This is a genomic window from Butyrivibrio sp. FCS014 (genome assembly GCF_000526935.1).
In the GTDB taxonomy this organism is placed as follows: domain Bacteria; phylum Bacillota; class Clostridia; order Lachnospirales; family Lachnospiraceae; genus Butyrivibrio.
Genome location: NZ_JAHA01000006.1, coordinates 288,203 through 344,475, shown reverse-complemented (window position 1 = coordinate 344,475; position 56,273 = coordinate 288,203). Strand labels below are relative to the sequence as shown.

Genomic DNA, 56,273 nt, shown 5'->3' with positions numbered 1-56,273 from the left:
AGTCACTTCCTATAATTATCTGCACGATTTCAACATCGCTTATCCTATCATGGATTCTTCATAAGGTTATGAATATCAAAGGAAACACAGCTACTCTTATCGGAGTTGGCTCATCAATATGCGGCGGCTCAGCAATAGCAGCTACGGCTCCTGTCATTGATGCGGATGATGATGAAGTGGCACAGGCAATTTCTGTGATATTTTTCTTTAACGTGCTGGCAGCACTTCTTTTTCCTTCGCTGGGAAAGCTTATAGGTTTTGATATCACAACAGGAGAGACTTTCGGTATTTTTGCGGGAACTGCAGTTAATGATACTTCTTCCGTCACCGCAGCTGCATCAACCTGGGATAGTATGTGGAACCTGGGGAATCAGACTCTTGATAAGGCAGTTACGGTCAAGCTTACAAGAACACTGGCTATCATACCTATTACACTGGTACTTGCGTATCTGAGGGCAAGGGAAGCAAAAAAGGATGGAAGTTCGACAAATGGCTTTAGCTTTAGAAGAGCATTTCCGATGTTCATAGTCTTCTTTGTGATTGCTTCAATTATCACAACTATTTGCTTGAGAGCAGGTGTCCCTTCTTATGTTTTTAAGCCACTTAAGGAACTTAGCAAGTTCTTTATAATAATGGCCATGGCTGCTATTGGCTTGAACAGTAACATAATCAAACTAATTAAATCAGGTGGGAAGCCGATTTTGCTTGGCGGCTGTTGCTGGATCGGAATAACAGTTGTCTGCCTTTTGATGCAGCATGTAATGGGAATATGGTAAAGACCTGAGTCTGAATAAAGTTCCACATTACGGTTCTCCCTTACAGCACTTGCCGGTGGTTTCATTACAGAGAGTTTTTATAAAACCACAGAATTCCTTCATGATGTCCGTGTTTATTGAATAGTAGTGCCACTTACCTTCTTTCCTGTCTTTAACCAAGCCCGAATCCACAAGTATCTTCATGTGATGAGAGAGAGTCGGCTGTGTAATATCAAACTTTTCAAGAAGCTTACATCCGCATTTCTCCTGATCAGAAAGCATCTGAACTATTTCCATTCTGTTGGGATCTCCAAGAGCCTTACATATCAGCACTTCGTCTAATTTGGCCATAATCTTCTCCTTATATAGATGTTTATCTATGTGTTGATAAAGCATATACATAGATATTCGTCAATGTATTATTTCAAAAAGGAGACAGAGCTTTTAAAACTCTGTCTCCTCCGTGGCAATTTATCTTCGGATATAAACGATAACATTTCTTCCACAATTCATATTTTTTCATAGTTATGGAAATTTTGTTAATATAAAATAACAGAATTTATTTTTAGTCCATCCGTTTCCAGCATTTTTCTTTAAGAAAAGTAGCTATCACATTGATGTCTTCACCTTCATAGTATGCAACCAATAATTTCTTGAACTCCGGCACATCTTTCTCTGGTATGACAAGAAGTCCTTGCCCATGGGATATAAGATAATGATTAGCAAATATTACTGAAGCTCTTTTGTTACCGTCAACGAAGACCTGCGTTTTCATGCAATACATGCATAATTCTATAGCTTTATCTATATCCACCTTATCAGATGATCTTATTTCGTTTATGTTCTCTATAACCATTGACTCTATAGGAATAGGCGGTACATAACTGGTTCCGCCTATGGTTACAGGCACACTCCGTATCTTTCCCCCATAAGAGAAAAATCCTTCATTAACAAGCTTTGCTACATGGCAAAGTAAATGATAATCAGTTTCAGCCTGTATAACATCCTGGTCAAGAATAAACTCCCAAGAATGCTTAAGATTCAGGATTTTTTGCACATCATCTGCTGTCATGCCATTGACGATACCTTTTTCCAATATTTCCTCTGTCTGTGGAAAGGTCGTTGCTACTCCCTCCAACACAGCCTGATCATAGATATTTGATTTCATATTGGCTCTGGCGAAATCCAAATTCATAACAACATCTGCAGATAGTTCAGTAGGGCTATATCCAACTTCTGCAAGCTGCTTATCTATTTTTCGAATACTCTTTTTTAATTCTCTGGCTTCTCTAGCGTTCCTAAGAAGCAACTGATACAGATTATCTGAATAAACATCAACATATGTTGATGTAAGTTTTCCATTTACTCTTTTTCTTATATACAAGTATTTGCCACTGGAGTTTTCCTTCACTTCCGGTGAGCCGTCATAAGGTATGAGATTTAGACGGGCCTGAAGGTCAGCTTTATCCTGCAATAGGCTCTTAATTGTTTCCAACTTATTATCCATCGATTTCTCCTTTTAGGGAACCTTTCTAATAGAAATATATCAAAAAGTTCCCTAAAGTTCAAATAAAAAATAGGGAACTTTTTTCGATAATCAGCAAGGAAAGTTCCCTAAAATGTCTCGAAAAGAATTATTACCTCCGACTTAACATCGTCTATAATACTGAAAGTTAATCTATTCAGAAATACTTAAATTTTTTCTTTGTAGCAACTGTTTATAATTATACCTATATCTACCATCCTGTTCAATATTATGTGCATAAAACAAGGGCGTTTTCACGCCCCTGCCTATTGCACTATCAGTTATTCATCTCTCAGGTCTTAGATTATTCCTATTAAGATTTGGACTTTGCTGCTCCTTCCTCTGATCAACTATCGTCTGGCTTTCTCTTAGCTTTTGCAAAATGCTTGTTTTAGCCTTTTCAGCTACCTCAGGTTTCTTAGTCTTGTCCCACCATTCCTTGAATGTTTTAAAGGCTTTCGAGACTAATTTTCCCAGTGTAGTCTTAGGATTTTCAAGTGTTGCGTATCTCATGAATTCCTTCTTCATTTCCGAATTCACTACTGAGTCCACATATTGGTCGACTTTGCTTTCTATATCCTGCTTCATTTCTTTAGCTGTATCATCCAAAGCTTCGATCTGTGTCTCTTTCTCCTGGCACTTATCTTCCAGCTTTTCATATTCTTGCTGCTTTAGCCTTAAGTAGAATTCTTTTGAGAAGTCGCTATTCCTTCCTTTTTCCTTTGGCTTTAAGGTTTCATCTCCAAAGATCTCCGGGTGGTCTTTCATCTGATGCTCTACAAAATCGTGTATTAGATCTTGTATTTTTTCTAGCCTCTCCTGATCAAACACTTTTGTTTTTGCCACCTGTTTGCTTAGTCCTCGTTTGTATCCTGTTGCTACCGGAACTCCTACTACGTGCATATGAGGTGAATCCTCATCCAAGTGAGTTACCGCCGATGCGATTTTGAATTCCGGAACTATCTCTTTTACATATTCAAGCTGTTCTCTCAAGAGTGGCTTCATTGCATTCCACTGCTCCCTCGTCTTATCTGACCAGAATTCCTTATCCCCTACTTGGAGAATTACCTCTGTAGCCACATCATTCTTTTTACTTTCGGATACATACTCCAGATAGTCATGAATCTGTCTGTCACTTCTTTTACCTTTGTTGTATTCCGCCAGTGCCTCAGAGAATTCCCTTTCATAAATCTCTTTTACATCATCGAGAATATTTACTTCACTCCCGACTTCCACTTCGATCATTTCTTCGTTATACTCTTCACTTTGAAATAATCGAAGATTATGCTTGCTCACCGATACTACATCTCTTGTTTTGGTGAGCGAATGTTTCTTACATGAGATGTGAAATGTTACTGTTATCATAAACAAACTCCTTTCGTAATATTTTTTTGCCGCCGGCAGGCCCCTCGGAGAGCCCCCGGATAATGATGTGTAATGTCATTATCCATAGGGGGTTACCCATAACGACACGTTATGGGGAAGCTCGCTCCGCTCGCCTGCCAAATCATTCATTCCTTGGCTGATTATTACCGGAGCGTGTCACGCTCCCGTTCAATCCATCAAGGGAAATCACCATCTAAAATCCTTGTGCATCCCCACCATATCGAGGTAGTCCTGACGAGCTTTTTCCTTCTCCTCTTCTGTGGGTGCTGTCTTGAACTTTGAATAGATTTCGTGCCTTGCTAATTTTTCCATCTTGTCTTCAAGTTCTTTTTTGATCAGATTAGTATCTTCGTCAAACTCAAAGACTAGTAATCGTACCAGCCTTATAAATAATTCTTGTGATATCTGTACGTTTTTCATTCGTCCCTTTCTTCTAGTCCGCAACAATGCAGTGTCTTTGTCTTTTTACAACCTTGCAATCTTAAGAGTGTAACTTCAGGCACCTTACATTGTTGCGGTCTTGATTATCATTCGATTTCTTTTAATATCCAGTACCAGGTATTGTTTATTCTCCTGGCTTTTATTCCAAGTTCGTTTTTGGCTATTTCCAGAGTTCTTTTTGATATATCCTCTTCTTTAGCCAGTTCTACTGCCTCGTTACTTGGGATCATATTATGGTCTTCAGCCAATTCTCTCAGAAGAGCTATCGCCTTTTCCTGCTTATTCGCTTTCGGTGCAATTCCTCCGAGAACTTCGTCTGCGGTTATTTCATAATCTCCAATCCACTCGAATCCCTTTTCTGATAATCTGAAGGCCTTTGAATGTCCAAATGCTGCTAAGTTGTTCTTTATTTGGACTATTGCCCTTAGTTCCGGTTCTCCTTCTATCCTTCCTGCCAGCAGGACACTTCTTGCTACTGCGTAGAAGTCAATTGATCCCATCCCTCGATAAGCTGCCTTGTTTCCGGAAGCCTTGTTCATGTGTCCGATTAGGATGATTGCACATTTGTACTTCTCCGCCAGAGCTCCCAGCTTCTTAGTCATATCTCTTGCTTCGTTAGCTCTATTCATATCCATTCCGCCTCCGAGATATGCCTGTAGTGGATCCAGAATCAAGAGTTTTGCTCCAGTCCTTATGATTGCCTGTTCAACTCTCTCATCTACCATTGATAGCGATTTATCACTCTCATCTATCACATGGATTTTGGAGCAGTCAGCCCCGGCACCTTCAAGTCTTGGCTTTACTGTATCAGCCAGTCCGTCTTCTGCTGTCTGATATATGATGTTTATTGGTTCCTCACTCTGCAGACCTGTATCTAACGAAATTCCTTTTGATAACTTCGCTGCTGCATTTAGTACAAAAGTTGTTTTTCCATCTCCGGGATCTCCCTGAATGATGGTAAGCTTTCCATATGGTATAAACGGATACCATAGCCAGGAAACTTCTTCAGCTTCTACATCTGACATCTGGATAAGCTTTAATTCTGGTTTGCTTGTTTCCATTTTGATTCCTCCAATCTTACTTTTTTGTTGAACTTGGCCGGAACCCTTGCTATACTTTATTTAATCGAATTTACAAAAGCTCCGGCTTTTCATTCACTCTCTTGTTACCAGCAAGAGAGTTTTTTCATTTTAGACTGCTTCTGGACTAAAGTATCCAATCTCTTCCCATACCTTTCTGTCTGGACAATAGTAGTTGTATTCACTGGAATTCTCTTTCTTCATGGCATATCCAAATTTGAATATCCCCTGCTGGATTCCAATTCTTACGAACTGTGCATCCTTGTGCATTGCCTCGGCAACCTCAGTTATAGGAACATTTCTACCGGTAAATCTTGGTAGTTCTACATATAACTTTTTGTCTTCCATACTTTTCACCTCCCTTCTTTCAAAATACGAATTATCAGTTCGTATTTTGATAATACGTCTTAGTAATTCATTTGTCAACACAAAATATGTATTTATAATTCGTATTACGTTCTTGCAATTCGTATTACTACATGTTACAATTCACACAAGGAGGTCAGTATGATGAATAATAGATCTGATATTGGAAATAGAATTAAGCAGGCCCGCAAAGCTCAGCACCTCAGTCAGACTGAACTGGCTAACAGGCTAGGCAAAACTATGCGTACCGTACAGAAATATGAAAGCGGTGAAATAGAACCTTCAATAGGTATACTGAATGAGATCGCAAATATTCTTAATATCTCCCCAGCAGAACTAATTGGATATCAGAAGAAGAACATCACTTTAGATACTCTCTCAGATGTCCTCTATGTTCTAAACGAATTAAATAAAAAAGCAGGTCTTCACTTCAATATAGACGTAAATCGCCCACCAAAAACTGAAGAGTGGAGCTGTAGCCTTAAATTCATGGGAAACGATGAGATAGCAGAAAACAACGCAGATCTCTGCCTTTTTCTGGAAAGATACGCAGATGAACGAGAAAGCCTTGAACAAGGCCTATCAAATGAAGATAGATTTAATCACTGGTTTGAAACAGAACTTGCATACTACGCAAATGTAGCATTGCCCGATAAGAAAGGTGATTAAGGGACTATCCCCTTTTTCATAAATTACCTGAGCATCAAAGGAGGTCGATAATACTTGAAATTACCAAACGGATATGGAAGTGTTATGAAAATGTCCGGGAAACGCAGAAAGCCCTATATGGTAAGAGTAACCACCGGATGGACCATTGATCCGGAAAAAGGTACCAAAAAGCAGACGTACAATGTCATAGGATATGCTGAAACCAAGCAGGAAGGATTGCAAATGCTATCAGATTATCATCAGAATCCATTTGATACAAAAGCAGCCAAAATGACATTCACAGACGTATATAATGCCTGGTCTGAAGCAAAGTATCCTACCATCTCTAAATCCAATGTGCATGGGTATACAGCCTCATATAACGTATGTGGCACCCTTTACAACAAAACTTTTAGAGATATAAGGCTGGCAGAGCTTCAGAATGTCATTGATACCTGCGGAAAAAATTATCCTACACTCCGTAAGATCAAAGTCCTTTTCAATCAGCTTTACGATTACGCTCTTAAGAACGATATCTGTAACAAGGACTATTCCGAATTTGTAGATATCCTCAAGTATAAGGATAAAAATCCAAACAAGGTTGAGAGAGATATCTTTTCAAAAGCTGAGATTGACAGGTTATGGGAACTCAAGGATGATCCGTTCTACCAGACAGTACTGATGCTGATTTACAACGGCTGTAGAATATCTGAACTACTGGATTTGGAAAAGAAAAATGTTCATCTTGAAGAACAGTATTTCGATGTGATACTAAGTAAGACTGAAAATGGTATCAGAAAGGTTCCTATAGCAGATAAGGTTCTACCATTCTACAAAGCCTGGTATGAATCCTCTGACTGTGAATACCTTCTTCACACAGATGACAACAAAAAATTCACCTACAGGAACTATAAAGACAGCTACTGGACACCACTAATAGAAAACCTTGGTATGGAGCACAATCCTCATGATACTAGGCACACCTGCATATCAATGCTGGCGGAAGCTCATGTGGATCCTACAATGATCAAGAAAATCGTAGGACACTCCGGAGCAATGTCTCTGACAGAGAAAGTGTACACACACCTTGATATTCAGTCTCTGGTAGAAGCAATAAATAAAATCTAAGACTTGATAATTTTGCTGTCTACCTGCTGTTTACTCGCTGCTTACGGTACAAAATTTTCTGCGTTTCACCACAACTGAATACAATTATAGATAAAAGAAAAACCCCAGAAACACTGAGTTTCTGAGGTTTGTAAATTCTTTTTGAATCTCGAAAGATTATCTCTTTGAGAACTGAGGTGCTCTACGAGCTTTCTTGAGACCGTATTTCTTTCTCTCTTTCATACGAGGATCTCTTGTAAGGAAGCCGGCCTTCTTAAGTGTAGGTCTGTACTCCTCTGAGTCTGCCTGAACGAGAGCTCTTGAGATACCATGTCTGATGGCACCTGCCTGGCCTGTTGTGCCGCCGCCTCTTACTGTTACAACAACGTCGAACTTGTCAGTTGTCTCAGTAGCTACAAGGGGCTGACGAACGATAACCTTAAGTGTCTCAAGGCCAAAGTAATCGTCGATGCTTCTCTTGTTGATTGTTATATTTCCTTTGCCAGGAAGAAGGTATACTCTAGCGATTGATTTCTTTCTTCTACCTGTTCCATAGTAATTAGCTGACTTTGCCATGTTATTTTTCTCCTTCACTCACCGATTAAAATGTTAATGTTTCAGGCTTCTGAGCTGCATGAGGATGCTCAGCACCGGCATATACATGGAGCTTGCCGTACATTTCTCTTCCAAGTGATCCCTTAGGAAGCATTCCCTTTACAGCGTGCTCAACAACTCTCTCGGGATGATCCTGGAGCATCTGACGGAGTGTAGCCTCCTTGTGGTGGCCTACATACTCTGTGTGGTGCCAGTACATCTTCTGGTCAAGCTTCTTTCCTGTTACTTTAATCTTCTCAGCATTGATTACGATTACATAATCACCTGTATCAATGTTGGGAGTGTAGATGGGCTTGTTCTTACCTCTGAGAACGTTTGCTACGTTTGAAGCAAGACGTCCGAGTGTCATATCGGTAGCATCAACTACATACCACTTCTTCTCTACTGTAGTTGCACTAGGCATAAATGTTTTCATTGTGTTTCCTCCATATTAGAGCAATTACTTATTTGTTACCTATGCCTGGACCCTTCACCTGATCCCTGCATTATATATGAACATATTGAGGCTTACCGGGACATCAATATGTCACTTGCGTTGATAGATCAATAAAAATATGCAATCTGTCACACAGTAAGATATTATATGACGATGCACTTAATTTTGTCAAGAAGTATTTATGGCTTTGGAATGCCGTCAACAAACCTGTATTCCATGAGGAAAAGACCCTGCGGCGGCGCGGTAGGTCCCGCTGCTGCCCTGTCTTTTTTCTCTAACATAAGGGTCACGTCCGAAGGACTGCCCTTCCCTCTTCCTATCTGCAAAAGAGTTCCCGCAATGATCCGGACCATGTTGTACAAAAACCCGTTTCCGGTGACGCTGATTATGACCTCGTCCCCTTCTCTTCTGACCGAGACATCCTTAATGATACGAACATGGGACAACGCCTGGGATTGCACATTGCAAAAGCTGGTGAAATCATGCTCACCTACAAGGTACTGCCCGGCCTTTTGCATAACCTCCGTATCCAGCGGCATACTGAAATGATAGGTGTAAAGCCGCCTTACGGGATTTGGCATTTTGGTATTCAAAACCCTGTATTCATAGGTCTTCTCAGTATTGCAGTGCCTGGGATGAAAATCCGGCGCCACGTCCATGGAGGAGGTAACTCTGATGTCCTCCGGAAGTATATTATTCAGGGCAAAAGAAAATCTGTCTCCCGGAACTGTGGAGACAGTATCAAATACAGCGATGTTGCCGTAGGCGTGAACCCCGGCATCGGTGCGGCTTGCGCCTATAACGCTCACCTCTTCGCCGGTAAGGCTTAAGATAGCCCTGTTCAGCATTTCTTCAATTGTATTGTGAGTGCCGGTCTGAAAAGCCCATCCGCTGTAGGCCGTGCCATCATAGGCTACCACCAGCATAACTCTTCGTTTTTCTGCCATCAGCTCTTTTCCCGTATCAAACAAACAAAATTCTGCCAAACACTACGATAAGGACAAGATAGGCCAGGATTGCAATATAAGCGATGTAGTCATGGCTCTGATAGATAAGGGGCTTCATCTTGGTTCTGCCCTCACCGCCGCGATAACACCTTGATTCCATGGCCATAGCAAGGTCGTTGGCCCTTCTGAATGCGGAAATAAACAGCGGTACAAGCAGGGGCACCAGGCTTCTGGCTCTTGTCATCAGAGATCCGCTCTCAAAGTCGGCACCTCTTGCCATCTGCGCCTTCATGATCTTGTCCGTCTCCTCCATGAGGATGGGGATAAAGCGAAGAGCTATGGACATCATCATCGATATCTCGTGAACCGGAACATGTACCTTCTTAAGTGGTTTAAGAAGGCTCTCCAGACCGTCCGTCAGGTTATTGGGTGTGGTGGTCAGCGTCATCAGGGATGAACCCGTAATGAGGAATACCAGCCTTATTCCCATCATAAACGCGAGTCTTATTCCCTCTTTGGTGATCTTGAACTTCCAGACCGTAACCAGCGGATCTCCCGGAGTCAGGAACAGGTTAAATACCATGGTCAGGATCAGCAGGAAAAAGATTGCCTTCATGCCCCTGAAGATAAACCTGGGCGGTACGTTGGACAGTTTCACACAGAGAGCAAGGAAAAGAAATGCGATAACATATCCTATGAAGTTTTTGACAAGGAACAGGGATACTATGAAGGCGAAGGTAGCCACCAGCTTGACTCTCGGGTCAAGTTTGTGGATCACCGACTCGGTCCTGTAGTACTGTCCTAAAGTGATATCTCTTAACATTTATTTAAACACTCTTAAAATCTCGTTTTTGGCTTCTTCAAGGGTCGTGGCATTTTCATCCACGTCAAATCCGGCTTCCTTAAGTTCCTTCATGACATAGGTAACCTGGGGAGCGGCAAGGCCTATCTCTTCAAGCTCCCTGTAATGGGCAAATACCTGCCTGGGCTCACCGTCAAACTGCACTCTGCCGCTGTTCATAACGATGATACGCTGTACATAATCCGCAACATCTTCCATGCTGTGGCTAACAAGGATAATGGTGATCCCGGTCTCCTTGTGAAGTCTGGAGATCAGTCCCAGTATGTCCTCTCTGCCCTTGGGATCAAGGCCCGCTGTGGGCTCATCAAGGATCAACACCTGCGGCCTCATTGCCAGAACTCCGGCGATGGCCACCCTTCTCTTTTGTCCACCTGACAGATCAAAGGGGGACTGGTAAAAATACTCATCATCAAAGCCAACCTGCTTGAGGGCTTCGTAGGCTCTAAGCTCCGCTTCCTTCTTGGGAAGTCCCTGGTTCTTGGGGCCAAAGCACACATCCTTGAAGCAGTCGGTCTCAAAGAGCTGATGCTCGGGATACTGGAAAACCAGGCCCACCTTGGCTCTTAAGGCCTTCTTGTCATATCCCTTCTCGTTGATGTCCTCGCCGTCAAACAGCACCTGCCCGCTGGTGGGTTTAACCAGACCGTTCATATGCTGGATCAGGGTGGATTTACCGGATCCGGTGTGACCGATAAGTCCGATAAACTGCCCGTCAGGAATGTTGAGGCTGACATCGATCAGCGCAGGATGCGCCATTGCGGTATCTTCATCATATATGTAGTTAACATGATTTAATAGTATTGCCACTTTTTCTTCAACGCTCCTTGAGAGCCTTCAGCTCTTTTACCAGCTCTGCTCTGGTGAGCACCGGCTCATGAATGGGAAGTCCGCTCTTTGCGAGCTCGTGGGCCAGAAGTGTAACCTGAGGAACACCGAGCCTGAGCTCCTTGAGTTTGTCCACCCGGGAAAAGACCTCTCGCGGAGTGCCTTCCATAACTATCCTGCCCTTGTCCATGACAAAGACCTTGTCCGCATCCACCACCTCTTCCATATAGTGGGTGATAAGAATGATGGTGATACCCTCAACCTGATTCAGCGCCCTGGCTGCCCGGATAACCTCCCGGCGGCCGTTGGGGTCAAGCATGGCTGTGGGCTCGTCCATAATAATACATTTTGGATGCATAGCAATAACTCCGGCAATAGAAACACGCTGTTTCTGACCGCCGGAGAGGTGGTTCGGAGATGATTTCCTGAATTTATCCATTCGTACAGCCTTAAGGCTCTCGTCCACTCTCTCCCAGATCTCTTCGGTGGGAACTCCCATGTTCTCAGGGCCGAATCCCACATCCTCTTCTACCACCTGACCGATGATCTGGTTGTCAGGGTTCTGGAAGATCATTCCCGCTTCCTGCCTGATTTCCCAGAGATGCTCTCCATCGTCGGTGTTCATTCCATCCACATATACTTCACCCTCTGTGGGATAAAGCAATGCGTTGAAATGCTTGGCAAGAGTAGATTTACCGGAACCGTTGTGGCCCAGAATAGCGATAAACTGCCCGGGCTCCACGGAAAGATCCACCTCATCCACTGCTCGGGTGATTCCCTCCACGTTTCCTTCTTCATCTCTTCTAATATATTCAAATACCAGTTTGTCCGTACGTATCATTTTTTTCATGGCTTTGCTTAGTTTACTAGAAAAGCGGCATAAATACAAGACAAACTCAAATTTCCTTCAGCTCTTTCAGGCGGCGTTTGTTCTCATACATGGCAACATCCGCCTTCTCAAATACATCCGACACACGCTTTTCGTTTCTGTATCTGCACATTCCGGCCGCAATGACAACGCCTCCGGAATTTATATTACTCATATTACTCTCTTCCAGAAGTCTCATCAGTATGTCTATGTTCTTGTAATCACCGCCCTGGGCAATGATGACGAATTCGTCACCGCCCACTCTGAATACAGGGCAGTGCCTGAATATCCTGCACATGATGTCGCAGCCGGTCTTGATAAGCTCATCTCCGGCCTGGTGGCCAAGTGTATCATTGGTCAGCTTAAGTTCATTGATATCCAGAACCACAACAGCAAATTCAGGTGCATTATTCTCCTCGATCATGCGGTCGATCTGAGCTTCCACATCGATATAGGCATGCTTGTTCTTAACTCCAGTAAGAGCATCTCTGTTGGCCTCGTTACGGGCTGCGGTAAGCTTGGAAACATATTCCTGCTCACGTCTTATACGATCATTGATGTTATTGACACCGACAATAAGATGCTTGCCATCCTTCTCTTCAACCATTACAGCCTTGAAGAGCACATAAACAGGCCCCAGCTGGAAAACCGCCCGGAAATTAATAGCGAAGCTCCCCGCAACTCTTACCTGCTCAAGAACCTTTTCTCTGGTGATGGAGTTTAATACCAGATCCATATCCTCAACATATATAATTCCGGAAAGAGCCTTTGTAAGGTCGGCAAAAAAGTCATCACCGGACGCATGCATTCCGTAGTCCTCAATATTACCTTTGGATGTATAATTAGCGTACTGTCCGGTTTCCGGATTCACGGAAAAGATAAACAGGAAGTCTCCGGAAAGAGCTGCAATTCTGGAGAAGGTCAGCCTCTCCTCTTTGATCCTGTCAAATATCTCCTGCTGTTTCTTCTGAGCGTCAATATTACTGATACCTATGATGATCTTGTTGCCCATGTCCTTAATTGGAACAGCTTTGAGATGGACATATACAGGACCTTGGCCGCTTATAATACGATAGGTAAGGGTATAGGCATTATTCTCTTTAAATGCCTCTTTCATTCTCTCTTTGGAGAAACCATCAATAAATGTTTCCAGGTCCTCAGTGTATATCCTGCCCTCGGCGTATCTGCGGCACTTTTTAAAGAAGTCGTTGCCGTGCCTTTCAATGGCCAGCTCATCATTGCCGTTACCTGCGCCATACTCGATAAACTCCTCTGTATCCATGTCTACGTAAAAGAGATTGATGTAGTCCGAAGAAAGGGCCTGGGCAACGTAAGTGTAGGTAAGAGCATTCTTATCCTGTCTCGTGATCCCAAGAATAATGACCGCCAGGGCTGTAACTTTCGTAACCGGATTAACAGCAACTCGTCTGATGAACACATGCATCATGCTTCCGTCAGGAATTCTTTCATCCAACAGCACACGTTTTCCATCGGCGGCACACTGTCTAATGCATTTCTGGAAGACACTGCCCCTGCCGTTTTTGAGTTCCTCCATATTCTTATGTACAGGCACATTGGCATCTGCATGGAAATTTCTGGCAAAAAAGTCTTTGTAGGGCTTATTTGCCCTGGCTATCCACATGTCTTTTTCATCAATTTCAAAGATTGCCATGGGCATGGTGTTGAAGTAGTCTTTCATATACTCTTCATCATCTTCCGCCGCTACAGACATGTCATAGAGGCTCACGTTTCCGATAGCCATATAGTATTCAGACTCTTCCGGGTCCTCAAAACCAATTGCAATGCCTTCTCTGTTTCTATCAATGATGGTCTCAAAGGGAACAGGCTTAAGGTAATAATATCCCTGCAGCTTGTTAGCGCCTATCTCCTTAAGGAATTCCACCTGCTGCGCGGTCTCAACGCCTTCAACCACTGTCTCTATTCCCAGTGCTATGGCCATTTTCACAAGCTCAGTGAGAATGATCCTGTTGGCGGGATTATGATCAAATTCCCTCATAAACTGCATATCAAACTTGAGGGTATCGAAATGTATATGCTGGAGCACTTCAGGAGATGAATAGCCGCTTCCATAGTCATCCATCCACACCTTAAATCCCAGTTCCCGGAACCGCTCTATCTGCTGCCTCATAAATTCCACGTCGCTGCTGACAACGCTCTCGGTGATCTCAATGGTGATCCTTGAGTGATCTATTTCCGCTTTATCCACTATTTTCCTGATTTCTTCCACAACGTCGCAGGAATAGAAATCCGTTTTTGACAGATTGATGGACTCAGGAACTATATGAAGACCCTCATCGGCGATTTTCTTCATTTTTTCAACAACCTGCTGTGCCACATACAGGTCCAGTCTGTAAATAAGCCTTGAGTCCTCAAGAATAGGAACAAAAATCTCAGGCATGATCATGCCTCTCTCAGGGTCCTCCCATCTGGCAAGAGCCTCCTCATCACTGACCTTGCCGTTGGATGCCCTTACTATGGGCTGATGATATACCTTGATCCATCCCTCGGAAAGAGCTCTGTCAAAGTTACTTAGTATGTACTGCTTGAGTTCCGCCATCTCCAGCATTTTTTCGTCAAAGTAATTGATGCTGGAAACGAAGGTATTCTTGGTGGTGTCACAGGCCATCTTTGCCCTGTCACAGGCTGTGCTTGCATCTGCTGTCTGATTGTTCGACCCGTAAACGCCAATCCTTATGGGCAGACCATTCCCGTCATTTATTGCCGCAACATCTTTTAGCAGAGCATTAAGCCTGTTTTCAATATCTTCGTCTATTGCAAAGGCAGCAAAATGATCACCGCTCATCCTGCCGCAGTTATCCGATGAAAAATGATTTTTCAGAATATCGGCAATGCTGCGCAAAAGCTCATCTCCGGCAGAAAAGCCGTACTTCTCGTTGTACATCTTCATGCCGCTTAGGTCAAAGTACAGCATGACAGCCTTCTTGCCTTCCTTATCAATCCTGGCCTTCCAGGCATAGGCCAGTTCAAAGAAATGTCCCATATTGGGAAGACCTGTAAGATAATCGAAGCTCGCGCTGTAGGACCTGGTACTCTCCAGTATGGCAAGGCTTAAGGATCGATCGATACTGTCCAGAGCATCCAGAGAATCATCTTCCTTATAGGGGCCCTCATCCACATACCAGCAGGCTGTCAGCATCTCGCCGGTATCTTTTTTCAGATGCTCACCCCAGGATCTTATTACCCTGTACTCCCCATTTATCCTGGACCTGTAGATAACCTTGAACTTATCCGTCTTCCAGCTTCCAAAGCGATAAGCCGCATCAGCGATCCTGGCTATATCATCCGGATGAGCCGTCTTGTACATGTCATTATTAAGCACATCATAGGCCATCTGCCTGTCCGTAATCTTGAAAAGGTCCATGAATCCCTGAGTAATAGCGATGGCTATGATTCTCTCATCAATGAACTGATAGATAACAAAGGGTATAAAGCTGCTCTCTATAAGCTTCTGCTCTTCTTCGCTGTATTTAAATCTCTCCATTTGCACTCCCTGAACATCATGAAAAATGCATAGTAACTTTATTTTAAAGTAAACATAGTTATAGACAATAATATTTTAACGTTAAAACGCACATTTATCAAACCTGCCATATTTGTGATAGAATGGTAAAAGATGTTTGTTTTTCGCATAAATACCAAGTTTTTCGGGAGTTCTTTCGAATGAATAAAAAGAATATAAAAGATTTCATACTTCTTGCTGCAGTTATAATACTGGCAGCCATAGGAGCAAGGTTCCTGGCAAAGGGCGAGACCCTTACCGACTACGCCATAAAGACCGGGCGTGAGATAAATCCTTCTTCAGATTCGGGAAAAGAGATTGCTGCTGTTGCAGGGGATTCCGGCGAAACCGCAGCTGAAGACGCTGCCGGCGAAGCCGCAACTGCAGCCACAACTATTGAAGCCGCAACTGCACAAGTTACAACTTCTGAAGTCACAGCTGCTGAAGTCTCAACTGAAGATGCAACTGTTGAAGCCGCTGCGGATACATCTTTAGAAGCATCCTCTGATGAGGGAAAAGACACCGAGGTCGCCGCTGCCTCTTTAGACAGGGTGACATATATGGACGATTTCTACTATGAGCCCATCTCGGATGAAGTATTCCACAGAATATCCGGCATTTCCTATCCTGTAAACTGCAAGGTTTCTTTGGATGAACTTCGCTATCTTAAAGTTTTATATGTGGATTTTGAGGGAGAGACAAAAGAAGGCGAGCTTATCTGCAACGAGAAGATTGCTCAGGACCTTCTTGAGATATTCTATGGTCTTTATCAAAGCGATTATCAGATTGAGAGCATAAAGCTCGTGGATGAATTCGGAGGGGACGATACGGCCTCAATGCTGGCCAATAACACCTCCTGCTTTAATTACAGGGTCGTAGAGGGCACCACCAGGCTTTCGAATCATGCCTACGGCCTGGCGATAGATTTAAACCCCTTCTACAACCCATACATTACCTACAACAAAGATATGACCGTCAACGTATCGCCAAAGGGCAGCGAAGCCTACGCCGACAGGGATGCTGATTTTCCCTACAAAATAGATGAAAACGATCTTGCCTATAAGCTATTTAAAGAGCATGGCTTTAAATGGGGCGGAAATTGGAATAACTCCAAGGATTACCAGCACTTTGAAAAGAAATGACGCTTATCACCGCAGTGTCACGATATATATGCATTGGCGAATGCTACCTTAAGCTCGTCTTTACTGAGCTTTTTGAGGATTTTCTCAAACATTTCCTTGATCAATCGTACCGCTTCTGCATAGTCATTTGTCTTTGCGGCTTTTATATAGCACTCTCTGATATCATTCTGCACAACCGGTTTCCTGTTGCACTCCACCACAAATTCAGCGATATCGTACAACGTATCAATGCGCTTTCGGAATCTTCCTGAATATCCCTCTATGCCGGCAGGCCCTGAGTAGGTATCAAGGAATGCTTGAAAGATCCCATTAAACGCATCAGCCATATTAGTCTTAAACCACTTACGAATATTACTGGCCGGGACTTTATCCGGCACTTCCGAGACATCTATTGTATCCTTGTTTTTTGCCATTTCCTGCCGCTTCTTCGCTATCTCAATTCGCCTTTGTTCTTCTTTCTCTTTCTCCTTAGCTCTTTCTTCCTCCAGCTGCTCATCTCTTTTCTGTGCCCTGCGTTTCATTTCAACAGCATCTATAGGCAGCGGAATATTCATTTTTTCCATTGCATCCTGAATCGTGCCGGCAGATTTAAACACACTTGGTCTGTAATACAAAAGATCCACTCCGTTAAGACCTGTTTCGATTCCCCTTACAAGGGCTCTTCCCGAAAGATCCTTTACCTGATTCCATATTCTTATCAGATCTTCCCTTTGTCGTTTTACTACCGACCACACAATATCCCGGGCTATACCAGACCTCTGTAACGATGTGCGATCCGGATAGTTTTTAATAACGTACTCGGAATTTGCAAGGGCACTAACCAATCCAGCGTCATCGTATTTTTCCATAGACGGAAGCTGGTTAAGGATACCGTTCAGGAATGCCGCAATACGGTAATTATCTCCGAGAACAAATCTGGCAATTCTGTCCTCATTTGTGGGATCCACGAGATTATCAAGAACTTCCTCAATAGATTTTTTGCCGAAGGCCCTGATTTTTGCGTTATGCCTCTTTTCCAGTGCATTTTGAACTTCAGCATCGGTGCGCCCGTTCAGTGGAATCCTTTCATCGATCATAATACTCTGTGCAACTAAAGAGTCAATAAAACTATTCAGCCTGTCGTTGATCACCTCATATCTGACCAGGCGATATTTCCTGATAAGCTTTACAATCTCCAGGTCCATGAAGTTCTTTCTATACTGGTTCTTATAGGTGCCCTGCTTCATTACGATCAGATTTTGTATGTGTTTTTCATCGGAAATCTGACTTTCTGCGTAGCTCTCATTTTTCTCAGCCTCTTCACTGGCTATCCGCTCTCTTTCTTTTACGTAAGCAGCCATCCTGAAGGGATTATCAACTCGTTGCTGCCTGTGCCTGTGTGACATAAGAATAGCCGAAGTATCCTCTTTTTTAAACTTGACCCCCGCGGTTTCCGCAATTTCCGCCGCAAAGCTGGTGCAGTTGTACCCAAGATAGGAATAGGTTCTCATTGAACCTGCAATTCCTCTGATCCTGGCAGCTGCCCTTAAGTAATTGGGATATGTAATCTTTTCTTTGGTGGCTACTCTCTCCGTTTTCCTGCGAATAGGATTATCTACCATTCCGGTTACAACCCCATCCATTCCGGTGATGACTCCTTGGAGGGTAGCAAATCTAAAGCTGTAAGCCGATATCTCTTTTCCTGACTTATTTGCTATCAGCTTCACATAAGAGTGTCCGTTTTGAAGCACCTTGAGTTTTGAATAGAGACTGCTTACATAAGCATTGAGTTCGTTATCAAGGTCGGGTTTATAATTCATTCCGGCTTGCCTCGCATATTCCCTTCCCGTATTTTCGAGTCTCTTATACTCGGGAAGAGTTTTGGCAAAGGTTCTGAACATTGTAGTTTCCTCAGGAGCTTTAATTCTGAGTATCGATCTGAAGAAGCCTTTGAATCTTGCCCCAATGCTCTTGGTCTGATCGGCTTTATACATCTCCCATTCAAGAGCATGATCTTCCGGCGGATCATCTACTCCTATCTCAACCTGAAACTCATCGGGTATTTCCTCCATCACTTCATCGTCCGGTACAAACCTTCTTCCGGGATCGTATTTGACTGCATAAGTGTCTATTGGAGAATGTGCCACACCATCTTCGTCTTTTTCTTCATTCTGAGCAAAAGCAAGCCTTGCATCCAGAGTATTTCGCGAAGCTTCAAAATCATTGCTCCTGGTATTGTCAATTTCTTCTCCGACCCTCTCGGCAAATGCCATTCCGATGCCTTCTGCCTGAAGCCTGTCCTCTTCCAGCTTATCCGCATCCTCTGTTCCAAAATACTTTATTGAAGCAGGTTCAATAACCATAAGAGAAAACGGGTCAAAGTAAGCACTTTTTCCGGAAAGATCGTCCCGTCCGTCCATTTGCTTTATGACATCATCATTCTCGGCAGCTCTTACAGCTCCGAACCTTCCTATTCTGTCATTCTTTCTGGTCAGAAACCTGAAAAGGTTGAATTTCTTTGCCTCTTCCTTATTTTTTTTGCCATAGTGCTGCATATCGCCGCTTTCACGTCTTTGCTTAAGCAGCTGCCTTGTGTCTTTAAGATATTTTTCGTTATCTTTGGCTGTTTGTTTCATTTTCAAGCTTTGGAATGTAGGCATAAAAATCCTCCGTAAGATTTGAGTTTCAAGTCAGATAACGGGTAAACTCCGTTCCCTGAAGCATTTTTCCGCTCTTCTCCTGCTGATACCTGATTGCCCTTGAAAGGTGTTTATTTCCAAGGTTTTTCCCTTCAGCTGCAGCTATGAAGGCTGCACTGTAAATAACCTCTTTGATCTCACTTCCAGACAGTTCAAAGGAATCCGCAAAATACTTAAGATCCAGATCTTTATCCCTTGGAGTTTTGTCAGGAAGGATCTTGCTAAAGAGTTGAAGTCTTCTATCTGCATCAGGCTTATCCATCTTAACCGCATAGGTTATCCTTCTTACAAAAGCCTGGTCAAAGTCTTTGAATCTGTTGGTTGCCAGGAATGTGATTCCGTCATGCTGCTCTATCTTCTGCAGAAGATATGCAACTTCAGTGTTGGCATGCTTGTCATTTGAGGATGTGACCTCTGTTCTTCTGGAAAAAAGTGCATCTGCCTCGTCAAAGAACAGGATCACGTTTCCATCGGAAGCCGCATCAAAAATCTTCCCAATGTTTTTTTCGGTCTCTCCCACGTATTTATCAACCATCTGGGATAAATCCACCCTGTAGAGGGCCATTCCGATCTCTTTTGCCATAACCTGAGCCGCCATGGTCTTTCCTGTTCCGGGCGGTCCGTAGAGGATGAGGCTGACGCCTTTTCCGTAGGGTATCTTCTCCTCAAAGCCCCACTCCTCATCAACCTTATTGCGGTTCTTGACTCTGCTGACAAGCAGTTCCATTACCTCTTTCTGAGACTGTTCAACAATAAGGTCGTCCCAGCCAAACTTAAGGGGAATCCTGTCACTGAGCTCATCAAGAGCCGAGGTTGTCTTTTCAAGGACGGCTGTAGTAATATCTGCGCTGTCCATAGCTCTTTTCCCCAGGGAAAGAGCTTTCGCCGCCGCAAGTTCCACACACTCTTTAATGGCACCGGGCATCAGCCTGTACTTGGCCGCAAGCTCTCCTGCACTGACCTCCTTAGAAACACTGTGAAGGTCAAGGCACTTCTGCCAGATATCCTCCTGCTCGGAGGCTGAGGGAAGTTTAAGAGAAACCTTGTATAATGCTGCTTCGCCTATAAGATCCTGAAGTTCTGCCTTTTCATCCGTAAGAATGAAGACTCTTTTCAGCTGCTCAAGGCTTCTTTGTATGATTATCTTCAGGGATGATGCGTTATAATCCCCGTATGCTGTAATTATCATATCCTCGGCAAGGAGCCTGGCCCTTACAAGAGCTTCATTTACAGTTTCGTTAATATTGTCAGTTTCAAGCTGACCAAGCAAAGGAAAGTCAAGCAGAAGGCACGACCTGTCACTTCCAAGGGCTGCAAGAGCAAACTCTTTCCTTCCGCTGCCGTCTTTTCCCGATATCTGTATCACAGTGCCGGAATCCTGCGCCTTTTGATCATCATCATCAAGGTTATTAAGGTAGGCCTTCAAAAAGGCAACATCTTTTTTATGATGGACCAGCTTCTCATCGCCAAGTCCGGCTTCCTCCAGGCATATCTGTCTAAGCCCTAAAGGAAGCTCATAATCTCCCATCAAAAGGCTTACCAGCTGCCTGTTCAGTTCAAAGCTGTCAAAAAGACTTCCCTCGCTCTTTGAAGATCTTGTTATCCCGAACAGAGGACAGCCCTCAATTGCATTTCTAACCTGAAGAGCATCAATGAGCTGCTCATCGCTGCAGGTGGCCGAATATATTTCTTTTGCCAGAGCGAAAGTGGGAATGCCCTGTCCGTCAGCCACACTTATCTCTGCGTGGCCTTTTTTATAGTTCCCGTCCATTTCCTGGGAAAGGGCCATCAGAAGGCAAAAGAAGCTGAAATCATACAAGCCGTACTCTGCAGCAACATTCACTATGCTAAGGCCGTAGGATGCCGATACTTCCACGCCCTGAGAAAGAGCTACTCTGTTTCCAAGTATCCGGGCAGCTGTCCTTATCTCCTCCTTAAGCTCATCCTCGTTTTCGCCTTCCTGTTTTTCCATGGCTGCTTCAAGAAACATGTCATACCATCTAAGATAAGCACAGGTTGAGTCAAGCCCTGACAAAAACACCTCATTTTCTTCCGCTGCATCGAAAAAATCGCGATAATCCACTCTTATTGCCTCCCCAAAAGACATTCATTCCAAATATGATTAAACTATCCTATTGTTTATTATACCATTTATTTATGCATGAAAAAAAAGAGATGTAACACGGTGTATATACCGATTACATCTCTTTCTTATTTACATTTGGCTTTTAAGCTATTAAACCAGCTCGAGGATAACCATCATAGCTGCATCGCCTTTTCTCTGACCGATCTTAACGATTCTGGTATAACCACCCTTACGTCCAGCGTACTTAGGGCCGTACTCATCGAAAAGCTTTGCTACAAGGTCAACTTCCTTAGTGTTCTTCTTTCTTCCTGCCTTCTCCTTGGGAACCTCGGTTACAGGATAAAGAGTCTTAAGGAGCTGTCTTCTTGCGTGCATACGTGAAGGAAGATCCTTCTTGATGTCCTTCTTAACGGTTGTGTACTTTGTAACCTTCTTGCCGTCAACAACTTCCTTTACTCTCTTGCCATCTTTGTCCTTCTCAGGAACCTTAGCCTCAACAGTAACTGTCTCGAAGTTGTCCTTCTCCTTAGCTGCAAGAGTGATCATAGGCTCTACGATCTTCTTGATTTCCTTAGCTCTTGCCTCTGTGGTAACGATCTTACCGTTGTAAAGGAGTGCTGTAACCTGGTTACGAAGAAGTGCTCTCCTGGGTTTTGTTGCTTTTCCAAGCTTTCTGTACATTGCCATTTTAAATTACTTCCTTTCTCATTTGCAGGTTTCCCCTGCAAGATCACATCCAAAGATGCACATCGGTCTTACTCTTTAAATGCTCTTAATAGTTACTATGAGAATCCGCCTCAGTACGCATCGGATTTACCTTCAGCGAACGTTTCACTCACTGCGCCAGTGATATTCGCACGCCTATCCTAATTGTCTTCGACAAAAGGCGTGCTCACTCTCGCATCATTTTCTCACGCCCTCATCAGCAGGTGATTCGGGCTGTTTCTGGTCTTATTCTGCATCCTGTCTAAGGGAAAGTCCAAGCTCGTCAAGCTTTGCAAGAACTTCCTCAAGGGACTTACGTCCAAGGTTGCGGACTTTCATCATGTCGTCGGGAGTCTTGTTAGCAAGCTCCTGAACGGTATTGATGCCGGCTCTCTTCAGGCAGTTGAATGAACGAACTGAAAGCTCAAGTTCATCAATTGACATTTCAAGAACCTTGCCCTTCTCATCATCTTCCTTCTCAACCATAACCTCTGCGGTCTTGGCATTCTCGGAGAGATCGATGAAGAGGCTTAAGTGCTCACTGAGAACCTTAGCTGCAAGGCTGACAGCCTCGTCGGGACCAAGTGTTCCGTCTGTGTGAACATCAAGTGTAAGCTTATCAAAATCAGTTACCTGACCTACACGGGTGTTCTCAACAGTGATATTAACTCTCTCTACAGGTGTGTAGATGGAATCAATAGCGATAACACCGATAGGAAGATCCCCTGACTTGTTCTTGTCAGAGCTTACATATCCTCTTCCCTTTGTGATGGTGAGCTCCATGTAGAGCTTAGCATCCTTACCGGAAAGTGTAGCGATAACCTGATCGGGATTCATGATCTCGATGTCCTGGTCTACCTGAATATCAGAAGCCTTTACAACACCCTCGCCGTTGAACTCGATGTAAGCAGTCTTGGGCTCATTGGTGTCAGAAGAATTCTTGATGGAAAGGTTCTTGATGTTCATGATGATCTCAGTAACATCCTCTTTAACTCCGGGGATTGAGCTGAACTCATGCAGAACGCCTTCAATTTTAACCTGGCTTACTGCGGCTCCGGGTAAAGAAGAGAGCATGATCCTACGAAGGGAATTGCCCAGTGTAATACCGTAACCTCTCTCAAGAGGCTCAACTACGAATTTACCATACTTCTTATCATCTGAAATCTCAGCAACTTCAATATTTGGTCTTTCAAAATCAAACACTGATATACCCTCCTTGTGTTTTTTGTCAACAAGTTCAATTTAATTATTTAGAATACAACTCGACGATAAGCATCTCGTCAACCGGAACGTCAATTGCCTCTCTTGAAGGAAGCTCCTTGATTGTACCCTGGAGATTCTCCTTGTTAACATCAAGCCACTCAGGAACGAGTCTGCCTGCTGTGATCTCTGAGATATCCTTGAATCTCTGGATATTCTTAGCAGATTCTTTTACTTCGATTACATCCCCGGCCTTTACAAGGTATGAAGGAATGTTGATAACCTTGCCGTTTACAGTGATGAACTTATGAAGAACAACCTGTCTTGCTTCTCTTCTTGTTCTTGCAAAGCCCATTCTGAATACTACATTGTCAAGTCTTGTCTCAAGAATAACCATAAGGTTTGTACCTGTCTGGCCCTTCATTCTATCAGCTCTGTCATAGTAGTTTCTGAAAGGCTTCTCAAGTACGCCATAGATGAATTTAGCCTTCTGCTTCTCGCGGAGCTGAAGTCCGTACTCACTCATCTTCTTGCCTGCTCTTGCAGATGTTCTCTTAGACTTCTTGTCGTATCCAAGGAATGTAGGATCAAGGTCAAGAGATCTGCATCTTTTTAATACGGGAACTCTGTTTACTGCCATTTTGTTGGCTCCTTTCTTTTTCTCAGATCAGCTGTCCGCCGGTCTGATGTTGTTTACAATGCTATTTGCACCTTCGTCCAACGAGTTAGTTGTGGTAATAAAAAATTACGCTTGCGTAATCTTACGTGCTGAGTGCGGTTGCGTATGCAAAAAATACAATTCGCACCGGGGCGCATAAATTATTGCGAAGCAACTATATCGCTGCAACAGGGCGGTGATTATACCCTACGACGCTTGGGGGGTCTGCATCCGTTGTGCGGTACAGGAGTTACGTCTGTGATAGATGTAACTGTAAGACCACTTGCAGCGAGAGCTCTGATTGCAGCTTCTCTTCCTGATCCGGGTCCCTTAACGAATACATCAACAGTCTTAAGGCCGTGAATAAGTGCAGCCTTAGTTGCTGTCTCTGCAGCTACCTGTGCAGCATAAGGAGTAGATTTCCTTGAACCCTTAAATCCCAGACCGCCGGCACTTGCCCAGCTAAGAGCGTTTCCTGCAGCATCAGTCAATGTAACGATTGTGTTATTGAATGATGACTGAATGTGTGCCTGTCCGTGTTCAACGTTTTTCTTGACACGTTTCTTAGCAGCTGACTTCTTTGCTGCTGATGATTTCTGATTTGCCATTTTAAACTAACCTACTTTCTTCCTATAAATCTTGTTTGTTAAATGTTACTGTGTTCTGAACCTGCCATGCACAAGCTCAAATTATACAAAAGCCTTGGAAAGAATATTATTTCTTCTTGTTAGCGATTGTTCTCTTCGGTCCTTTTCTTGTTCTTGCATTTGTCTTTGTTCTCTGACCACGGCAAGGAAGTCCTCTCCTGTGACGAACTCCTCTGTAGCATCCGATCTCAGTAAGTCTCTTGATGTTCATAGCGACTTCTCTTCTAAGATCACCTTCTACCTCATAGTCGTTACCGATAACCTCGGCAATTCTCTTTACTTCTTCGTCTGTAAGATCACGAACACGTGTGTCCGGATTTACTTTTGCTGCCTCGAGAATCTTGTTTGAGCTTGTTCTACCGATTCCGTAGATGTAAGTCAGACCGATCTCTACTCGCTTATCTCTGGGTAAATCTACACCTGCAATACGAGCCATTCTAATTCCTCCATAAAAATAATGATAATAATTGTGTTCCGGTTCTTGTGACCGGAAGTTACTTATTTGATTGGGGCAATTCCTACGCCCAATCGGACAGTGACGGGTCCGATCTTTCCAATACGCTATAGATCAGCATGTCGCATCCCTCGACGCGAAAACCTATATTGGTATCAAAAAGTAATCCGAATAGCTCGAATTAACCCTGTCTCTGTTTGTGCTTAGGGTTGTCACAGATTACTCTGATAACTCCCTTTCTCTTGATAACCTTGCACTTTTCGCACATAGGCTTAACAGAAGACCTAACTTTCATTGTTTCTCCTTTCCTGCATGGATAAAAATGCCTTGAAAAGGGCATAATACGCCCTTCTCACAAAAAGACCGACTTATAATATAGCACAATCAAAATCAATATGCAAGGTCTTTTTACAAGTTTTTGTGCGTTTTTGTTCGATTTATAGATTTTAGAAGATAAATTGCAAAAAATGAGTTATCATAAAACCTAATAACAGATTCGATGGGTGATTTTACCCGCATAATACTTATGGAGGAAAAAAATGTATACACCCGCAAAAGACAGATATGACACCATGACATACAACCGCTGCGGCAAGAGCGGTCTCAAGCTCCCTGCAGTTTCTCTGGGCCTGTGGCATAACTTCGGTGACACCGGCAACTACGAGAACATGCAAAAGATGTGCTTCACGGCCTTCGACAACGGAATCACCCACTTTGATCTTGCCAACAACTACGGCCCCGAGCCCGGAAGCGCTGAGATCAACTTCGGCAAGATCCTTAAGGAAAACTTTTACGCCCACAGAGATGAGCTCATCATCTCCACCAAGGCCGGCTATGAAATGTGGCCCGGGCCTTACGGTGACTGGGGAAGCCGCAAATATCTTATTTCAAGCCTCGACCAGTCCCTTCAGAGAATGGGCCTTGACTATGTTGATATCTTCTATCATCACAGAATGGACCCGGAAACTCCCTTAGAGGAGACCATGGGAGCCCTTGCTCAGATCGTTAAGAGCGGTAAGGCCCTATATGTTGGTATTTCCAACTACGATGGCCCCACCCTTGAGAAGGCCTCCAAAATCCTGGAAGAGCTGAAAGTTCCTTTTATCATCAACCAGAACAGATATAACATCTTCAACAGAACTATTGAGAAGGACGGTCTTAAGGCTAAGGCAAAAGAGCTGGGAAAAGGCCTTATCTGCTTCTCTCCCCTTGCACAGGGAATGCTCACCGACAGATATCTCGAGGGAATCCCGGAAGACAGTAGGATCCGTACAGACGGGCGCTTTCTTAAGGAAAGCCAGGTTGAGGAGAATATCGCCAGAGTGCGTGCCCTCAACGAAATCGCAAAAAGAAGAGGTCAGACACTGGCTGAGATGGCTCTTGCATGGATCCTTAAAGATGACTATGTAACTTCTGTTCTTATCGGAGCTTCAAGACCTGCCCAGATTCTTGACAATATCAAGGCGATTGAGAACACCTCTTTTACCGAGGAAGAGCTTAAAGAGATCGACAGTATCTGATCCTTACTAATACAAAAGGCTTTCGCAGAAATTATCTTCTGCGGAAGCCTGTTTTTCTTTTACCAAATGCTCAGTGCACTAGTCATCATATCTCAGGGTACCGGTCATATTGCTCTCACCCTGTTATTTATCCAGTTCCTCACAGTTGAGCATCTCGAATCTGGCTTTTCCGGTCTGTTTAGCCCTGTATAGAGCAGCATCAGCGGCATTATACATTTCCTCAAAAGTCCTTCTTTGTGTATCCTCCGCTATACCTATGCTGCAGGTGATTCCCATGGCCCCGTCGATATTGGTGGTCTTAAGTTCGTGGATAACGCTTCGGCATCTCCTCTCGGCAAAGCCTTCGGGCATATCTCCAAGAACCAGCACCATGAACTCATCTCCTCCTATCCTTCCGATAATATCATCGGGATGGAAATATCCACGGAGAAGTTCTGCAAAAAGCTTCAGAGTCTTATCACCGGTCTGATGTCCGAAGTGGTCGTTGACGTCCTTGAAATCATCAAGGTCAAATATGAACATGGTGCACTTTGCACCGATCATTCTGTTCTCAAGATAATTCGTACACTTCTCCTCAAAGGATATCTTATTAAGAAGTCCCGTAAGAAGGTCCGTCTCACTTTTCTGAACAAGTTTCTCATTATCCTCATGCCTTGCCAGTGTGGCCCTTATGACCGCTGCATAGCAGAAGGTGGAGGCTATTATTATCAGAACGGCCACAATGCCGTCATGCATCACCAGGGTCCGTTCCTTAAACTGTGCTTCTATAATCAGAAACGCCACAGCCAGAAGGAGCTTGTAGGTTATGACAATGCCGGAATAATCAAGATAGATCTGGGACAAAAGAGCTATCGCAACAGGAAAGAATACCGCCCTTGAGGTATTGTAGATCATGGCATCAGCCAGAGAGAAGGATATGATTACCAGCGTATATATCATGAAAGCATATATCCGAACCTTATTAAAATCATTGGATAATTTTCTTCCAACGACAGAATGGATAAAATGAAGAATAATAAGAACACCTATTGCAGGAATAAATTTTCCGTAAGGATCAAGGCCGGTGCCAAAAGCCAGCGCCAGCGCTACGAAGACTATACTCACAGCAATAAAAAAAGCCAGCATAATACCGATAACCGCGAGGTTATCAGCTGCCAACTTTTTCTTGTTAGTATCTATATAGTATTGATTGTCATCATAACTTTCATATATCTTTTCAATCATCAATATGTTCCTATATACGAAAAAAGAAATAATATATATCAGCTATGAGTTAATTATAAATCGAAAACGCTTCTGTGACAAATACTAAATGGATTACTTATCTCTCCAGATGATCCTTCCCTTGGTGAGATCATAAGGTGAAAGCTCAAGAGTTACTTTATCTCCGGGCAGAATTCTGATGAAGTTCTGTCTGAGCTTGCCACTGATGTGAGCAAGTACAACATGTCCGTTCTCCAGCTCCACCTGGAACATTGTATTGGGAAGCTTCTCTATTACCTTACCTTCAATTTCGATTACGTCAGCCTTTGACATTTTATTCCTCCTTAAACGTAACTATCATGCTAAAGTCAGTATCTCGGGTTCACCATCCGTGATGGCTATTGTGTTTTCATAATGTGCGGCCAGGGAACCGTCAACGGTAACCACAGTCCATTCATCATCCAGCCAACCTACATAGCGCTGTCCCATGGTGATCATGGGTTCTACTGCCAGGGCCATTCCCTTTTGCAGCTTAACACCCCTGCGCCATTGTCTGAAGTTGGGAACATTGGGTTCCTCGTGAAGGCTTCTGCCGATACCATGCCCGGTAAGCTCCCTCACTACACCATATCCGTAGGGCTTAACGTAATCATCTATAGCCCTGGATATCTCATGAAGCCTGTTACCGGCCTTCGCCTTCTTGATTCCTTCAAAAAAGCTCTTCTCGGTAACCTCTATAAGTTTACTGGCTTCAGGTGATATCTTGCCCACGCCCCAGGTTCTTGCGGCGTCTGAATGAAATCCTTTGTAAATAAGTCCTGTGTCAAAAGTGACAATGTCACCTTCCTTCAGGATCCTGTCGGCACTGGGTATTCCGTGGACCACTTCATCATTCACGGATATACACACAGAAGCAGGGAATCCCTCATAATTTTTGAAATTAGGTACCCCGCCCAGCTCGCGGATTGTTTTTTCTCCAATCTGGTCAAGTTCCAGAGTGGAGATACCAGCCCTAAGTGCAGCATGAAGTTCCTCGTGAACCTTTGCCAATAAATGCCCAGACTGGCGCATAAGCTCAATTTCTTCATCGGTCTTGATAATAACAGCCATAACTCTTGTCCTGTCAAAACGGCTTATGCATTTAAAATATTAACAATATCGCCAAATACTACCTGCATATCTCTTGTGCCGTCTACTGTCTTCAAGATATTCTTCTTGTTGTAGTAGTCAATGAGCGGCTGAGTCTGCTCATGATAAACGCTGAGTCTGTTCTGAACTGTCTCAGGCTTGTCGTCATCACGCTGTACAAGCTCGCTGCCGCATGTATCGCAGATTCCTTCCTTTTTGGGGGGAATGTGCTCAATATGATAGGTTGCTCCGCACTTAAGGCATGCTCTTCTGCCTGACATTCTGCGAACGATGTTCTCATCGGGAACATCAACATTGATAGCAAAGTCTACCTTGTCGCCAAGCTTTGTAAGCTCCTTATCAAGAACATCAGCCTGAGGAATAGTACGAGGGAATCCGTCAAGGACGTATCCGTTCTTGCAATCCTCATTTGCTACTCTGTCAAGAAGGATCTTAACTGTCAGCTCATCAGGTACGAGCTGTCCCTTGTCCATGTACTCCTTGGCCTTCTTGCCAAGCTCTGTTCCGTTCTTGATATTGGCTCTGAAGATGTCTCCTGTGGAGATGTGGGGAATACCGAACTTCTCCGCGATCATCTTAGCCTGTGTGCCTTTACCTGCGCCGGGTGCGCCTAACATAATAATCTTCATATTCAACTGCCCTTCTCTTTTTATTTAGTGTTGTCTACGTAACAATACAGATATATGTTATCACAAACTCATAAGTTGAAAAAGGTCATTTTAACAAATTAAGAGGCTTCAGCGCCCATAGAACAAGGCGCTGTCACCTCTCTAATCTCTTTAGTCTTCCAGGAATCCCTTGTAATTACGAACAAGCATCTGTGACTCGATCTGCTTGATGGTCTCAAGGATAACACTTACTACGATGATAAGTGATGTTCCGCCGAATGAAACCCTAGCTCCGAATACACCGTTGAAGAAGATGGGAAGTACACCGATAATGGTGAGTCCGCATGCTCCGATGAAGATGATGTAATTCAGAATACCTGTAAGATATTCGCTGGTAGGCTTTCCGGGTCTGATACCGGGAATAAAGCCACCCTGCTTCTTCATATTCTCTGCAATCTCAATAGGATTGAAAGTAATTGAGGTGTAGAAATATGCGAAGAAAATAAGTAACAGTATGTAAACTAAAAGTCCGATTGAATAGTTCCAGTGATTAGGATTACACCAGTTACTCTGGTTGAGGTAAGCTACGAACTTGCCCCACCAGCCTGTTCCCTTATACCCTGTCAGCTGTGTGATGATGATAGGGAACTGGAACAGAGACATTGCAAAGATAATAGGCATAACGCCTGCAGTGTTGACCTTGAGAGGTATCTCTGAACGATTTCCGCCGTAGGTCTTTCTGCCCTGTATCTTCTTGGCGTACTGCACAGGAATTCTGCGCTCTGCGCCGTTAAGAAGTACTACAAGAACTACCATTGCTATGATAACTGCGATAATAACTATTGCTGAAACGACTCCCCTTGCAATGGGCTTGCCGTTTACAAACTGCTCAAAGAGTGAACTGATGTCTGACGGCATTCTGGAAAGAATGTTGATAGTCAGAACGATTGAAATACCGTTTCCAACACCGTTCTCTGTGATTCTCTCACCAACCCACATAAGGAATGCACTACCTGCAGTAAGGGCGATAGCAATCTGGAAAATAAGGAAAATTGACTTACTTGTAAGGAAATTCTCACTTCTGTAGAAACCGATTGCCATAGCAACTGACTCGATAAGCGCCAAACCTACTGTAATGTATCTAGTGATGGCTGTCAGTATCTTTCTTCCCTCTTCTCCGTCCTTCTGCCACTCCTCAAACTTGGGAATAGCAATAGTAAGAAGCTGGATGATAATAGATGATGTAATGTAAGGTGTGATATTGAGTGCCAGAATTGACATGTTCTCAAAAGATCCACCCGTGAATCGATCCATAAAACCAAAAGCATCACTGTCTGTGAGCCCGCTGAACCAGTTACGGAAAACTGCTGTGTTCATTCCGGGTACCGGAATAGCAGATCCAAGTCTGATCACGCAGAGCATCAGGAAAGTAAAAAGAATCTTCATTCTTATTTCTTTGACCTTTAATGCATTCATTAAGGATTTAAACATTAGATCACCTCTGTTGTCCCGCCAACATTCTCGATTTTTTCTTTAGCTGCTGCGCTGAAGGCATTAGCTTTAACTGTGAGTTTCTTTGTGATTTCGCCGTTACCAAGGATCTTAACACCGTCAAGCTCCTTCTTGATGATACCCTGAGCCTTGAGAGCATCGATATCAACTACTGCTCCATCCTCAAATACATCAAGTACGCTTACGTTGATTCCAACGATTTCTTTGTGGTTAATATTCTTGAAGCCTCTCTTAGGAAGTCTTCTGAACAGAGGCATCTGACCACCTTCGAAACCGGGTCTGGGAGCTCCTGAACGAGCCTTCTGACCCTTGTGACCCTTACCTGCGGTCTTGCCGTTTCCTGAACCATGACCGCGGCCTCTTCTAAAATTATCACTCTGTACAGAACCCTCAGCAGGTCTTAAGTTGGATAATTCCATGATATTCCTCCTTCAATTAAATCTCTTCAACCTTAACGAGGTGTCTGATCTGCTGGATCTGTCCTCTTGTTGCAGAGTTATCAGGCAGCTCTACGCTACTGTTAAGTTTCTTGAATCCCATTGATTTTACGGTTGCTACCTGCTTAGGTACAGCACCAATTGTGGACTTAACCAATGTGATCTTAAGCTTTTTCTCGTTTGCCATTGATTTTCTCCTTTATTAAGCGGTTACTTCTGCTACAGATTTACCGCGCTTTGCTGCAACTTCTTCAGGTGTCTTCAACTGAGCAAGGCCATTGATTGTAGCATATACAACGTTCTGCTTGTTGTTTGAACCAAGTGACTTTGTCCTGATGTTTCTGATTCCTGCAAGCTCACATACGGAACGAGCGGGACCACCGGCGATGATACCGGTACCTTCAGGTGATCTCTTAAGCAGAACCTCGGCTGAACCGAACTTGCCAATGAAATCATGTGTGATACTGTTGTTCTCATCAAGAGGTACAGTGATCAGGTTCTTTGTAGCATCTTCCTTACCCTTACGGATAGCATCCGGGATTTCTGTTGATTTTCCCAGACCAACACCAACGTGTCCATTGTTGTCACCAACTACTACCAGTGCAGTGAACTTCATGTTACGTCCACCCTTAACAACCTTAGTAACACGCTTGATGGTTACAACTTTATCTGTTAATTCCAGCTGACTTGCATCAACGATATTACGCTTCATTTGATAGTTTCTCCCTTCTTAGAATTCCAGGCCTGCTTCTCTGGCTGCATCAGCGAGAGCCTTAACCTTACCGTGATAGATGTATCCGCCTCTGTCAAATACAACGGCTTTGATACCCTTCTCCAATGCTCTCTTAGCTACAACATCACCAACCTTTGTTGCTGCTTCGATGTCATCTGTATTCTTAAGCTCGGCCTTGATATCCTTTTCAAGAGTTGAAGCAGATACAAGTGTCTTGCCAGCAACGTCATCAATAACCTGAGCATATACGTGGTTATTGCTTCTGAATACTGCGAGTCTAGGTCTCTCAGCTGTACCGCTGAAACGATTACGAATCCTCATGTGCTTCTTAGCACGAACTTTTGATCTTGATTCTTTACTAACCATTTTGCACTCTCCTTATCTTAATTATTTCTTACCGGTCTTACCAACTTTACGTCTGATAACCTCATCAGCGTACTTGATTCCTTTGCCCTTGTAAGGCTCGGGAGCTCTCTTCTCTCTGATGATAGCAGCGTGCTGGCCAACCGCCTCTTTATCGATTCCCTTAACTGTGATTGTCTGACCCTCAACAACTGTCTCGACTCCTTCAGGATCTTCCAGTTCTACGGGGTGTGAATAACCAAGTGTAAGAGAGAGTGTCTTGCCGTTTTTAGCAGCCCTGTAACCTACACCGTTAACCTCAAGCTTCTTCTCGAAACCATCTGTTACACCAACAACCATGTTGTTGAGAAGGCTTCTTGAAAGACCGTGTAATGCTCTGTTTCTCTTCTGATCATCGGGTCTCTTAACCTCGATCTGACCATCAGCCTGCTCGAAAATCATCTCTGCAGGGAAAACTCTTGTAAGGGTTCCCTTAGGTCCCTTTACAGTCACCTTATTATTTTCTGCAACTTCTACTGTTACTCCAGCAGGAACTGCGATTGGCATTTTTCCAATTCGTGACATGCCCGTACCTCCAATTTACCAAATAAATGCAAGAACTTCGCCGCCAACCTGCAGCTCTCTTGCCTTTTTGTCAGTTACAACGCCCTGGTTTGTAGAAATGATAGCAATACCAAGACCACCTAAAACTCTGGGAAGCTCATCCTTGCCTGCGTATACACGAAGACCAGGCTTTGAGATTCTCTTAAGACCGGTAATAACTCTGTCGTTTCTGTCAGCACCGTACTTAAGTGTTATGTGAAGATTCTTGAAAGAACCGTCATCAACAACGTCTAACTTCTTGATGTAGCCCTCTTCCAGAAGGATGTTTGCGATTGCAAGTTTCATCTTTGAAGAAGGAACGTCTACTGTGTCATGTTTTGCAGTGTTAGCGTTACGAATTCTTGTAAGCATATCTGCAATAGGATCGTTCATTGCCATTTTAATATTTGCCTCCTTATTTATTTTTGCTTCGCCTTACTACTCCCCAAATTGAGCAGAGACACGAAGCCGCAATGCGAAAAAAATTAGTAATATCGTGGCCCCCATCCTGGGCCACATGGAATGTTCTGATCAAGAGCACTGACTTCACAGGGAAGTTCTGCTCTCGGGCTGCGCCCTCGCCAGAACAAACTAGTACACTAAGCTCGAAAAGACCTCGCTAAGTGATTAGTTTTACCAAGATGCCTTACGAACACCGGGAATCTCGCCCTTGTATGCAAGTTCACGGAAGCAAATTCTGCAGATTCCGTACTTTCTAAGATAAGCATGAGGACGACCACAGATCTTACAACGGTTATAAGCACGTGTAGAGAACTTAGGTTTCATCTGCTGTTTCAACTTCATGGATAATTTAGCCATTGTGTCTTATTTCCCTCCTTAATTACTTTGCAAAAGGCATATTGAACAGTGTAAGAAGCTCACGAGCCTCTTCATCTGTCTTAGCAGTTGTTGTGATGATGATATCCATACCTCTTGTCTTGTCAATCTTGTCATACTCAATCTCAGGGAAGATAAGCTGCTCTTTAAGTCCGAGAGCATAGTTTCCTCTTCCGTCAAAAGAGTTGGGGTTGATACCTCTGAAGTCACGTACACGAGGAAGAGCCAGGTTTACGAGACGATCAAGGAAATCGTACATCTTGTCGCCACGGAGTGTTACCTTACATCCGATAGGCATACCCTCTCTTAACTTGAAGTTAGCGATTGACTTCTTAGCCTTTGTGTAAACAGGCTTCTGACCTGTGATGATTGCCATATCATTTGCAGCGTTCTCAAGAAGCTTAGCGTTCTCCTTAGCCTCTCCTACTGCCATGTTAACTACGATCTTGTCGAGCTTGGGAACTTCCATAACGTTCTTGTAACCGAACTTCTTTGTCATGGCATCCACGATCTCGCTCTTGTATAAATCCTTATATCTACTCAACGCTTTTTACCTCCTTTCTCCGATTAGTCGATAACCTCGCCAGTCTTCTTAGCGATACGGTTTTTCTTTACAACCTTACCATTCTCATCTTTCTCAACCTTGAATCCGATCTTGGTAGGCTGTCCCTTGTGAAGATAAACTACGTTGGAGATATCAAGAGCTGCTTCTCTTGTTACAACTCCGCCATTAGGATTCTTTGCTGAAGGCTTCTCGTGAATTGTGGCTTTGTTGATGCCCTCTACGACAACCTTTCCGTTCTTTGTATCTACAGAAAGAACCTTGCCTTCTCTGTCGATATCTTTACCGGCGATCACTCTAACCATGTCGCCCTTCTTAATCTTACTTGTTGACATCTAGGCGCCTCCTTATAATACTTCCGGAGCAAGAGAAAGGATCTTCATGAATTTCTTCTCACGAAGCTCTCTGGCTACGGGTCCAAAAATACGTGTTCCCTTAGGCGTACCATCCTCATTGATAACAACAGCAGCGTTCTCATCAAATCTGATGTAGGAACCGTCCTTACGACGTGTCTCTTTTACAGTACGAACGACAACAGCCTTAACAACGTCACCCTTCTTTACAACTCCACCGGGTGTTGCTTCTTTAACAGTAGCAACGATTGTGTCGCCGATTCTCGCATATCTTCTTGTAGATCCGCCCATAACACGGATTGTAAGGAGCTCTTTGGCACCTGTGTTATCAGCGACCCTAAGTCTACTTTCCTGCTGAATCATGATATTTCTCCTTTTTCGAATTACTTTGCACGTTCAATAATGGATACAAGTCTCCATCTCTTATCCTTGGAGATAGGTTTTGTTTCCATGACTTTAACTGTGTCACCGATACGGCACTCGTTATTCTCGTCATGAGCCTTAAGCTTATATGTTCTCTTCACGATCTTCTTGTAAAGAGGATGCTTAACATGGTCCTCGATGGAAACTGTGATGGTCTTATCCATCTTATCGCTTGTTACTTTTCCAACACGCGTTTTTCTTAAATTTCTTTCCACGGTTAATTCTCCTTTATAAATTTAAGCTCGCTTCGGCTTAGTTAGCAGCCTTAGCATTCTGTGTGATTACAGTCTGGATTCTTGCAATATTTCTTCTTACTTCTTTGATTCTTGCTGTATTATCCAGCTGGTTTGTAGCGTTCTGGAATTTCAAGTTGAAAAGTTCCTTCTTTGCTGAAACAAGCTCTGTCTGAAGCTCGTCAGCAGACTTAGCCTTAAGCTCGTCTACATACTTATTTGTCTTCATTTAGATACACCGCCTTCCAAATCAGCCTTTGAAACGATCTTGCACTTGCAAGGAAGTTTGTGTGTTGCAAGACGAAGAGCTTCTCTTGCGTCTGCCTCGGCAACACCGCCGATCTCAAACATAACACGACCAGGCTTAACAACAGCTACCCATCTATCAACTGCGCCCTTACCGGAACCCATACGTGTTCCAAGAGGCTTTAAAGTGATAGGCTTGTCAGGGAAGATTTTTATCCAAACCTGACCGCCACGCTTGATGAAACGTGTCATAGCTACACGGGCTGCCTCAATCTGGTTTGAATTGATCCAGCAAGGCTCAAGCGCAACAATTCCGAAATCACCATAAGTGATTGTGTTACCACGAGTAATTTTATGAGCCATTGAACCGCGGAACTGCTTGCGGTGCTTAACTCTCTTTGGCATTAACATTATTTATCGCTCCCTTCCTTATCTGAATTCTCACCTGCTTTGGTCGGAAGTACTTCACCCTTGTAGATCCATACCTTAACACCAACCTTACCGTAGGTAGTATCTGCCTCAGCAAAACCATAATCGATATCAGCTCTGAGAGTCTGAAGCGGGATTGTACCCTCGCTGTAGAACTCGGAACGAGCGATATCAGCACCGCCAAGACGGCCTGAGCAGCATGCCTTGATACCAAGTGCATCTGTCTTCATTGTTCTGCTCATGCAGGACTTCATTGCTCTTCTGAATGATACACGGTTCTCGAGCTGCTGAGCGATGTTCTCTGCAACAAGCTGTGCATCCTTATCGGGTTTCTTGATCTCTTTGATATCAACAAGAACCTTCTTGTCTGTGAGCTTTGAAAGCTCCTTCTTGGTTACTTCGATCTCAGCACCGCCCTTACCGATAACAACACCGGGCTTAGCTGTGTAAACGATAACCTTTACTCTGTCTGATGCTCTCTCGATCTCAATCTTAGAAACACCAGCTGCATATAACTTCTTCTTCAGAAATTTTCTGATATTGTAATCTTCTACCAGATTATTGGCGAAATCGCCAGATTCAGCATACCACTTTGAATCCCAGTCAGCGATGACACCAACTCTGAGACCATGAGGATTAACTTTCTGTCCCATTCTTAGGTTTCTCCTTTCGATTATCTCTCGTCCAAAACAACAGTCAGATGGCTCATTCTCTTGTTGATCCTGTATGCTCTGCCCTGTGCCCTAGGCTGAATTCTCTTCATGATAGGGCCGTTGCTTGCATAACACTCAGCAATGTAGAGATTTGATCTGTTCATGCCCTTGTTGTTCTCAGCGTTTGCTACAGCACTGTTAAGAAGCTTGTAGATTACGCTTGAAGCATATCTGGGATTGTATGCAAGAATTGCAAGTGCAGTCTCTACATCCTTTCCTCTGATAGCGTCCATGACAAAGCATGCCTTCTGAACAGGTATTCTTGCGTAAGATAACTTTGCAAAAGGTCTTGTTTCTCTATTGTCATGATTTCTTGTTCTTTTAATTTGTGCTCTATGCTTGATTTCCTTTTCCACGGAATAGACCTCCTTTCATTGAATCACTGATTAGTTTACGCTGCTCTTTCTCTCAACGGGAGAGCTGCCTGCGTGTCCTCTGAATGTTCTGGTGGGAACGAACTCACCGAGCTTGTGACCAACCATATCCTCAGTAACATATACAGGAATATGCTTTCTTCCGTCGTGAACAGCTATTGTGTGTCCAACAAAAGACGGGAAAATTGTTGAACGACGTGACCAGGTCTTGATAATCTGCTTCTGGCCTTCTGCGTTCATAGCATCTATCTTCTTGAGCAGGCTTGCGTCTGCAAAAGGTCCCTTTTTAAGTGATCTAGACATTTCATTCCTCCTTATTTGATGGCTTTACCGTTTCTTCTTCTTACGATCAGCTTGTTAGAAGCCTTCTTAGACTTACGTGTCTTGTAACCAAGAGCAGGCTTGCCCCAAGGTGTGCTGGGACCTGAACGTCCAATAGGTGCGCGTCCTTCTCCACCACCATGAGGATGGTCGTTGGGGTTCATAACAGAACCACGAACTGTAGGACGGATGCCCATGTGACGAACACGACCGGCTTTACCATAGTTGATAAGGTTGTGATCACCATTTCCTACAACACCGATTGTTGCTCTGCACTCGATAGGAACCATTCTCATCTCGCCTGAAGGAAGACGAAGTGTTGCATACTTACCTTCTTTAGCCATGAGCTGAGCTGCGTTACCAGCGGAACGAACCATCTGGCCGCCCTTACCGGGATAAAGCTCAATGTTGTGTACGTTTTCACCGACAGGGATCTGTGAAAGAGGGAGGCAGTTACCAACACGGATTTCTGCGTTAGCACCGTTCATAACTGTCATTCCGTCTGTCAATCCGTTAGGTGCAAGGATGTAAGCCTTTGTGCCATCCTCGTACTGGATGAGTGCGATATTTGCTGATCTGTTAGGATCATACTCAATTCCGATAACCTTTGCAGGCATATCGTCCTTGTTTCTCTTGAAATCTACGATTCTGTACTTAACTCTGCCGCCGCATCCGCGATGTCTTACAGTGATCTTACCCTGGTTGTTACGTCCAGCTTTGCTGTTCTTAGAAACCAGAAGTGACTTCTCGGGAGTTGACTTTGTGATCTCTGAGAAATCAGATCCTGTCATGTTTCTTCTGGATGGGGTATAAGGGCCGTACTTCTTAATTCCCATGATTATTTCTCCTTCTTTTTATCACGCGCCTAGGCGATCTTCATCGCCCGAACCCCGGACTCAAAAATTGGGTTCACACGTATAGTTAGTAGTTATTGTGATGAGCACCGAAGGTGTTCAAATTAGAGTCCCTGGAAGATCTCGATGTCCTTGCTGTCCTCTGTGAGCTGAACGATGGCTTTCTTGGTCTTAGCTGTGTAGCCTACAATCATGCCACGTCTCTTTCTCTTTCCGTCAGCGTTGAGGGTGTTAACCTTAGCAACCTTTGTTCCCTCAAACATCTTCTCTACAGCTTCCTTGATCTGTGTCTTGTTAGCTTCAGGATTAACAAGGAAAGTGTACTTCTTGTCTGCCATTGCGTTCATGCTCTTCTCTGTAAGAACGGGCTTAAGGATTACGTCATAATACTGTAATGCTGCCATTAGCAATACACCTCCTCAATCTTTGCTACTGCATCCTTTGTAAGGACGAGTGTTCTTGCGTTTACGATATCATATACATTAAGTGTGTTTGTCAGAGTTGTGTTAGCCTCTGCAAGGTTTCTTGCTGAAAGTACTACGTTCTGATCATTGTCAGCCAGAACAACAAGTGCCTTACGTGTAGCCTTGAGGTTGTTCATAACCTCTGCAAACTTCTTGGTCTTGATCTCATCAAACTTGAGCTCATCAACAACGATAAGGTTGCCTGCCTGAGCCTTGTCTGTAAGTGCAGACTTGAGGGCTGCTCTCTTCTCTTTCTTGTTCATCTTGAAAGAGTAATCTCTGGGAACGGGAGCAAATACGACTCCGCCGCCCTTCCACTGAGGAGCTCTGATAGAACCCTGTCTTGCGTGACCTGTTCCCTTCTGTCTCCAAGGCTTTCTTCCGCCTCCGGAAACTTCAGAACGTGTCTTTGCTTTCTGTGTACCCTGGCGCTTATCAGCGAGCTGCTGAAGAACAGCCATGTGTACGAGATGTTCGTTTATTTCAACTCCGAAGATAGCATCGCTCAGATCGATTGTGCCAACTTCTTTGCCTTCCATATTGTAAACAGATACATTAGCCATCTGTATGGTCCTCCTTTCGCGTTCTATTAGTTTTCAGCCTTTACTGTTTCCTTGATTGTAACAAGTCCCTTCTTAGGTCCGGGAATAGCGCCCTTAACAAGAATGAGATTCTTGTCAGCATCTACTCTTACAACCTCAAGATTCTGAACTGTTACCTTTACGCTGCCCATGTGACCAGGCATTCCCTTACCCTTGAATACACGGCTGGGATCTGAACTTGAACCATTAGAACCCTGATGACGGTGGAACTTGGAACCGTGAGCCATAGGTCCTCTGTGCTGACCATTCTTCTTGATGGCACCCTGGAATCCTTTTCCCTTTGATACTGCTGTAGCATCGATCTTGTCGCCCTCAGCAAAGATATCTGCCTTGATCTCTGCGCCAAGCTCGTACTCAGCTGCGTTCTCAAACTTGAACTCTCTTACAAATCTCTTGCAAGAAACTCCGGCCTTCTTGAAATGACCCTGCTCAGCCTTTGTTGCTCCGTGACGATGGTAGATTGTCTTGTTACCGTTCTTGTCCTTGTTAACAACTTTTTCCTTCTTGTCAACAAAGCCAACCTGAACTGCGCTGTAACCATCATTCTCAACTGTCTTGATCTGTGTTACTACGCAAGGACCTGCCTGAAGAACAGTTACAGGTACCAGTGAACCATCCTCTTTGAAGATCTGAGTCATTCCGACTTTTGTAGCTAAAATAGCCTTCTTCATGATTTTACCTCCTTATTACGTCTACAGCGGATGCTTACTTCGTTCGCAATGTCGTCAATTGTCATCTGACAATTATCCAGTTATCACGGCATCATGCGTCTCGCATCATACTAGTAGAGGTGATTGATAGTTAATTATTTCATTTTGATATTGATGTTAACACCTGCAGGCATCTCGAGTCTCTGAAGAGCCTCAACAGTCTTTGATGTAGGTGTGATGATATCGATCAGTCTCTTGTGTGTTCTCTGCTCGAACTGCTCTCTGGAATCCTTGTACTTGTGAACAGCTCTTAAGATAGTAACAACTTCCTTCTTAGTAGGAAGAGGCACCGGTCCGCTCACCTGAGATCCGTTCTTCTTGACTGTCTCGATGATCTTCTTGGCAGATGCATCAACAAGCTGATGATCATAAGCCTTAAGTGTAATTCTCATTACCTGATTTGCCATAAAAAAAGTCGCCTCCTTTTCGCACTTTTTGATGAAGTACGACAAGCGGTGACTGTACACTCTCCCGTGTGTGTCCCGACCCTTAACACATAGTAAGGCTCATGGAACTCTCTACACGTCGTTTCTGCCCTGGGTTAAGAGGCAGACTTAGAATTGTCTGTACAGTGACTTGTCGTCAGTTTGTTTGGCCATTATTCCGGCCTCTAGACATTCGCTCCACGGAAAACCTGCTTAACTGGATAAAGCAGCAACCTCACGCTTCATAGCTATCATGTCACAGCGTTTGTTAGTATAAAACATTTTTTGTGCATATGCAACAACTTTTTATAAATTAATCTCTTTTATCCCAAAATCAGCGTTTTACGACTGTTTTTCTTGATCTAATTTAATCTTTTGTCATATGCATATAGACCTGTCAACCCCTTAACGGTAAAATGCTTCGTGCAATTGTAACAAAATTTAATTTAGTATATCATATAAGTGTTATTTTATTATAGAAGAAACAGCATTGGAGAATATATATGTGGATTGCAGATAATTGGAAAGACTATGAAGTAATAGACACTTCCTCCGGGGAGAAGCTTGAGAGATGGGGAGATTATTTTCTTGTCCGTCCCGATCCCCAGGTAATATGGAACACCGACAAGAATCACTTCGGCTGGAAGAAACCCAACGGCCACTACCACCGCAGCAACAAAGGCGGCGGTGAATGGGAGTTCAACAAGCTGCCCGAGGAGTGGTCCATCTCCTACAAAGACCTTACCTTTAATCTGAAGCCCTTCAGCTTCAAGCACACAGGTCTTTTCCCTGAGCAGGCTGCCAACTGGGATTGGTTCTCTACATTAATAAAGGAAGCAAATCGCCCCATTAAGGTCCTTAACCTTTTTGCCTATACCGGCGGAGCAACCGTTTCCGCAGCAAAGGCCGGCGCCGCGGTAACTCATGTGGATGCCTCAAAGGGAATGGTTTTATGGGCAAAAGAAAATGCGGCTGCATCGGGACTTGCCGAAGCGCCCATAAGGTATCTTGTGGACGACTGTGTTAAGCTCGTTGAGAGAGAGATCCGCCGCGGCAACAGATACGATGCCATAATCATGGATCCCCCTTCCTACGGAAGAGGCCCCAAGGGCGAGATCTGGAAAATAGAGGATTCGGTATTTCCGTTTATCAAGCTGACTTCACAGCTTCTTTCGGATGATCCCCTGTTCTTCCTTATTAATTCATACACCACGGGACTGCAGCCCGCAGTTCTCTCCTATATGCTCCACACTGTGCTTGATCCCATTCACAAGGGAACAGTGGAAGCCGGCGAAATCGGTCTTCCCGTTAAATCAAACGGGCTGATCCTTCCCTGCGGTGCCAGCGGAAGATGGACCGCACAATAATACTAAAGAACTGTCCTTATCATTATACAAGCAATAAAAATGCACATTACTCTGTGACTTCTGTCATGATCAGAGAATGTGCATTTTTGATTCTTTATTCAGTTTCGTCGATCTTTTCACGGATCTGCTGCATCCTCATGTCGATCTGATTGATGAGGTCTGCACTGAACTTCAGGTCTTCAGTTATAACGTCGGCGTTTTCAATATCTTTTTTGTACTTCATCTTGTGCTCGAGGCTTGCCCAGAAATCCATGGCTATGGTTCTGAACTGTACCTCAACCTTCATGTATTCCTTGTCCTGAGTCAGGAAAATAGGAATCTCGATGATAAGGTGAAGACTTCTGTATCCACTGCTCTTGGGCTTCTTGATGTAATCCTTGCGCTGTATGACTCTTATGTCATCCTGCTTGGTAAGACAATCGGCCAGCATATAGATGTCATCCACAAAGGAACATATAACACGAATTCCGGCTATATCCGAAAGTTCTTTTTCAATGTTCTCGAGAGTGAATTCAACACCTTTGCTCTCCAGCTTGTTGTAGATGCTAAGCGGTGTCTTTATCCTCATCTTGATGGCTTCAAAAGGATTTCTCTTGTTCCGAAGAGCAAGGTCCTTGTTCAGCACGTCAAGTTTGGTTCTGATCTCCGAGAGTGCACAGTCATATTTCATCATCATGACTCTGAAACCCTCGATCTGATCTTTCATTTTGAGGAGTTTCTCTACGTCGACCTGTGTGATCTCCTCAGTATTGTATTTGTTTGCGCCCCCTGTTATACCGGTGAAGTTCATTTTGGAGTAGTCTAAATGCTCTACTGCCATGGACTCACTTCCTTTCCCATAATTTCTCCATTTAATTATAATCCCATCCTTTTAAAACTCTGTGAACGAATTATAAAGAATTTCTTACAGGCAAAAATATTCCGCGCAGCTGTTACACCGCGCGGAATCCCTCATAAAAAAACCACAAGCCCCTGTTTAACAGGGTGATATACCTTAATTGTTAATTGTTACTTGCTATAGGCAGCCTGTCAGGCAGATCTGCCAGAGAAACAACACTGTATTCAAGTTCGGTTCTGGGACCGGCCAGAGTCTTGAACTTGTTCAGTATTCTTCTGTAAACAATTTTGCAGCTCTCCTTGTTGGTACCTACCAGAAGGAGAAGGAACTGCGATGCCGAGTACTTACAATAGGTATCGCCCTGTCTTAAGGTCAACGAGATGGCCTCCTGGAGGAGGTTCGCTCTTGTCTCAAGTTTGGCGGCGTTGGTGATTCTTTTGCCTTCGTAATCCACGATGTTAAGAAGCATCATGTAAACGGACTGGCCGCTTCTCTCCATGTTGCGGCTGAGGATATGGTACGCATCGATAAAACTCGGGAATGAGCAATCGTATGCGCCTTCATCATGTCTTCTCACAGAATCTCTCTGCTCAAGGATACCGTCCCTGATCTGAAGGATCTTGCCGGGAGTATTGGTGATCTGGCGGCTCATCTTGTCGTAGCAGGCAAGAAGGTCGCTGCTGGGTGTGATTCCCAGTTCATCAGTGTAATATCTTACGGTCTCATCATATACAGCATAAGCTTCCTTGAAGGACTCCATACCGATAAGGGCGTTGATCTCACCGACCTGCCACTCCTCGTCGGGGTAGAGTTCTGCAGCTCTCTTGTATACTCTGTACATGGATTCGTAATCGCGTTTCTCTTCATAGTACTGGCCGAGGGTTATGACGCACTCGGTGTACATCTTCTGAAGCTGCACACTCTTGATGATAAGCCACTCCTGAGTGGAAAGCTCGGGAAGAACTTCACCCACATACTCATCAAAAGCATCCTTATAAAAAGCGATCTGCTCTGAAAGATCGTCTGCCTTTCTGGCATTCTCCACGCTTCTCATGAACCTTACAACATCCAGATCCATGTCAACTTCCTCATCCATGAAGAAGATGCCGTCTCTGTTCACGATGTAGTCGTGTTCCGGAAGTCCGGACTTGCTCAGCTGCTTGTGCATCTGATAGATCAGATTGTTAAAGCTGTTGCTTAAGTTTGACTGCTCCTCCCTGTCATAAAGGATATTAGTGAGCTGTTCCTTAGGAATTCCGATATCACCGCTGAGCCAAACAATTTCCAGAAGCTGTATATACTTGGCGGTTTTGTTCTTGCCAATGGAAACATTCCTTCCATCGTATGTGATTGCAAGGCCGCCAAACATTTGTATTTTTATCTTATTTGTTTTCTCCTCACCCATAATGTCACCTCAATTATCTGTTGACTGCCTCCTTGGCGTTGCCAATGTAATTGCAGATACTATAGCCGTCCGATAGTCCGTTTCCTTTGTCCGCTCTGAAGTCTGACCATTTACAGCACCAGCACTCCCTCATTGGAACAAGGGCATCGTCGTTGGGTTCGAAGTGTTCGCAACAATGGTTTTCTGAAACAACCATCATTCCCATTTCATCAAACATAAGATTATCCATCTCATGTGCCCCCTGATAAAAATGTTGTTATTCCTACACCATAAGGATATCTCATATAGTATAGGAAAAACGATGATTGTCGCAAATTGTACGTTTTTTGTCGCGGATTGTATAGTATGGTGAGTTTTTATCTGTGTTTTGAGGTTATACTACCTTCTTACCTCTCTTAAATACTGCCTTCAGCTCAAGAGTGTCCTTGTCAAGAAGCACCAGATCTGCATATTTGCCTTCTGCGATTTCACCGTGAAGGTCATCGATTCCGATGCGTCTTGCGGGATTTATCGTAGCTGCAGCCACAGCCTTTTCAAGAGGGATCCCCATTGTCTTAACAACTATTGTCAGGCAGTCCATAAGATCAGAGCCCGATCCTGCGATGCTTCCGCCCTCTTTGAGCCTGCACTCTCTGCCTTTCTTCTCGACCGGCATTCCGCCAAGGTCATACTCTCCGTCAGGCATTCCGGTGGCACGCATGCTGTCGCTTATAAGTATCATCCTGTCTTTGCCAAGGATCTTGAAAGTGTTCCTTACAACTGCGGGATGAATGTGGATGTTGTCACAGATAAGCTCTGCGGTAACATTGTCACTGTCAAACACAGCTCCCACAACTCCGGGATTTCTGTGGTCCATTCCCGTCATGGCGTTGTAAAGGTGAACAGCGTGGCAGGCACCGGCATTGATGGCTCTTTTTGCAAAGTCGTAGTCAGCTGCCGTGTGGGCAAGAGATACTGTAACCTTGTCCTTAACTGCCTTGATGTACTCCTCGAAGCCTTCGTTGCATTCGGGCGCGATGCCTATGATCTTAAGAAGGCCATTGGAAGCCTCCACAAATTCCTCGACAATTTTGGGATTGCAATTGATTATAAACTCTTCATTCTGGGCGCCCTTCTTGACTCTGCTGATAAAGGGTCCCTCCATGTTAAAGCCAACAAGCTCTGAACAATCCTGCCTGTCTTCCTTTGCAAACTCAGCTCCGGTTGCAAGAACGTTTTTAAGGGTTTCCACAGGAAGGGTCAGTGTTGCGGGACAGATGGCCGTAACTCCCCTTGAGAGCTCATATTCAGCGATCTTTACGAAGTCATCAAAGCCTCCGTCGCAGACATCGCTTCCCATGGCTCCGTGGAAATGAATATCAACAAGCCCCGGGATTGCATAGCACCCCGAGGCGTCAAATACTTCCTCCGAAGGATCGGAACTGCCCGTAAATCTGCCGTCCCTCATATTGATATCTCTTTTCACAAAAGTCTGATTCTCTCCGAAAACCAAAGCACCTGTAATCTTCATCTTAATCACCTCAGATATCTGTTTCTGTATTCGTTGGCACTCATGCCGGTGTACTTCTTGAACACTCTGGAAAAATGGGCTGTGTCCACAAATCCCACTCTCTCTGAAATGTCCGCGATATGAAGGGATGAGTCCTCCATAAGTTTCTTGGCGTTCTCGATCCTGATCTCGTTAAGAACATCCGAAAAGCTCTTGCCCGTGCTGTTAAGGAGCTTGCTAAGGTGCCAGTGGCTCACATAGACCTTCTCGGCAACATCGGTGAGCTGAAGCTTCTCCTTGTAGTGCTGCTCCATGTAGCTGATGGCCTGGTTCACCACAAAGTTGTTGGCACTGGCATTGTCATCCTGACCCTGGGAGGCCGTGGTCTTAGCTTGTTCTTCGATCCGGGAAAACTTCTCGGACAGCGCCTCCATGGTTTCATTAAGTTCTTTCATTTTGGAAGGTTTAACAAGATAGCGGAATACGCCAAGATTAAGGGCCTGACGGGCATAATCGAAATCCCTGTAGCCTGTCAGCACCACAACCTGAAGATCCCTGTGCTCTGAGCGCAGGGCAGCCACCATGGTAAGTCCGTCCATGCCGGGCATCCTTATATCAGTAAAAAGAATGTCCGGATCATGCTTCTCTACCATGGCCAGCCCCTCTTTTGCAGAGGCTGCAGTCCCCACTACAACACAGTCGTATTTTTCCCACTCAACAATCTTGCGAAGTCCCTCAACAATAAGGGGCTCATCGTCAACGATAATAACCTTTCTCATACTTATCCCTTCACGGCACCGGCTGTCATACCTTTAATTATATACTTCTGAAGAAAAATATAAACAACAATTACAGGTATGATTACCAGGGTAACAGCGGAAGCCATAAGTCCGTAGTTGGTACCCTCCTTGGAGGTCAGCTCGTTCAAAAGCCTTGTGATGGCCTGCATCTCAGGTCTTCTCAAGAAGAACATCTGGGTAAACAGGTCGTTGTAACTCCACAGGAATGAGAAAATTGCCACAGTCACGAAGGATGGCTTGCCAAGGGGCAGCACGATCCTGAAAAAGATCTGTGGTATGGAGCAGCCCTCAAGATGAGCCGCTTCTTCCAGCTCAAGAGGCAGTGATTGCACATAGCCCATGAGCACGATGATGGCAAAGCTTAGGTTTCCCGCCACCTGGGGAAGGATAACCGAGATCATGTTAAGGATCCAGCTGTCGGTATTGGTGATGTGCCAGCTTGTCTCCATGGTATATACGGGAATGATGGTGGAAAAAACAGGAAACATCATGGCTGCTATTACCATGGTGTGGCACAGCTTCTTTATCCTGAAATCAAATCTTACAAGGGCAAAGGATGCAAGCCCCGCCAGCAGCATAACTCCCACGGTTACGCAGCCGGAGATGAAAATACTGTTGATATATGCGTGGGCGATATCAAGTCTCTCGAAGGCCCTTCGGTAGTTGGCCAGGGTAAAGAGCGGTCCGATGGGCAGCGCAAAGCTCTGCTGAAGGATCTTGTCCTTGGCCTTGAAGGAGTTCTCCAGAACCCAGAAAAGCGGGTAAATGGTGGTAAGTGCCCAGGCACCCAATATGATATAGAGGGCTGTCAGCCCCAGTTTATTCCTCTTCATATCAGAAGTCCTCGCTTTCCTTGAACACTGCTCTCGTGATCCTTGAGAGCACAACACCCAGAACTACGATGAGAACCGCAAGGGTTGCGCCGTAGTCAACGTTCTTGGCCTCCATGGTCTGGTAGTACATGTAGGTTCCGGTAAGGAAGGTCTCCTTAAGGGGCATTCCCTTGGGGAACATGGTCCATGGAAGATCGAATACCTTTAGAGCTCCGGTTACACCAAGAGTAAGGCAGGTGCAGATAACGTTTCTAAGAAGCGGAAGTGAAATGTAGATTACCCTCTGGAATCTTGTGGCGCCGTCGATGGCTGCCGATTCGTAGAGCTCCTGGGATATGTTGTTAAGGCCCGTCTCAAGGATTACAAAGTAGAATCCCACATACTGCCACACAACAGGGATCATCATGGTAAGGATTGCCAGTTTCTCGCCTTTCCAGTCGGTAAGGGTAGTCTTTCCAAACAGTTCCAGGAACTGATTCAGCATACCTTTGTCATACAGGAAGATCAGGTTGAACAATAGCCCCAGCGCAGTAGCCGAAATAACGATGGGGAAGAAGTATACCGTCCTGAAGAACTGAGTGCCTTTCTCTATATTGTCAACAAGGATCGCCAGCAAAAGAGCTATTCCAACCTGGCCGACGATGGTTGCAATTATCATAAGGAATGTGTTTTTCAGTGAAGTGCGGACAACCGGGTCCGTAACCAGCTTCACATAGTTCTCATACCAGGGATCGTTCCATTTGGTCCCGTAGGTTCCAAGATTCTTAATGGCCCTGAAGCTTCCGTATATATTTACAAAAAAGGGATAATACAGATAAAGGATCAAAAAGATAAATGCCGGTGCAAGGAAAAAGAAAACGTATTTTTTGCTTTTGTAAATGTTAGACATACATAACCCCTCTTTAAAAATCGACCGGCAATTTGTTTCATTGCCGGTCGAAAAACTCACAGGTCTAACTGTCTTTAGAAATTACTGAGCATCGAGATAAACATCGATACCTTCCTGAACTGCATCTGCTGCGGATACATTGCCTACAACGATGTCAGGCATTCCGTCGAAGGTAGATACTCTGCAGTCTCCGTTGAAGAGATCCTGAACTGCGCCTGTAAGAGATGTAACACCACTCATCATGGACATAGCCTTTACCTGAAGAGCATTGAACTGTGTCTCGTCAACAGCGGGAGCATTCTTAAGAGCTGATGCTGTGTGCTGTGCGAACTGAGGAACAACCTCATCACTTGTCATGTAAGAAACGAAGCTTACAGCTGCTGCTCTCTTGTCGGGATCATCCCATGCCTTTTTTGTGATGTAGTAACCCATTGAAAGACCGCCGATCATATCAGTTGTCTTACGATTTCCCTTGCCGGGGAAGTAGGTAACATCAAAGTTAGCAAGCTTGTCAGCGTCAAGAGTTGAAGGATCCTCGGGATCTGACTGGCAGGAACCAACGATACCGCCAACCTTCCAGGAACCGTCAAGAAGGAATGCTGCCTTGCCGTCTGTGAACATAGCGAAGGTCTCATCATCTGTAGCTGAAAGTGTGTTGTCAGGGAAATAGCCTTTCTCATAGAGGGTCTTGATATCCTCAAGTCCTGCTACCCACTGTGATCCTGTAGCATCATCTGCTGCGCCGGGGATATCCAGGTGATTTGCGGGTGTCTGCTGATTGAAGATCGCGAACTCCCACCAGTAGTGAGGAATGTTGCCAAGAGCTGCTGCGATAGGTGCATAGCCTGCATCCTTGATCTTCTGGCAGTCCTCAAGGAACTGATCCCATGTGTAGTCTGCGCCGGGCATTGCTACGCCTGCAGCATCAAGAACTGCTGTGTTTACGAACATTGCTTCCCAGTATCCGTTTACGGGAACTGCATACTTAACGCCATCTGCAGGAGAAGCTGCGATGAGGTCATCGTTCATGTTGGATGCAAAGTCAGGGAACTCTGCTCTGATTTCGTCGATGGAAACAACCTTGCCTGCATTGACGAAATCATTTGCGTCTGCTCCGTTGAAGAAGAACAGAACGTCGGGCTCTGAGCCTGTCTCAAAGTCTGTGATGATCCTTGTCTTAAAGGTCTCATCGGATGTTGCTGAAGTATCGCTTACAGTATTGCCTGTAGCTGCTTCCCAGCCGGCAACTGCATTCTTGTAATTCTGAGCGTTGCTGTCCTCGCCTGCGAATGTTGTGGTTACGGTGAGTTCAACAGGGCCTGCTGCCTCAGTCTCAGCTGCGGGCTCCTCAGCAGCGGGTGTCTCAGCTGCGGGTGCCTCGGTCTGGGCGGGTGAGGGTTCTGCAGGTGCAGGAGCAGCACTTCCACATCCTACTACCATGGATGCAGTCATGATTGCTGTCATCAGAGCTGCGGTAAGCTTTTTCATTTTCATACTTTCTCCCTTCTGCGCTGTCAGTGCGCAAATCCTTCGTTTTTTGTATCTTAAGGATACCAAGGAGGGTCTTTAAAGCGGATTGCTGAAATTGTTATTTTTTGACAAAAATAGTGCTAATTGTATTTCCTTTTCCATCAGGTTCGATAGTAAGATGACTGTCTCCCCCGTAGATCATCTTAAGTCTTCGGTTAACATTCCTGATTCCGATACGGGTTGTCCTCTCTTCCATGGGCTTTATCTCCAGGTCATCCGAAAGGAGCTCACGGATCTTTTCCATATCTTCAGAGGAGGGCTCTCCGGGGTTGATGATTATGATCTGCATGTCAACCTCTTCTCCATAGGCGGTTCCCTGTATCTTCAGGGATACGTGCCTTGCGCCGTTGTCCTCGCTTCCGTATTCTACGGCATTCTCGATGACCGGCTGTATGATAAGCCTTGGCACCTTCACATTAAGAAGGAGCGGATCGATCTCTTCCTCATAGGCGAATCTGTCCTGATATCTGCATTCTATTATGTAGAGATAGGCCCTTACATACTCCATCTCCTCAGAGATTGTGATAAGCGACTGCCTGTTTCTGTCCATGGTGGCTGACATCATGGTGGACAGTGCCTCGATCATGCTGCTGACCTTCTCCTCGCCGTGGATCCTGGCTTCCCAGTTGATGATCTCCAGGGTGTTATTGAGGAAATGAGGATTTATCTGGGATTGCAGCGCATGAATATTGGCATCACGAAGTGCAATCTCCTCAACGAATATCTTGTTAAACTGCTCGCTGAGCTTGTCGGACATGAGATTGAAGTTGTGGGTAAGATCTGCAATCTCACCCTCCTGCCTTTTTGTGCTCTCCTCCACCTTTATTCCGTACTTGCCCTCAGCAAGCTGCTTGGAAGCCTCGGTGAGGGTGGTAATGGGCCTGTTGATCCTGCTGTTGAAGAAGTAGATCATCATTGCGATAAGAGGGATCAGGAACAAAAGAACAATCCCGAAAGTCACATTGATGGACCTCTTCTCAAGGTTTACTGCGCCCGAGTCGTAGGCTACTGCATAGTTGAAATTGCCGTCAACGCTCTTCTTGCGGCATGCCACCAGATCTTTTCCCCCCTGCCTTGTCATGATGGCCTTATCGGCATAAGGAAGTGCTGCGTGAAACTCAAATTCATCGCCTTCGGACCAGAGAAGCTCATCGTCAAAAGAGATCTGCATTCCCCGGTACTCCCAGACGCTCTTAAGACTCTCGAAGATCTGCTCAGGGTTAAGCTCCATCACCAGGACCGCGTAGCTTTTAAAGCTTCTGTTCATCAGGTTTCTTATCATGTACACATGACCCCTTGAGGAAAAGAACTCTGTCCTGGTATCCAGGTCTTTGGAGCGCTTTAGTACCTCTGCCCTTACGGAGTCCTTGAAATAGCGTATTCTTGAGACGCTGCCGCGGCCGGTAGTATTGCCGGTGTAGTATATGTTTTCGGGCTCATCAGTAAATATGAGCACCGTCATGTCAAAACTTGGATTGTATTTGTACTGCTCCGCAAGAAATACGGTGACGTCGTTGTAGAGTTTGCCCTCATCGCCGCTTTTCTCGTAGGCATTCCAGGCATCCCTTACATAAGGAAGATAAGACGCGTTCTTGGATGCGTCTATACAATCAGAAAGGCGGAGAATACAGATCTCCGCCGCCTTTTCCATAGATGTGGTAATGGTCCGCTCGCTCTGTCTGTCGAGCCTTCCAGTCACCACCACCAGAAACAGCAGCACAATAGCCGTTAACGGAACAAGCCATCCAATCGCCAAAAACCTTAGCATCTGCCATTTCAGTGTCTTTTTACTTTTCATTTGTTATCCTTCCAGTCCCAGAAAATCTCTGTAGATAGCGCATACTTTTTCTGCCGAATCCTTGTCCGGCATTTCACAGAAAATTCTAAGAAGCGGCTCCGTGCCTGAAAATCTTGCACTCACCCATCCCCCATTTTTAAAGTATACCTTACAGCCATCCATATAGGAAGTCTTTTGAATATCAAAGGGAAGATCGGGAATCTCCTTGTTCTCAATAAGAACCTTTAAAAGCTCCTCTTTCCTTGAAGCCTTGAAGGAGTAGTTCTTCTCCACCATGAAGAGCCTACCGAACTCCTGCCCGATATCATCGTAGATCTCGGAAATTCTGCGTCCCGTTACAGCCAGCATCTCAACCAGAAGAGCTGCTGCGTACACGCCGTCCTTGCCGTTGATATGGCCGCGCACCGTAAGACCGCCTGAGGACTCGCCGCCTATAAGGGCGTCGGTCTCGGTTATCTTGGCGGAGATGTGCTTGAAGCCAACGGGAACCTCGTAGCACTGCTCGCCGAATCTCTCGGCTATCCTGTCAAGCATATGGGTGGTGCAAAGGTTCCTTACAACCGGGCCCCTCTCATGCCTGAACTTGGTCAGGTAGTAGTAAAGAAGTACCAGAATATCATTGGGAGAAAGATATCTTCCCTTGTCGTCAATAACACCGATCCTGTCCGCATCTCCGTCGGTGGCAATACCGATGTCGCATCTTCCGTCAAGGACGCAGGTCCGCAGGGGCTCCATGGCTGCCTCGTTGGGAGCGGGAAGCTTGCCGCCAAAAAGGGTGTCGTGCCTTGAGTGTATGGTGTCCATCTCGCATCTTGAGGTAAGAAGAATGGTCTTGATGGCAGTCTCACTTACGCCGTACATGGGGTCTAAGGCCACACGAAGGCCTGCTGCCTTTATCTTCTCCACATCAACCCTTGCAAGGATATTGTCGATGTATTCGTTCATGGGGTAGAACTCTTTAATCATGCCCTTTGAAAGAGCTTCGTCGTAGTCCATGGCGGGAACGGGAAGAGCCACATCCAGTATATACTCCTCAACCTCGGCTGTCTGGCGCTCGTCGGCGTCCCTTCCGCCTGCGGTAAAGAGCTTGATGCCGTTGTAGATGGCAGGGTTATGGCTTGCGGTCACCATCATGCCGTAGGGAAGCTCATGCTTCATAACATAGAACATAACAAGAGGTGTGGGGCTTGACTTGTTGATAAGGCTTGCCACGATTCCGTTTGCCGCAAACACTTCACCAGCCCACTTCATTGCCTCTTTTGACAAAAAACGTCTGTCGTAGCCAAGGACGATTCCCTTGTCCGCAACGCCCTCCGACTTCATCTTGGCAGACATGGCCTGGGCCAGGATCTGTACATTTTCCTTGGTGAACTCATCACCGATTATGGCGCGCCATCCGCCGGTTCCGAATTTGATCATCTCTTCTCCCCCTTATCCCATGGTAACTTCAACAATGTGCTTACTTCCTGTTTCTTGCCGGTCAAAAGAGATCCTGTCTACCTCCGCTCCGTCCAGAACTATCTTCTTAACGCCTTTCTGAACGTGGTCGGGGTTTGATACTCTTATCTCGTACTCTTCTCCTCTGAATCTCCTGCTTACGGTAAATCCGTCCCAGCTGCCGGGAATGCAGGGGTCTACGGTGAGCTCGTCAAATCCCGGTCTTACTCCCAGAATATAGTGAGTCACCGCAAAGTATGCCCAGCCGCCGCTTCCTGTCATGAAGGGATGGTGAGCCCTTCCGTAGGTGGTGTGGTCCTTGCCGGAGATAAACTGGCAGTAGGAATAGGGCTCTGCCCATCTTGTCTCTATCTTGTCATTCTGATAGAAGGGACACAGACTGTGGTAGTACTCCATGGCCCTGTCTCCGTTGCCCATGCGGCACTCTGCGGACCATACCCAGGGATTGGGATGGGAAAAGATACTTCCGTTTTCCTTAAGTCCCGGATAAACCCTGGCAACAAAGCCTATATCATCATCCGGCACAGTGTATACCGGAGCATTCAGCATGATACCGTATGGGGTAAAGAGATTCTCCCTGATGGAATCAAGAGCCTTCCTGCTCTTCTCTTCGTCCGCAGCCCCTGACAAAACAGCCCAGGCGTTGGATTCAAGATGAACCTTGCCCTCTGTGTTCTCGTGGGTTCCGATCTTCCTGCCGTTTCCCGTAAAGCCCCTAAGGAACCACTCGCCGTCCCACAGAACATTGTCGGTTATATCCTTAAGTTCATTCATGCCCTGCTGATAATAAGCAGCATCAGACTCTTTTCCCGAATACAGGGCAACTTCCTTCATGCAATCAAGAGCCCTGTAGAGAAGGAAGGTAACAAGTGCGCTCTCTCCGCCGCCAAGGTTAAGGCAGTCGTTCCAATCGGCTCTAAGGCCCTTGCAGACGCCGTGGCTTCCAACCTCGCGAAGTGAGAACTCCACGATCTTCTTCATGTGCTCATAGACGGTTCCTTCGCCGCCGTCGGCATAGCCGAACTTCTCATCAAGGAATCCGAAGTCGCCGGTCTCCTTCACGTACTCGGTGATGGAAGGAACAAGCCAAAGAGCATCATCGGAGCAGGCATCGTCAAGGCCGTGAACCCTGCTCTTGCCCTCAACCTCAGGAATGACCGTGGGGGACTTGAAGGGCTTTTTCTTGTTCTCGTTCTCATCCTTTGGAGCAAACCAGCGGGGCTCAAAGAGGTGAATTCCGTAGCCGCTGGTGGTAAGAGCTCTAAGAAGCTCCACAATGCGCTTTCTGCAGCCCTCCGGGTTTGAAGGAATAACAGTCATGGAATCCTGAGCCGTATCCCTGTAGCCAAGGCCTGTTCTGCCGCCAACCTCAATGAAGGAGGCAAATCTTGAGAACATTACGTTTATCTCGGACTGGTAAAGGGTCCAGGTATTGATCATGGTGTCGATACCGGCATCAGGGCTTGTTACCTTGAAGCTTTGCTGTTTCTTTTCCCAGAATTTCCTAAGCTCCTGGTAGGCACTGTCAAGGGCGGAAGGATCGGCGTATTTGGCTTTTATCTTATCCGCTTCATCGTATTTTCCTTCTCCAAGGAAGAAGATTAGTCTCTTCTCCTCTCCGGGTTTAAGCTCAATGCCCTTTTGCAGTGCTGCGCAGTGGTTTCCTCCCTTTTCAAAAGAGCCGGAGCACTTGCCGTTTATTACGGCCACCGGATTGGTCTCGGTGTTGTAGGTTCCAAGGAACACGTCTCGGAGGCAGTCAAAGCCGTCGGGCTCAAAGTTTGCTGTGAAGTACTGATACCCCTCTTCCTCATAGAAAAGGTCATAGAGTATGGTACCGTTTTTGTATTCGGAGCCTGCGCAGTAAAGGCTCATCTGATAATTCTGATTGTCTATCTGTATATGATGATAGGAAAACTCCGCATAGGAAAAGACATCAAGGCTCCTCAATTCATCCGAGTCATTCCTTACAGTAACGTCCCAGATAAGGGCATTGTCGCCGATGGGAATGCTCATCTTCTGAGTCGCATGTATTCCCTTATAGTCGCACTCGTAGGTGGTAACGCTCATTCCGTGGTGGCAGATGTACTTAGCCTGATCAAGAGGCTTTCCCACGGGCTGCCAGGAGATGCTCCAGTAGTCGCCATCTTTTTTGTCCCTTAAATAGATGTAGTCACCGGGCCTGTCCATGGGAACCGAATTGGCCCTGAACCTGGTGATCCTGTGGTACTCCGGTGTCTTATAAAACAGATACCCGCCTGCGGTGTGATTCACCACGGCGCACATGTCCTCAACACCAAGATAATTGGTCCAGGATGTGGGAAGGTCCACTCTGTCTATAACATATTCATTGTTTGCTGCGTCAAAATGTCCGTACTGCATACGCTCCTGCTCCTCCTCGGAATCCAGATACTATATTGAAGATTCATTCTTTTCTATTCTGACTATAGTTTAGAAAATCCACACAAAAAAAGAATGTCCGATTTTGGCATAGTTTGATTTTCGTTGCCAAAATCGGACATATAAGCTATATGAATTTATTTTATGGGCGAATAAACCGGCCCTGTAATCTTAAATATTTGTCAGGGATATGATCATCTCCGCGGTTTCCAGAAGATCGGTGCCTGAATCCATGGCGCATTTCTGAAGGTATTTATGGGCCTCGGGCTCTGTCATATGATGCCTCTCCATGAGAATTGACTTGGCCGCATCTATCACTTTCCTGTCCTCGTCGGAGCGCTTCATGCGCCTTTCCTTGGCTTTCCTGCGGTCTCTGCTGACGCCCTCCATCATCAGTGTGATGGTGGAAAAGAGATCCGCCCTCTGAGCAGGGGATTCCAGGTAAATGAAGTTGTCTGCCTTAGGCTCCTCAGGAGCCTTTGCTGCTGAAGCCACCAGGACCATCTTAAAGTAAGCAGGCAGGTCCTCAAGAAGCTGTGAATACAGCATGTCACTTAAGCGGTAGCCACAGATGATGACTCCGCTTCCAAGATCGTCCATTAAAGAAAGGGCCTGTGCCCCGGAGGTGCAGGTGCTAACCTGGTCAAAACCGCCGCGGCTCAATATGCTTTTGAAATTCTGTGTGTCCTGTGCCTTAGCAAAAGCTACAATAATGTTCACTTACGATCCGCCCCGCGCCAATGATTTGCCGTATCATATCAAAACAGATTAAGATACCTCTTGATCTCCCACTGGGTAACGCAGGTGCGGAAATCCTTCCACTCGGCTCTCTTGGCCTCAAG

General features: G+C 45.0%; 66 protein-coding genes (2 of these 66 running past the window's edge). 6 read left to right on the top strand and 60 right to left on the bottom strand.

Annotated features, from left to right (window positions below; all coding sequences use genetic code 11):
* Positions 1-776: the 3' portion of a YeiH family protein gene (locus T456_RS0105340; protein WP_024865254.1), read on the top strand. The gene continues 262 nt to the left of window position 1, outside the view; only the last 776 of its 1,038 coding nucleotides appear in the window; the start codon falls outside the window, past its left edge; its stop codon occupies positions 774-776.
* A 27-nt stretch (positions 777-803) separates the two neighbouring features.
* On the opposite strand, the gene T456_RS0105335 is transcribed toward T456_RS0105340, so the two are convergent.
* From T456_RS0105335 to T456_RS0105310, 6 genes are all read right to left on the bottom strand, one after another.
* On the bottom strand, positions 804-1,106 hold the full coding sequence (locus tag T456_RS0105335; protein WP_024865253.1) for an ArsR/SmtB family transcription factor: 303 nt from the start codon (positions 1,104-1,106) through the stop codon (positions 804-806).
* A gap of 214 nt (positions 1,107-1,320) precedes the next feature.
* On the bottom strand, positions 1,321-2,262 hold the full coding sequence (locus T456_RS0105330; protein ID WP_024865252.1) for a Fic family protein: 942 nt from the start codon (positions 2,260-2,262) through the stop codon (positions 1,321-1,323).
* Positions 2,263-2,565: 303 nt separating this feature from the next.
* Positions 2,566-3,645, bottom strand: a complete 1,080-nt coding sequence (locus T456_RS0105325) for a plasmid recombination protein (protein WP_024865251.1) — start codon at positions 3,643-3,645, stop codon at positions 2,566-2,568.
* A gap of 207 nt (positions 3,646-3,852) precedes the next feature.
* Positions 3,853-4,086, bottom strand: coding sequence for a hypothetical protein (locus tag T456_RS0105320; RefSeq protein ID WP_024865250.1), 234 nt, complete (start codon positions 4,084-4,086; stop codon positions 3,853-3,855).
* A 107-nt stretch (positions 4,087-4,193) separates the two neighbouring features.
* Positions 4,194-5,168: an AAA family ATPase gene (locus T456_RS0105315; protein ID WP_024865249.1), complete on the bottom strand. Its 975-nt coding sequence runs from the start codon at positions 5,166-5,168 to the stop codon at positions 4,194-4,196.
* 129 nt (positions 5,169-5,297) lie between these two features.
* Positions 5,298-5,534, bottom strand: a complete 237-nt coding sequence (locus T456_RS0105310) for a hypothetical protein (protein WP_013280038.1) — start codon at positions 5,532-5,534, stop codon at positions 5,298-5,300.
* Positions 5,535-5,693: 159 nt separating this feature from the next.
* Between T456_RS0105310 and T456_RS0105305 the strand changes: the two genes are divergently transcribed.
* Positions 5,694-6,221 carry a helix-turn-helix domain-containing protein gene (locus T456_RS0105305; protein WP_049973101.1) on the top strand — a complete coding sequence of 176 codons (528 nt, stop codon included), beginning with the start codon at positions 5,694-5,696 and terminating at the stop codon, positions 6,219-6,221.
* 54 nt (positions 6,222-6,275) lie between these two features.
* Positions 6,276-7,328: a tyrosine-type recombinase/integrase gene (locus T456_RS0105300; RefSeq protein WP_024865247.1), complete on the top strand. Its 1,053-nt coding sequence runs from the start codon at positions 6,276-6,278 to the stop codon at positions 7,326-7,328.
* 156 nt (positions 7,329-7,484) lie between these two features.
* Here the strand turns inward: T456_RS0105300 and rpsI are convergent, their stop codons facing one another.
* From rpsI to T456_RS0105265, 7 genes are all read right to left on the bottom strand, one after another.
* Entirely contained in the window at positions 7,485-7,883 is a 399-nt protein-coding gene (gene rpsI, locus T456_RS0105295; RefSeq protein ID WP_024865246.1) for a 30S ribosomal protein S9, read from the bottom strand.
* A gap of 25 nt (positions 7,884-7,908) precedes the next feature.
* Positions 7,909-8,337, bottom strand: coding sequence for a 50S ribosomal protein L13 (gene rplM / locus T456_RS0105290; RefSeq protein WP_024865245.1), 429 nt, complete (start codon positions 8,335-8,337; stop codon positions 7,909-7,911).
* Between the two features lie 200 nt (positions 8,338-8,537).
* Positions 8,538-9,305, bottom strand: coding sequence for a tRNA pseudouridine(38-40) synthase TruA (gene truA, locus T456_RS0105285; protein WP_024865244.1), 768 nt, complete (start codon positions 9,303-9,305; stop codon positions 8,538-8,540).
* Positions 9,306-9,321: 16 nt separating this feature from the next.
* A complete protein-coding gene (locus tag T456_RS0105280) occupies positions 9,322-10,128 on the bottom strand; it encodes an energy-coupling factor transporter transmembrane component T family protein (RefSeq protein WP_024865243.1) in 807 nt (268 codons plus the stop codon).
* Complete coding sequence (locus T456_RS0105275; protein ID WP_024865242.1) at positions 10,129-10,974, bottom strand: energy-coupling factor transporter ATPase; 846 nt, start codon at positions 10,972-10,974, stop codon at positions 10,129-10,131.
* Positions 10,975-10,981: 7 nt separating this feature from the next.
* A complete protein-coding gene (locus T456_RS0105270) occupies positions 10,982-11,833 on the bottom strand; it encodes an energy-coupling factor transporter ATPase (RefSeq protein ID WP_024865241.1) in 852 nt (283 codons plus the stop codon).
* 55 nt (positions 11,834-11,888) lie between these two features.
* Entirely contained in the window at positions 11,889-15,383 is a 3,495-nt protein-coding gene (locus tag T456_RS0105265) for an EAL domain-containing protein (protein ID WP_024865240.1), read from the bottom strand.
* Between the two features lie 179 nt (positions 15,384-15,562).
* Between T456_RS0105265 and T456_RS21880 the strand changes: the two genes are divergently transcribed.
* Positions 15,563-16,543, top strand: coding sequence for a M15 family metallopeptidase (locus tag T456_RS21880; RefSeq protein ID WP_024865239.1), 981 nt, complete (start codon positions 15,563-15,565; stop codon positions 16,541-16,543).
* Between the two features lie 17 nt (positions 16,544-16,560).
* Here the strand turns inward: T456_RS21880 and T456_RS0105255 are convergent, their stop codons facing one another.
* From T456_RS0105255 to rpmJ, 8 genes are all read right to left on the bottom strand, one after another.
* Complete coding sequence (locus tag T456_RS0105255; protein ID WP_155838024.1) at positions 16,561-19,182, bottom strand: hypothetical protein; 2,622 nt, start codon at positions 19,180-19,182, stop codon at positions 16,561-16,563.
* Between the two features lie 25 nt (positions 19,183-19,207).
* On the bottom strand, positions 19,208-21,304 hold the full coding sequence (locus T456_RS23005; protein ID WP_024865237.1) for an ATP-binding protein: 2,097 nt from the start codon (positions 21,302-21,304) through the stop codon (positions 19,208-19,210).
* Positions 21,305-21,457: 153 nt separating this feature from the next.
* Complete coding sequence (locus tag T456_RS0105245) at positions 21,458-21,994, bottom strand: bL17 family ribosomal protein (RefSeq protein WP_024865236.1); 537 nt, start codon at positions 21,992-21,994, stop codon at positions 21,458-21,460.
* A 264-nt stretch (positions 21,995-22,258) separates the two neighbouring features.
* Positions 22,259-23,215 (bottom strand): DNA-directed RNA polymerase subunit alpha, encoded by a 957-nt coding sequence (locus tag T456_RS0105240; RefSeq protein WP_024865235.1) that lies wholly within the window; start codon positions 23,213-23,215, stop codon positions 22,259-22,261.
* A 43-nt stretch (positions 23,216-23,258) separates the two neighbouring features.
* The gene (gene rpsD, locus T456_RS0105235; protein ID WP_024865234.1) at positions 23,259-23,852 is read right to left on the bottom strand and encodes a 30S ribosomal protein S4; all 594 of its coding nucleotides are present in this window, start codon (positions 23,850-23,852) and stop codon (positions 23,259-23,261) included.
* 218 nt (positions 23,853-24,070) lie between these two features.
* Positions 24,071-24,478, bottom strand: coding sequence for a 30S ribosomal protein S11 (gene rpsK, locus T456_RS0105230; RefSeq protein ID WP_022764376.1), 408 nt, complete (start codon positions 24,476-24,478; stop codon positions 24,071-24,073).
* Positions 24,479-24,584: 106 nt separating this feature from the next.
* Entirely contained in the window at positions 24,585-24,953 is a 369-nt protein-coding gene (rpsM, locus tag T456_RS0105225) for a 30S ribosomal protein S13 (protein ID WP_024865233.1), read from the bottom strand.
* Positions 24,954-25,152: 199 nt separating this feature from the next.
* Positions 25,153-25,266 (bottom strand): 50S ribosomal protein L36, encoded by a 114-nt coding sequence (gene rpmJ / locus T456_RS0105220; RefSeq protein ID WP_013280022.1) that lies wholly within the window; start codon positions 25,264-25,266, stop codon positions 25,153-25,155.
* Between the two features lie 244 nt (positions 25,267-25,510).
* On the opposite strand from rpmJ, the gene mgrA reads away from it, so the two are divergent.
* A complete protein-coding gene (gene mgrA, locus T456_RS19210; protein ID WP_035801213.1) occupies positions 25,511-26,491 on the top strand; it encodes an L-glyceraldehyde 3-phosphate reductase in 981 nt (326 codons plus the stop codon).
* 123 nt (positions 26,492-26,614) lie between these two features.
* On the opposite strand, the gene T456_RS0105210 is transcribed toward mgrA, so the two are convergent.
* The 26 genes from T456_RS0105210 to rpsJ form a co-directional block, all read right to left on the bottom strand.
* Positions 26,615-27,715: a GGDEF domain-containing protein gene (locus tag T456_RS0105210; RefSeq protein WP_024865232.1), complete on the bottom strand. Its 1,101-nt coding sequence runs from the start codon at positions 27,713-27,715 to the stop codon at positions 26,615-26,617.
* Between the two features lie 93 nt (positions 27,716-27,808).
* Positions 27,809-28,027, bottom strand: a complete 219-nt coding sequence (gene infA / locus T456_RS0105205) for a translation initiation factor IF-1 (protein WP_013280019.1) — start codon at positions 28,025-28,027, stop codon at positions 27,809-27,811.
* A 24-nt stretch (positions 28,028-28,051) separates the two neighbouring features.
* Positions 28,052-28,804 (bottom strand): type I methionyl aminopeptidase, encoded by a 753-nt coding sequence (map, locus tag T456_RS0105200; protein WP_024865231.1) that lies wholly within the window; start codon positions 28,802-28,804, stop codon positions 28,052-28,054.
* 23 nt (positions 28,805-28,827) lie between these two features.
* On the bottom strand, positions 28,828-29,472 hold the full coding sequence (locus tag T456_RS0105195) for an adenylate kinase (RefSeq protein WP_024865230.1): 645 nt from the start codon (positions 29,470-29,472) through the stop codon (positions 28,828-28,830).
* A 150-nt stretch (positions 29,473-29,622) separates the two neighbouring features.
* The gene (secY, locus tag T456_RS0105190; RefSeq protein WP_024865229.1) at positions 29,623-30,942 is read right to left on the bottom strand and encodes a preprotein translocase subunit SecY; all 1,320 of its coding nucleotides are present in this window, start codon (positions 30,940-30,942) and stop codon (positions 29,623-29,625) included.
* The gene (gene rplO, locus T456_RS0105185; RefSeq protein WP_024865228.1) at positions 30,942-31,382 is read right to left on the bottom strand and encodes a 50S ribosomal protein L15; all 441 of its coding nucleotides are present in this window, start codon (positions 31,380-31,382) and stop codon (positions 30,942-30,944) included. The genes secY and rplO overlap by 1 nt, the downstream gene beginning before the upstream one ends.
* Positions 31,383-31,398: 16 nt before the next feature.
* The gene (rpmD, locus tag T456_RS0105180; protein ID WP_022778101.1) at positions 31,399-31,587 is read right to left on the bottom strand and encodes a 50S ribosomal protein L30; all 189 of its coding nucleotides are present in this window, start codon (positions 31,585-31,587) and stop codon (positions 31,399-31,401) included.
* A 15-nt stretch (positions 31,588-31,602) separates the two neighbouring features.
* Positions 31,603-32,112, bottom strand: a complete 510-nt coding sequence (gene rpsE / locus T456_RS0105175) for a 30S ribosomal protein S5 (RefSeq protein ID WP_022764367.1) — start codon at positions 32,110-32,112, stop codon at positions 31,603-31,605.
* A gap of 18 nt (positions 32,113-32,130) precedes the next feature.
* Positions 32,131-32,499, bottom strand: coding sequence for a 50S ribosomal protein L18 (rplR, locus tag T456_RS0105170; RefSeq protein WP_024865227.1), 369 nt, complete (start codon positions 32,497-32,499; stop codon positions 32,131-32,133).
* 21 nt (positions 32,500-32,520) lie between these two features.
* Positions 32,521-33,060 carry a 50S ribosomal protein L6 gene (gene rplF, locus T456_RS0105165; protein ID WP_024865226.1) on the bottom strand — a complete coding sequence of 180 codons (540 nt, stop codon included), beginning with the start codon at positions 33,058-33,060 and terminating at the stop codon, positions 32,521-32,523.
* Positions 33,061-33,075: 15 nt separating this feature from the next.
* Positions 33,076-33,477, bottom strand: coding sequence for a 30S ribosomal protein S8 (rpsH, locus tag T456_RS0105160; protein WP_024865225.1), 402 nt, complete (start codon positions 33,475-33,477; stop codon positions 33,076-33,078).
* Between the two features lie 234 nt (positions 33,478-33,711).
* The gene (locus tag T456_RS0105155; RefSeq protein ID WP_022764364.1) at positions 33,712-33,897 is read right to left on the bottom strand and encodes a type Z 30S ribosomal protein S14; all 186 of its coding nucleotides are present in this window, start codon (positions 33,895-33,897) and stop codon (positions 33,712-33,714) included.
* A 22-nt stretch (positions 33,898-33,919) separates the two neighbouring features.
* On the bottom strand, positions 33,920-34,459 hold the full coding sequence (gene rplE / locus T456_RS0105150; protein WP_024865224.1) for a 50S ribosomal protein L5: 540 nt from the start codon (positions 34,457-34,459) through the stop codon (positions 33,920-33,922).
* 23 nt (positions 34,460-34,482) lie between these two features.
* Positions 34,483-34,812 carry a 50S ribosomal protein L24 gene (gene rplX, locus T456_RS0105145; protein ID WP_024865223.1) on the bottom strand — a complete coding sequence of 110 codons (330 nt, stop codon included), beginning with the start codon at positions 34,810-34,812 and terminating at the stop codon, positions 34,483-34,485.
* A 12-nt stretch (positions 34,813-34,824) separates the two neighbouring features.
* Complete coding sequence (gene rplN, locus T456_RS0105140) at positions 34,825-35,193, bottom strand: 50S ribosomal protein L14 (RefSeq protein ID WP_024865222.1); 369 nt, start codon at positions 35,191-35,193, stop codon at positions 34,825-34,827.
* A 20-nt stretch (positions 35,194-35,213) separates the two neighbouring features.
* Positions 35,214-35,468: a 30S ribosomal protein S17 gene (gene rpsQ, locus T456_RS0105135; protein ID WP_013280005.1), complete on the bottom strand. Its 255-nt coding sequence runs from the start codon at positions 35,466-35,468 to the stop codon at positions 35,214-35,216.
* Between the two features lie 37 nt (positions 35,469-35,505).
* Positions 35,506-35,715, bottom strand: a complete 210-nt coding sequence (rpmC, locus tag T456_RS0105130) for a 50S ribosomal protein L29 (RefSeq protein WP_024865221.1) — start codon at positions 35,713-35,715, stop codon at positions 35,506-35,508.
* Complete coding sequence (gene rplP, locus T456_RS0105125; RefSeq protein ID WP_024865220.1) at positions 35,712-36,143, bottom strand: 50S ribosomal protein L16; 432 nt, start codon at positions 36,141-36,143, stop codon at positions 35,712-35,714. Before rplP ends, rpmC begins: the two co-directional genes overlap by 4 nt.
* A complete protein-coding gene (gene rpsC / locus T456_RS0105120) occupies positions 36,143-36,814 on the bottom strand; it encodes a 30S ribosomal protein S3 (protein ID WP_022778093.1) in 672 nt (223 codons plus the stop codon). Before rpsC ends, rplP begins: the two co-directional genes overlap by 1 nt.
* A 20-nt stretch (positions 36,815-36,834) precedes the next feature.
* Entirely contained in the window at positions 36,835-37,230 is a 396-nt protein-coding gene (rplV, locus tag T456_RS0105115) for a 50S ribosomal protein L22 (RefSeq protein ID WP_024865219.1), read from the bottom strand.
* A 30-nt stretch (positions 37,231-37,260) separates the two neighbouring features.
* Positions 37,261-37,551, bottom strand: a complete 291-nt coding sequence (gene rpsS / locus T456_RS0105110) for a 30S ribosomal protein S19 (protein ID WP_024865218.1) — start codon at positions 37,549-37,551, stop codon at positions 37,261-37,263.
* A gap of 11 nt (positions 37,552-37,562) precedes the next feature.
* Positions 37,563-38,405 (bottom strand): 50S ribosomal protein L2, encoded by an 843-nt coding sequence (rplB, locus tag T456_RS0105105; RefSeq protein WP_024865217.1) that lies wholly within the window; start codon positions 38,403-38,405, stop codon positions 37,563-37,565.
* 122 nt (positions 38,406-38,527) lie between these two features.
* Positions 38,528-38,827 carry a 50S ribosomal protein L23 gene (gene rplW, locus T456_RS0105100; protein ID WP_024865216.1) on the bottom strand — a complete coding sequence of 100 codons (300 nt, stop codon included), beginning with the start codon at positions 38,825-38,827 and terminating at the stop codon, positions 38,528-38,530.
* Positions 38,827-39,450, bottom strand: a complete 624-nt coding sequence (gene rplD / locus T456_RS0105095) for a 50S ribosomal protein L4 (protein ID WP_024865215.1) — start codon at positions 39,448-39,450, stop codon at positions 38,827-38,829. The genes rplW and rplD overlap by 1 nt, the downstream gene beginning before the upstream one ends.
* Positions 39,451-39,476: 26 nt before the next feature.
* Positions 39,477-40,160 (bottom strand): 50S ribosomal protein L3, encoded by a 684-nt coding sequence (rplC, locus tag T456_RS0105090; protein WP_024865214.1) that lies wholly within the window; start codon positions 40,158-40,160, stop codon positions 39,477-39,479.
* Positions 40,161-40,294: 134 nt separating this feature from the next.
* Entirely contained in the window at positions 40,295-40,606 is a 312-nt protein-coding gene (gene rpsJ, locus T456_RS0105085; protein ID WP_013279995.1) for a 30S ribosomal protein S10, read from the bottom strand.
* Positions 40,607-41,127: 521 nt separating this feature from the next.
* Between rpsJ and T456_RS0105080 the strand changes: the two genes are divergently transcribed.
* Positions 41,128-41,991 (top strand): class I SAM-dependent methyltransferase, encoded by an 864-nt coding sequence (locus tag T456_RS0105080; RefSeq protein ID WP_024865213.1) that lies wholly within the window; start codon positions 41,128-41,130, stop codon positions 41,989-41,991.
* A gap of 94 nt (positions 41,992-42,085) precedes the next feature.
* Here the strand turns inward: T456_RS0105080 and T456_RS19205 are convergent, their stop codons facing one another.
* The 13 genes from T456_RS19205 to glnA all read right to left on the bottom strand — a co-directional run.
* Positions 42,086-42,811 (bottom strand): GTP pyrophosphokinase, encoded by a 726-nt coding sequence (locus tag T456_RS19205; protein WP_081748989.1) that lies wholly within the window; start codon positions 42,809-42,811, stop codon positions 42,086-42,088.
* A gap of 181 nt (positions 42,812-42,992) precedes the next feature.
* Entirely contained in the window at positions 42,993-44,234 is a 1,242-nt protein-coding gene (locus T456_RS0105070) for an AfsR/SARP family transcriptional regulator (RefSeq protein WP_024865212.1), read from the bottom strand.
* Between the two features lie 13 nt (positions 44,235-44,247).
* The gene (locus T456_RS0105065) at positions 44,248-44,463 is read right to left on the bottom strand and encodes a hypothetical protein (protein ID WP_024865211.1); all 216 of its coding nucleotides are present in this window, start codon (positions 44,461-44,463) and stop codon (positions 44,248-44,250) included.
* 144 nt (positions 44,464-44,607) lie between these two features.
* Complete coding sequence (gene nagA, locus T456_RS0105060; RefSeq protein ID WP_024865210.1) at positions 44,608-45,744, bottom strand: N-acetylglucosamine-6-phosphate deacetylase; 1,137 nt, start codon at positions 45,742-45,744, stop codon at positions 44,608-44,610.
* A gap of 5 nt (positions 45,745-45,749) precedes the next feature.
* Positions 45,750-46,502: a response regulator transcription factor gene (locus tag T456_RS0105055; protein WP_024865209.1), complete on the bottom strand. Its 753-nt coding sequence runs from the start codon at positions 46,500-46,502 to the stop codon at positions 45,750-45,752.
* A 2-nt stretch (positions 46,503-46,504) separates the two neighbouring features.
* A complete protein-coding gene (locus tag T456_RS0105050; RefSeq protein ID WP_024865208.1) occupies positions 46,505-47,356 on the bottom strand; it encodes a carbohydrate ABC transporter permease in 852 nt (283 codons plus the stop codon).
* A 1-nt stretch (position 47,357) separates the two neighbouring features.
* Positions 47,358-48,245 (bottom strand): carbohydrate ABC transporter permease, encoded by an 888-nt coding sequence (locus tag T456_RS0105045; protein ID WP_024865207.1) that lies wholly within the window; start codon positions 48,243-48,245, stop codon positions 47,358-47,360.
* An 81-nt stretch (positions 48,246-48,326) separates the two neighbouring features.
* Positions 48,327-49,733, bottom strand: coding sequence for an extracellular solute-binding protein (locus T456_RS0105040; protein ID WP_024865206.1), 1,407 nt, complete (start codon positions 49,731-49,733; stop codon positions 48,327-48,329).
* Between the two features lie 100 nt (positions 49,734-49,833).
* On the bottom strand, positions 49,834-51,573 hold the full coding sequence (locus T456_RS0105035) for a sensor histidine kinase (RefSeq protein WP_024865205.1): 1,740 nt from the start codon (positions 51,571-51,573) through the stop codon (positions 49,834-49,836).
* Positions 51,574-51,576: 3 nt separating this feature from the next.
* Entirely contained in the window at positions 51,577-52,992 is a 1,416-nt protein-coding gene (locus T456_RS0105030; protein WP_024865204.1) for a phosphoglucomutase/phosphomannomutase family protein, read from the bottom strand.
* A gap of 12 nt (positions 52,993-53,004) precedes the next feature.
* Positions 53,005-55,413 (bottom strand): GH36-type glycosyl hydrolase domain-containing protein, encoded by a 2,409-nt coding sequence (locus tag T456_RS0105025; protein ID WP_024865203.1) that lies wholly within the window; start codon positions 55,411-55,413, stop codon positions 53,005-53,007.
* A gap of 189 nt (positions 55,414-55,602) precedes the next feature.
* On the bottom strand, positions 55,603-56,151 hold the full coding sequence (locus T456_RS0105020; RefSeq protein ID WP_024865202.1) for an ANTAR domain-containing response regulator: 549 nt from the start codon (positions 56,149-56,151) through the stop codon (positions 55,603-55,605).
* 38 nt (positions 56,152-56,189) lie between these two features.
* Positions 56,190-56,273, bottom strand: the final stretch of a protein-coding gene (glnA, locus tag T456_RS0105015) for a type I glutamate--ammonia ligase (RefSeq protein WP_024865201.1). The gene runs 1,254 nt beyond the window's last position; the window shows 84 of its 1,338 coding nt (coding positions 1,255-1,338); its start codon lies off the right edge, out of view; it ends in the stop codon at positions 56,190-56,192.

Coding starts and splice junctions, on each gene's coding strand:
- T456_RS0105335 (WP_024865253.1), bottom strand. CDS start 1,106: ATGGCCAAATTAGACGAAGTGCTGATATGTAAGGCTCTTGGAGATCCC.
- T456_RS0105330 (WP_024865252.1), bottom strand. CDS start 2,262: ATGGATAATAAGTTGGAAACAATTAAGAGCCTATTGCAGGATAAAGCT.
- T456_RS0105325 (WP_024865251.1), bottom strand. CDS start 3,645: ATGATAACAGTAACATTTCACATCTCATGTAAGAAACATTCGCTCACC.
- T456_RS0105320 (WP_024865250.1), bottom strand. CDS start 4,086: ATGAAAAACGTACAGATATCACAAGAATTATTTATAAGGCTGGTACGA.
- T456_RS0105315 (WP_024865249.1), bottom strand. CDS start 5,168: ATGGAAACAAGCAAACCAGAATTAAAGCTTATCCAGATGTCAGATGTA.
- T456_RS0105310 (WP_013280038.1), bottom strand. CDS start 5,534: ATGGAAGACAAAAAGTTATATGTAGAACTACCAAGATTTACCGGTAGA.
- T456_RS0105305 (WP_049973101.1), top strand. CDS start 5,694: ATGATGAATAATAGATCTGATATTGGAAATAGAATTAAGCAGGCCCGC.
- rpsI (WP_024865246.1), bottom strand. CDS start 7,883: ATGGCAAAGTCAGCTAATTACTATGGAACAGGTAGAAGAAAGAAATCA.
- rplM (WP_024865245.1), bottom strand. CDS start 8,337: ATGAAAACATTTATGCCTAGTGCAACTACAGTAGAGAAGAAGTGGTAT.
- truA (WP_024865244.1), bottom strand. CDS start 9,305: ATGGCAGAAAAACGAAGAGTTATGCTGGTGGTAGCCTATGATGGCACG.
- T456_RS0105280 (WP_024865243.1), bottom strand. CDS start 10,128: ATGTTAAGAGATATCACTTTAGGACAGTACTACAGGACCGAGTCGGTG.
- T456_RS0105270 (WP_024865241.1), bottom strand. CDS start 11,833: ATGATACGTACGGACAAACTGGTATTTGAATATATTAGAAGAGATGAA.
- T456_RS0105265 (WP_024865240.1), bottom strand. CDS start 15,383: ATGGAGAGATTTAAATACAGCGAAGAAGAGCAGAAGCTTATAGAGAGC.
- T456_RS21880 (WP_024865239.1), top strand. CDS start 15,563: ATGAATAAAAAGAATATAAAAGATTTCATACTTCTTGCTGCAGTTATA.
- T456_RS0105255 (WP_155838024.1), bottom strand. CDS start 19,182: ATGCCTACATTCCAAAGCTTGAAAATGAAACAAACAGCCAAAGATAAC.
- T456_RS0105245 (WP_024865236.1), bottom strand. CDS start 21,994: ATGGCAATGTACAGAAAGCTTGGAAAAGCAACAAAACCCAGGAGAGCA.
- rpsD (WP_024865234.1), bottom strand. CDS start 23,852: ATGGCAGTAAACAGAGTTCCCGTATTAAAAAGATGCAGATCTCTTGAC.
- rpsK (WP_022764376.1), bottom strand. CDS start 24,478: ATGGCAAATCAGAAATCATCAGCAGCAAAGAAGTCAGCTGCTAAGAAA.
- rpsM (WP_024865233.1), bottom strand. CDS start 24,953: ATGGCTCGTATTGCAGGTGTAGATTTACCCAGAGATAAGCGAGTAGAG.
- rpmJ (WP_013280022.1), bottom strand. CDS start 25,266: ATGAAAGTTAGGTCTTCTGTTAAGCCTATGTGCGAAAAGTGCAAGGTT.
- mgrA (WP_035801213.1), top strand. CDS start 25,511: ATGTATACACCCGCAAAAGACAGATATGACACCATGACATACAACCGC.
- T456_RS0105210 (WP_024865232.1), bottom strand. CDS start 27,715: ATGATTGAAAAGATATATGAAAGTTATGATGACAATCAATACTATATA.
- infA (WP_013280019.1), bottom strand. CDS start 28,027: ATGTCAAAGGCTGACGTAATCGAAATTGAAGGTAAGGTAATAGAGAAG.
- map (WP_024865231.1), bottom strand. CDS start 28,804: ATGGCTGTTATTATCAAGACCGATGAAGAAATTGAGCTTATGCGCCAG.
- T456_RS0105195 (WP_024865230.1), bottom strand. CDS start 29,472: ATGAAGATTATTATGTTAGGCGCACCCGGCGCAGGTAAAGGCACACAG.
- secY (WP_024865229.1), bottom strand. CDS start 30,942: ATGTTTAAATCCTTAATGAATGCATTAAAGGTCAAAGAAATAAGAATG.
- rplO (WP_024865228.1), bottom strand. CDS start 31,382: ATGGAATTATCCAACTTAAGACCTGCTGAGGGTTCTGTACAGAGTGAT.
- rpmD (WP_022778101.1), bottom strand. CDS start 31,587: ATGGCAAACGAGAAAAAGCTTAAGATCACATTGGTTAAGTCCACAATT.
- rpsE (WP_022764367.1), bottom strand. CDS start 32,112: ATGAAGCGTAATATCGTTGATGCAAGTCAGCTGGAATTAACAGATAAA.
- rplR (WP_024865227.1), bottom strand. CDS start 32,499: ATGGTTAGTAAAGAATCAAGATCAAAAGTTCGTGCTAAGAAGCACATG.
- rplF (WP_024865226.1), bottom strand. CDS start 33,060: ATGTCACGAATTGGAAAAATGCCAATCGCAGTTCCTGCTGGAGTAACA.
- rpsH (WP_024865225.1), bottom strand. CDS start 33,477: ATGGCAATGAACGATCCTATTGCAGATATGCTTACAAGAATTCGTAAC.
- T456_RS0105155 (WP_022764364.1), bottom strand. CDS start 33,897: ATGGCTAAATTATCCATGAAGTTGAAACAGCAGATGAAACCTAAGTTC.
- rplX (WP_024865223.1), bottom strand. CDS start 34,812: ATGTCAACAAGTAAGATTAAGAAGGGCGACATGGTTAGAGTGATCGCC.
- rplN (WP_024865222.1), bottom strand. CDS start 35,193: ATGATTCAGCAGGAAAGTAGACTTAGGGTCGCTGATAACACAGGTGCC.
- rpmC (WP_024865221.1), bottom strand. CDS start 35,715: ATGAAGACAAATAAGTATGTAGACGAGCTTAAGGCTAAGTCTGCTGAC.
- rplP (WP_024865220.1), bottom strand. CDS start 36,143: ATGTTAATGCCAAAGAGAGTTAAGCACCGCAAGCAGTTCCGCGGTTCA.
- rpsC (WP_022778093.1), bottom strand. CDS start 36,814: ATGGGACAGAAAGTTAATCCTCATGGTCTCAGAGTTGGTGTCATCGCT.
- rpsS (WP_024865218.1), bottom strand. CDS start 37,551: ATGTCTAGATCACTTAAAAAGGGACCTTTTGCAGACGCAAGCCTGCTC.
- rplB (WP_024865217.1), bottom strand. CDS start 38,405: ATGGGAATTAAGAAGTACGGCCCTTATACCCCATCCAGAAGAAACATG.
- rplW (WP_024865216.1), bottom strand. CDS start 38,827: ATGGCAGCATTACAGTATTATGACGTAATCCTTAAGCCCGTTCTTACA.
- rplD (WP_024865215.1), bottom strand. CDS start 39,450: ATGGCTAATGTATCTGTTTACAATATGGAAGGCAAAGAAGTTGGCACA.
- rplC (WP_024865214.1), bottom strand. CDS start 40,160: ATGAAGAAGGCTATTTTAGCTACAAAAGTCGGAATGACTCAGATCTTC.
- rpsJ (WP_013279995.1), bottom strand. CDS start 40,606: ATGGCAAATCAGGTAATGAGAATTACACTTAAGGCTTATGATCATCAG.
- T456_RS0105080 (WP_024865213.1), top strand. CDS start 41,128: ATGTGGATTGCAGATAATTGGAAAGACTATGAAGTAATAGACACTTCC.
- T456_RS19205 (WP_081748989.1), bottom strand. CDS start 42,811: ATGGCAGTAGAGCATTTAGACTACTCCAAAATGAACTTCACCGGTATA.
- T456_RS0105070 (WP_024865212.1), bottom strand. CDS start 44,234: ATGGGTGAGGAGAAAACAAATAAGATAAAAATACAAATGTTTGGCGGC.
- T456_RS0105065 (WP_024865211.1), bottom strand. CDS start 44,463: ATGGATAATCTTATGTTTGATGAAATGGGAATGATGGTTGTTTCAGAA.
- nagA (WP_024865210.1), bottom strand. CDS start 45,744: ATGAAGATTACAGGTGCTTTGGTTTTCGGAGAGAATCAGACTTTTGTG.
- T456_RS0105055 (WP_024865209.1), bottom strand. CDS start 46,502: ATGAGAAAGGTTATTATCGTTGACGATGAGCCCCTTATTGTTGAGGGA.
- T456_RS0105050 (WP_024865208.1), bottom strand. CDS start 47,356: ATGAAGAGGAATAAACTGGGGCTGACAGCCCTCTATATCATATTGGGT.
- T456_RS0105045 (WP_024865207.1), bottom strand. CDS start 48,245: ATGTCTAACATTTACAAAAGCAAAAAATACGTTTTCTTTTTCCTTGCA.
- T456_RS0105040 (WP_024865206.1), bottom strand. CDS start 49,733: ATGAAAAAGCTTACCGCAGCTCTGATGACAGCAATCATGACTGCATCC.
- T456_RS0105035 (WP_024865205.1), bottom strand. CDS start 51,573: ATGAAAAGTAAAAAGACACTGAAATGGCAGATGCTAAGGTTTTTGGCG.
- T456_RS0105030 (WP_024865204.1), bottom strand. CDS start 52,992: ATGATCAAATTCGGAACCGGCGGATGGCGCGCCATAATCGGTGATGAG.
- T456_RS0105025 (WP_024865203.1), bottom strand. CDS start 55,413: ATGCAGTACGGACATTTTGACGCAGCAAACAATGAATATGTTATAGAC.